At 70.0% G+C, this 57,058-nt stretch carries 49 protein-coding genes and 4 pseudogenes (2 of these 53 running past the window's edge); 22 read left to right on the top strand and 31 right to left on the bottom strand.

Annotated features, from left to right (window positions below):
* A protein-coding gene (locus AB0K80_RS26455) for a polymorphic toxin-type HINT domain-containing protein (RefSeq protein WP_365673745.1) crosses the window boundary here: on the top strand, nt 1-5,185 show its 3' portion. 1,622 nt of this gene lie to the left of the window's left edge; only the last 5,185 of its 6,807 coding nucleotides appear in the window; the start codon falls outside the window, past its left edge; the stop codon is at nt 5,183-5,185.
* Nucleotides 5,186-5,458 carry a hypothetical protein gene (locus tag AB0K80_RS26450; RefSeq protein ID WP_365673742.1) on the top strand — a complete coding sequence of 91 codons (273 nt, stop codon included), beginning with the start codon at nt 5,186-5,188 and terminating at the stop codon, nt 5,456-5,458.
* 102 nt (nt 5,459-5,560) lie between these two features.
* On the opposite strand, the pseudogene AB0K80_RS26445 reads toward AB0K80_RS26450, so the two are convergent.
* The 4 genes and pseudogenes from AB0K80_RS26445 to AB0K80_RS26430 form a co-directional block, all read right to left on the bottom strand.
* Nucleotides 5,561-6,828, bottom strand: a pseudogene (locus AB0K80_RS26445) (tyrosine-type recombinase/integrase).
* Nucleotides 6,825-7,010, bottom strand: coding sequence for a helix-turn-helix domain-containing protein (locus AB0K80_RS26440; protein WP_329317069.1), 186 nt, complete (start codon nt 7,008-7,010; stop codon nt 6,825-6,827). Before AB0K80_RS26440 ends, AB0K80_RS26445 begins: the two are co-directional and overlap by 4 nt.
* Entirely contained in the window at nt 7,003-8,349 is a 1,347-nt protein-coding gene (locus tag AB0K80_RS26435) for a replication initiator (protein WP_365673740.1), read from the bottom strand. The genes AB0K80_RS26440 and AB0K80_RS26435 overlap by 8 nt, the downstream gene beginning before the upstream one ends.
* A 170-nt stretch (nt 8,350-8,519) precedes the next feature.
* Nucleotides 8,520-9,812 carry an FtsK/SpoIIIE domain-containing protein gene (locus AB0K80_RS26430; protein ID WP_365673738.1) on the bottom strand — a complete coding sequence of 431 codons (1,293 nt, stop codon included), beginning with the start codon at nt 9,810-9,812 and terminating at the stop codon, nt 8,520-8,522.
* Between the two features lie 50 nt (nt 9,813-9,862).
* Here AB0K80_RS26430 and AB0K80_RS26425 point away from each other — a divergent pair.
* Nucleotides 9,863-10,468 (top strand): annotated as a pseudogene (locus AB0K80_RS26425) (hypothetical protein); the annotation flags it as partial.
* Nucleotides 10,469-10,521: 53 nt separating this feature from the next.
* Here the strand turns inward: AB0K80_RS26425 and AB0K80_RS26420 are convergent.
* The 3 genes from AB0K80_RS26420 to AB0K80_RS26410 form a co-directional block, all read right to left on the bottom strand.
* Nucleotides 10,522-10,956: a hypothetical protein gene (locus AB0K80_RS26420; protein ID WP_365673736.1), complete on the bottom strand. Its 435-nt coding sequence runs from the start codon at nt 10,954-10,956 to the stop codon at nt 10,522-10,524.
* Complete coding sequence (locus AB0K80_RS26415) at nt 10,950-11,261, bottom strand: hypothetical protein (protein ID WP_365673734.1); 312 nt, start codon at nt 11,259-11,261, stop codon at nt 10,950-10,952. Before AB0K80_RS26415 ends, AB0K80_RS26420 begins: the two co-directional genes overlap by 7 nt.
* A gap of 666 nt (nt 11,262-11,927) precedes the next feature.
* Nucleotides 11,928-12,560, bottom strand: coding sequence for a helix-turn-helix transcriptional regulator (locus tag AB0K80_RS26410; RefSeq protein WP_365673732.1), 633 nt, complete (start codon nt 12,558-12,560; stop codon nt 11,928-11,930).
* Between the two features lie 732 nt (nt 12,561-13,292).
* Here AB0K80_RS26410 and AB0K80_RS26405 point away from each other — a divergent pair.
* The 3 genes from AB0K80_RS26405 (at nt 13,293) to AB0K80_RS26395 (ending at nt 14,874) form a co-directional block, all read left to right on the top strand.
* Complete coding sequence (locus AB0K80_RS26405; protein WP_365673729.1) at nt 13,293-13,598, top strand: hypothetical protein; 306 nt, start codon at nt 13,293-13,295, stop codon at nt 13,596-13,598.
* A gap of 80 nt (nt 13,599-13,678) precedes the next feature.
* Entirely contained in the window at nt 13,679-14,035 is a 357-nt protein-coding gene (locus tag AB0K80_RS26400; protein WP_365673727.1) for a hypothetical protein, read from the top strand.
* 194 nt (nt 14,036-14,229) lie between these two features.
* Nucleotides 14,230-14,874, top strand: a complete 645-nt coding sequence (locus AB0K80_RS26395) for a PhzF family phenazine biosynthesis protein (RefSeq protein ID WP_365673725.1) — start codon at nt 14,230-14,232, stop codon at nt 14,872-14,874.
* Between the two features lie 20 nt (nt 14,875-14,894).
* Here AB0K80_RS26395 and map read toward each other — a convergent pair whose 3' ends face one another.
* Nucleotides 14,895-15,752, bottom strand: a complete 858-nt coding sequence (gene map / locus AB0K80_RS26390) for a type I methionyl aminopeptidase (RefSeq protein ID WP_365673723.1) — start codon at nt 15,750-15,752, stop codon at nt 14,895-14,897.
* A gap of 59 nt (nt 15,753-15,811) precedes the next feature.
* On the opposite strand from map, the gene AB0K80_RS26385 reads away from it, so the two are divergent.
* Together AB0K80_RS26385 and AB0K80_RS26380 are read left to right on the top strand one after the other, a co-directional pair.
* A complete protein-coding gene (locus AB0K80_RS26385) occupies nt 15,812-16,045 on the top strand; it encodes a hypothetical protein (RefSeq protein WP_365673722.1) in 234 nt (77 codons plus the stop codon).
* Between the two features lie 144 nt (nt 16,046-16,189).
* The gene (locus AB0K80_RS26380; protein ID WP_365673720.1) at nt 16,190-16,894 is read left to right on the top strand and encodes a response regulator transcription factor; all 705 of its coding nucleotides are present in this window, start codon (nt 16,190-16,192) and stop codon (nt 16,892-16,894) included.
* Here the strand turns inward: AB0K80_RS26380 and AB0K80_RS26375 are convergent.
* Nucleotides 16,858-18,522, bottom strand: a complete 1,665-nt coding sequence (locus AB0K80_RS26375; protein WP_365673718.1) for an ATP-binding protein — start codon at nt 18,520-18,522, stop codon at nt 16,858-16,860. The two genes, AB0K80_RS26380 and AB0K80_RS26375, sit on opposite strands and share 37 nt — an antisense overlap.
* A 344-nt stretch (nt 18,523-18,866) precedes the next feature.
* Here AB0K80_RS26375 and AB0K80_RS26370 point away from each other — a divergent pair, with 344 nt between their 5' ends.
* Complete coding sequence (locus tag AB0K80_RS26370; RefSeq protein ID WP_365673716.1) at nt 18,867-19,223, top strand: SH3 domain-containing protein; 357 nt, start codon at nt 18,867-18,869, stop codon at nt 19,221-19,223.
* A gap of 83 nt (nt 19,224-19,306) precedes the next feature.
* On the opposite strand, the gene AB0K80_RS26365 is transcribed toward AB0K80_RS26370, so the two are convergent.
* The 6 genes from AB0K80_RS26365 to AB0K80_RS26340 form a co-directional block, all read right to left on the bottom strand.
* Nucleotides 19,307-20,521: an ABC transporter permease gene (locus tag AB0K80_RS26365; protein WP_365673714.1), complete on the bottom strand. Its 1,215-nt coding sequence runs from the start codon at nt 20,519-20,521 to the stop codon at nt 19,307-19,309.
* Nucleotides 20,518-21,246 carry an ABC transporter ATP-binding protein gene (locus AB0K80_RS26360; protein ID WP_365673712.1) on the bottom strand — a complete coding sequence of 243 codons (729 nt, stop codon included), beginning with the start codon at nt 21,244-21,246 and terminating at the stop codon, nt 20,518-20,520. Before AB0K80_RS26360 ends, AB0K80_RS26365 begins: the two co-directional genes overlap by 4 nt.
* Nucleotides 21,243-22,517, bottom strand: coding sequence for a peptidoglycan-binding domain-containing protein (locus tag AB0K80_RS26355; protein ID WP_365673710.1), 1,275 nt, complete (start codon nt 22,515-22,517; stop codon nt 21,243-21,245). The genes AB0K80_RS26360 and AB0K80_RS26355 overlap by 4 nt, the downstream gene beginning before the upstream one ends.
* A 2-nt stretch (nt 22,518-22,519) precedes the next feature.
* Nucleotides 22,520-23,098: a hypothetical protein gene (locus AB0K80_RS26350; RefSeq protein ID WP_365673708.1), complete on the bottom strand. Its 579-nt coding sequence runs from the start codon at nt 23,096-23,098 to the stop codon at nt 22,520-22,522.
* Between the two features lie 150 nt (nt 23,099-23,248).
* Nucleotides 23,249-24,562: an MFS transporter gene (locus AB0K80_RS26345; RefSeq protein WP_365673706.1), complete on the bottom strand. Its 1,314-nt coding sequence runs from the start codon at nt 24,560-24,562 to the stop codon at nt 23,249-23,251.
* A 49-nt stretch (nt 24,563-24,611) separates the two neighbouring features.
* Nucleotides 24,612-25,217 carry a hypothetical protein gene (locus AB0K80_RS26340; protein ID WP_365673704.1) on the bottom strand — a complete coding sequence of 202 codons (606 nt, stop codon included), beginning with the start codon at nt 25,215-25,217 and terminating at the stop codon, nt 24,612-24,614.
* Nucleotides 25,218-25,428: 211 nt separating this feature from the next.
* Here AB0K80_RS26340 and npdG point away from each other — a divergent pair, with 211 nt between their 5' ends.
* On the top strand, nt 25,429-26,148 hold the full coding sequence (npdG, locus tag AB0K80_RS26335) for an NADPH-dependent F420 reductase (RefSeq protein ID WP_365673703.1): 720 nt from the start codon (nt 25,429-25,431) through the stop codon (nt 26,146-26,148).
* Between the two features lie 65 nt (nt 26,149-26,213).
* The gene (locus AB0K80_RS26330) at nt 26,214-26,393 is read left to right on the top strand and encodes a hypothetical protein (RefSeq protein WP_365673700.1); all 180 of its coding nucleotides are present in this window, start codon (nt 26,214-26,216) and stop codon (nt 26,391-26,393) included.
* Here AB0K80_RS26330 and AB0K80_RS26325 read toward each other — a convergent pair.
* Nucleotides 26,383-27,183: a site-2 protease family protein gene (locus AB0K80_RS26325; protein ID WP_365673698.1), complete on the bottom strand. Its 801-nt coding sequence runs from the start codon at nt 27,181-27,183 to the stop codon at nt 26,383-26,385. The genes AB0K80_RS26330 and AB0K80_RS26325 overlap by 11 nt on opposite strands.
* Nucleotides 27,184-27,292: 109 nt before the next feature.
* On the opposite strand from AB0K80_RS26325, the gene AB0K80_RS26320 reads away from it, so the two are divergent.
* On the top strand, nt 27,293-27,826 hold the full coding sequence (locus AB0K80_RS26320) for a DUF6578 domain-containing protein (RefSeq protein WP_365673697.1): 534 nt from the start codon (nt 27,293-27,295) through the stop codon (nt 27,824-27,826).
* A gap of 38 nt (nt 27,827-27,864) precedes the next feature.
* Entirely contained in the window at nt 27,865-31,161 is a 3,297-nt protein-coding gene (locus AB0K80_RS26315; RefSeq protein ID WP_365673695.1) for a BTAD domain-containing putative transcriptional regulator, read from the top strand.
* Nucleotides 31,162-31,185: 24 nt separating this feature from the next.
* Here the strand turns inward: AB0K80_RS26315 and AB0K80_RS26310 are convergent, their stop codons facing one another.
* The 3 genes from AB0K80_RS26310 to panB form a co-directional block, all read right to left on the bottom strand.
* Complete coding sequence (locus tag AB0K80_RS26310; RefSeq protein WP_365673693.1) at nt 31,186-31,998, bottom strand: ABC transporter permease; 813 nt, start codon at nt 31,996-31,998, stop codon at nt 31,186-31,188.
* A complete protein-coding gene (locus AB0K80_RS26305) occupies nt 31,995-33,020 on the bottom strand; it encodes an ATP-binding cassette domain-containing protein (protein ID WP_365673690.1) in 1,026 nt (341 codons plus the stop codon). The genes AB0K80_RS26310 and AB0K80_RS26305 overlap by 4 nt, the downstream gene beginning before the upstream one ends.
* Before the next feature lie 160 nt (nt 33,021-33,180).
* Nucleotides 33,181-34,056: a 3-methyl-2-oxobutanoate hydroxymethyltransferase gene (gene panB, locus AB0K80_RS26300; RefSeq protein WP_365673688.1), complete on the bottom strand. Its 876-nt coding sequence runs from the start codon at nt 34,054-34,056 to the stop codon at nt 33,181-33,183.
* 201 nt (nt 34,057-34,257) lie between these two features.
* Between panB and AB0K80_RS26295 the strand changes: the two genes are divergently transcribed.
* From AB0K80_RS26295 to AB0K80_RS26280, 4 genes are all read left to right on the top strand, one after another.
* Nucleotides 34,258-35,841, top strand: a complete 1,584-nt coding sequence (locus tag AB0K80_RS26295; RefSeq protein WP_365673686.1) for an MFS transporter — start codon at nt 34,258-34,260, stop codon at nt 35,839-35,841.
* Between the two features lie 44 nt (nt 35,842-35,885).
* A complete protein-coding gene (locus AB0K80_RS26290; RefSeq protein ID WP_365673683.1) occupies nt 35,886-36,521 on the top strand; it encodes a TetR/AcrR family transcriptional regulator in 636 nt (211 codons plus the stop codon).
* A gap of 180 nt (nt 36,522-36,701) precedes the next feature.
* Nucleotides 36,702-37,754, top strand: a complete 1,053-nt coding sequence (locus AB0K80_RS26285) for an endonuclease/exonuclease/phosphatase family protein (RefSeq protein ID WP_365673681.1) — start codon at nt 36,702-36,704, stop codon at nt 37,752-37,754.
* 140 nt (nt 37,755-37,894) lie between these two features.
* Nucleotides 37,895-39,112 carry an MFS transporter gene (locus AB0K80_RS26280; RefSeq protein ID WP_365673679.1) on the top strand — a complete coding sequence of 406 codons (1,218 nt, stop codon included), beginning with the start codon at nt 37,895-37,897 and terminating at the stop codon, nt 39,110-39,112.
* Nucleotides 39,113-39,185: 73 nt separating this feature from the next.
* Here the strand turns inward: AB0K80_RS26280 and AB0K80_RS26275 are convergent, their stop codons facing one another.
* From AB0K80_RS26275 to AB0K80_RS26260, 4 genes are all read right to left on the bottom strand, one after another.
* The gene (locus AB0K80_RS26275) at nt 39,186-41,213 is read right to left on the bottom strand and encodes an NAD(+) synthase (RefSeq protein WP_365673879.1); all 2,028 of its coding nucleotides are present in this window, start codon (nt 41,211-41,213) and stop codon (nt 39,186-39,188) included.
* 138 nt (nt 41,214-41,351) lie between these two features.
* Entirely contained in the window at nt 41,352-43,295 is a 1,944-nt protein-coding gene (locus AB0K80_RS26270) for a S53 family peptidase (RefSeq protein ID WP_365673677.1), read from the bottom strand.
* A 169-nt stretch (nt 43,296-43,464) separates the two neighbouring features.
* Complete coding sequence (locus AB0K80_RS26265; RefSeq protein WP_365673675.1) at nt 43,465-44,085, bottom strand: DUF305 domain-containing protein; 621 nt, start codon at nt 44,083-44,085, stop codon at nt 43,465-43,467.
* On the bottom strand, nt 44,082-44,750 hold the full coding sequence (locus tag AB0K80_RS26260; RefSeq protein ID WP_365673673.1) for a DUF3105 domain-containing protein: 669 nt from the start codon (nt 44,748-44,750) through the stop codon (nt 44,082-44,084). Before AB0K80_RS26260 ends, AB0K80_RS26265 begins: the two co-directional genes overlap by 4 nt.
* A 381-nt stretch (nt 44,751-45,131) precedes the next feature.
* On the opposite strand from AB0K80_RS26260, the gene AB0K80_RS26255 reads away from it, so the two are divergent.
* Nucleotides 45,132-46,493, top strand: a complete 1,362-nt coding sequence (locus AB0K80_RS26255) for a glutamine synthetase family protein (RefSeq protein WP_365673670.1) — start codon at nt 45,132-45,134, stop codon at nt 46,491-46,493.
* A gap of 74 nt (nt 46,494-46,567) precedes the next feature.
* Here the strand turns inward: AB0K80_RS26255 and AB0K80_RS26250 are convergent.
* From AB0K80_RS26250 to AB0K80_RS26235, 4 genes and pseudogenes are all read right to left on the bottom strand, one after another.
* A pseudogene (locus AB0K80_RS26250) lies at nt 46,568-47,838 on the bottom strand (site-specific integrase).
* 75 nt (nt 47,839-47,913) lie between these two features.
* The gene (locus AB0K80_RS26245; protein WP_365673669.1) at nt 47,914-48,213 is read right to left on the bottom strand and encodes a hypothetical protein; all 300 of its coding nucleotides are present in this window, start codon (nt 48,211-48,213) and stop codon (nt 47,914-47,916) included.
* Nucleotides 48,210-48,497 carry a DUF6303 family protein gene (locus AB0K80_RS26240; RefSeq protein ID WP_365673877.1) on the bottom strand — a complete coding sequence of 96 codons (288 nt, stop codon included), beginning with the start codon at nt 48,495-48,497 and terminating at the stop codon, nt 48,210-48,212. Before AB0K80_RS26240 ends, AB0K80_RS26245 begins: the two co-directional genes overlap by 4 nt.
* The gene (locus AB0K80_RS26235; RefSeq protein WP_365673667.1) at nt 48,497-48,751 is read right to left on the bottom strand and encodes a DUF6284 family protein; all 255 of its coding nucleotides are present in this window, start codon (nt 48,749-48,751) and stop codon (nt 48,497-48,499) included. Before AB0K80_RS26235 ends, AB0K80_RS26240 begins: the two co-directional genes overlap by 1 nt.
* Nucleotides 48,752-49,064: 313 nt before the next feature.
* On the opposite strand from AB0K80_RS26235, the gene AB0K80_RS26230 reads away from it, so the two are divergent.
* Nucleotides 49,065-49,445, top strand: a complete 381-nt coding sequence (locus AB0K80_RS26230; protein WP_365673875.1) for a UTRA domain-containing protein — start codon at nt 49,065-49,067, stop codon at nt 49,443-49,445.
* A 50-nt stretch (nt 49,446-49,495) separates the two neighbouring features.
* Nucleotides 49,496-50,120: pseudogene (locus AB0K80_RS26225) on the top strand (YdcF family protein).
* Nucleotides 50,121-50,221: 101 nt separating this feature from the next.
* On the opposite strand, the gene AB0K80_RS26220 reads toward AB0K80_RS26225, so the two are convergent.
* Nucleotides 50,222-53,080: a hypothetical protein gene (locus AB0K80_RS26220; RefSeq protein ID WP_365673666.1), complete on the bottom strand. Its 2,859-nt coding sequence runs from the start codon at nt 53,078-53,080 to the stop codon at nt 50,222-50,224.
* 287 nt (nt 53,081-53,367) lie between these two features.
* Between AB0K80_RS26220 and AB0K80_RS26215 the strand changes: the two genes are divergently transcribed.
* Nucleotides 53,368-54,627 (top strand): PIN domain-containing protein, encoded by a 1,260-nt coding sequence (locus tag AB0K80_RS26215; protein WP_365673664.1) that lies wholly within the window; start codon nt 53,368-53,370, stop codon nt 54,625-54,627.
* 254 nt (nt 54,628-54,881) lie between these two features.
* Nucleotides 54,882-54,989, top strand: coding sequence for a glutamine synthetase (locus AB0K80_RS26210; protein WP_365673661.1), 108 nt, complete (start codon nt 54,882-54,884; stop codon nt 54,987-54,989).
* Nucleotides 54,990-55,316: 327 nt separating this feature from the next.
* Here AB0K80_RS26210 and AB0K80_RS26205 read toward each other — a convergent pair whose 3' ends face one another.
* The 3 genes in view from AB0K80_RS26205 to AB0K80_RS26195 are tightly spaced (at most 1 nt apart) and all read right to left on the bottom strand, a layout consistent with a single transcriptional unit that may run on beyond the window.
* Nucleotides 55,317-56,021, bottom strand: a complete 705-nt coding sequence (locus AB0K80_RS26205) for a DUF3618 domain-containing protein (RefSeq protein ID WP_365673659.1) — start codon at nt 56,019-56,021, stop codon at nt 55,317-55,319.
* The gene (locus AB0K80_RS26200; RefSeq protein WP_365673657.1) at nt 55,997-56,419 is read right to left on the bottom strand and encodes a phage holin family protein; all 423 of its coding nucleotides are present in this window, start codon (nt 56,417-56,419) and stop codon (nt 55,997-55,999) included. Before AB0K80_RS26200 ends, AB0K80_RS26205 begins: the two co-directional genes overlap by 25 nt.
* A 1-nt stretch (nt 56,420) precedes the next feature.
* On the bottom strand, nt 56,421-57,058 hold the 3' portion of the coding sequence (locus tag AB0K80_RS26195; RefSeq protein WP_365673655.1) for a hypothetical protein. Its footprint extends 52 nt past the window's final position; only the last 638 of its 690 coding nucleotides appear in the window; the start codon falls outside the window, past its right edge; it ends in the stop codon at nt 56,421-56,423.

Raw genomic sequence — 57,058 nt, 5'->3', positions numbered from 1 at the left:
GTACCACTGGTACGACACGCCGTGGGACATGAACTGCGAGGCGGGCACCGACTGCGACAAGGGCCGGCTCGCCCCTACCTTCTGGACCCGCAAGCGGCTGACCGGCATCACCAGCTACGTCCTCAACGCCGGGTCCTTCAGCAAGGTCGACTCCTGGGCGCTGACGCACCGCTGGGGGCAGGCGGACGTCGACTACCAGCTCCTGCTGGAATCCATCCAGCGCACCGGCCACAGTGGCACCACGCCCGTCACGCTGCCGAAGACGACGCTGTCCTATACCCAGCTCGCCAACCGCCTCGACCAGACCGGTGACGGCTACGCCCCGTTCATCAAGGCACGTCTGTCAACCATCGACGACGAGCACGGCGGGCAGATCGACGTCAATTATTCGGCCCCATCCTGCGACGCGGCCGCGCTGCCGACCCCCGAGACCAACACGACCCGCTGTTTCCCGCAGATGCTGGGTGGCTCGGACACCGAGGCTCCGGAGCGGCACTGGTTCAACAAGTACGTCGTCACGTCGGTGACCGCGACGGACCGCACGGGCGGTGCGCCGGACGCGGTGACCGCGTACGAGTACCTGGGCGGTGCCGCGTGGCACTACGACGACGATGACGGTCTGACCAAGGAAAAGAGCAAGACCTGGTCGCAGTGGCGCGGATACGGTCACGTCCGGGTCAAGACCGGCGGCCAGGGCGGTGCCGCGTACCTGAAGACGCAGACGGACAGCTACTTCCTGCGCGGCATGGACGGCGACCGGCTGAACAAGGACGGCGGCAGCAAGTCCGTCAGCGTCACCCTCGACACCGGTGAGGGCGACCCCATCGTCGACCACGAGTCGGCAGCCGGTTTCGTGTTCAAGACGGCCAAGTACTCGGGCCCCGGCGGCAAGGTGCTCGAAAAGACCGTCGAACGTCCCTGGCACCACGAGACCGCGAAGAAGACCCGCTCGTGGGGCACGGTGACCGCCAACTTCATCGGCACCGACGAGTCGCGGACCTGGACATCGCTGGATGACGGGGCGGGCACCCAGTGGCGCACCACCTACATCGACACGACGTACGACACGCTCGCGGGTCGGGTCACGAAGGTCGACGACCAGGGCGATACGTCCACCAGCACTGACAACGTGTGCACACGCACCACCTACGCCACAAACACCACCGCCAACATCCTCACTCTGCCCTCCCGAGTGGAGACGGTGTCGGTGTCGTGTGCCACCATCCCGGACCGCACCAAGCAAGTCGTCTCTGATGTGCGCAGCGCCTATGACGGTCTCGCTTACGGGGTGGCGCCGACCAAAGGTGACGAAACCGCGACGGCCAAGCTGACCAAGCACGACGGCACCACAGGCACCTACCTTGAGGCCGGCGCCACGTTTGACGTATACGGCCGCCCGCTCACGACCACAGACATCACGGCGAACGTCACGGCCACCGAGGCGACCGCACCAGTGCGCACCGCGCGGAGCGACGGTCTGACCACGACCACCGCATACAGCCCGAGTACGGGCTTCCCGACGACGGTTACGACGACGACGCCGCCGGCCAAGGCGGGAGACTCGACGACCGCGCAGACGACCACCACCACGATGGACGTACTGCGCGGCCTGCCCACCCAGCAGAAGGACACCAACGGCAAGACCACGAACTTCGCCTACGACGCGCTGGGCCGCGCCTACAAGATCTGGCTCGCCGACCGCCTCACTGGTCAGACGCCGTCCTTCGAGTTCGACTACTTCATCGACGAGGGCAAGCCGGTCGCGGTCCGCACGCTCACCCTGAACAACACCGGTGGCCAGGTCGCCTCGTACGCCCTGTACGACGGCCTTCTGCGCGCCCGCCAGACCCAGGACATCGGCCCTGACGGCGGACGCCTGATCACGGACAAGTTCTACGACGAACGGGGCCTGGTCGCGAAGGAGTACGCCCCCTACTACTCGAGCGGCGCGCCGAACCGGGAACTGTTCAAGCCGATCGACGCGCTGAGCGTGGAGACGCAGACCTGGCACACCTACGACGGACTCAACCGCGAGGTCACGACCAAGCAGGTCGCGGGCAACGGCGACGGTGGTGCCGATCTCGGCACCACCGCGACGTCGTACAACGGCGACCGTATGACGGTGATCCCGCCCGTGGGCGGTACCGCGACCACGTCGCTGACCGACGCCCGGGGACGGGTCGTCGAGCTGCGTCAGCACCATGCGCGCAGCGCGACGGCGACGTATGACGCGACCAAGTACAGGTACACGCCGTCGGGCAAGTTGGCTCAGGTCACCGACCCGGCGGGCAACGACTGGTCCTACGAGTACGACCTGCTCGGCAACCCGACCAAGTCCACCGACCCCGACCGGGGCGAGAGCTTCAGCACCTACGACGACCGAGGCCGGGTCATCACCACCAAAGACTCCGAGAACCGGGTCCTGTATCGGGTCTACGACCAGCTCGGTCGACAGACCGAGCTGCGCGACACCAGCGCCACCGGCCCGCTGCGCGCCTCGTGGACCTACGACACGATCGCCGGCGCGAGGGGTCACCTGGTCTCCTCGACCCGGTATGTGGGCACCGCGCAGTACGTCAGCAAGGTCACCATGTACGACTCGCTGTACCGGGCCGTGCGCACGGCGGTGACGATCCCCACCAGCGAGGGTGGTCTGGCCGGCACCTACCAGGCGGGCACCAGCTACAACCCCTCCGGCCTGGTCGCGGGTGTGTCGTACTCGGCGGCGGGCGCCCTGCCCGGCGGTTCATACAGCTACACCTACGATTCCGCCCTGCGCCCGGTGTCGGTCCTCGGTGACGGCTTCCAAGCCGGCACCACCTACTCCAACACCGGCAAGCCGCTCCAGTACGCCTACGGCTCCACCGCAACGGGCGCGAAGAAGGCCTGGGTCACGAACACCTACCAGTGGGGCACCCAGCGCCTGGCCACCTCCCGAGTCGACCGTCAGGACATCGCGGGCGTCGACCGGGCCACCACCTACGGCTACGACCAGGTGGGCAACGTCCTGTCCACCGCAGACGTCTCCCGCGCTGGTACCGACACCCAGTGCTTCACCTACGACTACCTGCGCCGCACGACGGAGGCATGGACCGAGGGCGACGCCGCCTGCTCGGCCACACCCGCCCAGAGCGCGGTGGGTGGCGTGGCGCCGTACTGGCACTCCTACACCTACGACAAGACGGGCAACCGCAAGAGTGAGACGCTGCACCGTGCAGGCGGCGATACCACTCGCTCCTACGTTCACCCACCGGCCGGCGGCCCCCAGCCGCACACGCTCACCGAGGTGAGCGAGGCGGGCCCGTCCGGCACCGCGAAGACCAGCTTCCTGTACGACAAGACCGGCAACACCACCGACCGCGTGATCGGCGGCACCACCCAAAAGCTGGTGTGGGACGCCGAGGGCCACGTCGTCAAGGTCACCCAGCCCGTCGAAGGCAAGCCCGACGAGGTCACCGAGTACGTCTACGACACCGACGGCAACCGGCTGATCGCCCGGGGCCCGAACGAGACCACCCTGTACGTCGGGAACACCGAAATCGTGCTGGCCAGGGGCACCACCACGGCCAAGGCCACCCGCTACATCGGCCTCGGCAGCGGCAACCAGGCCGTCCAGTCCGACGACGGCTCGATCACCATCACCGTCGCCGACCACGTCGGCACCGGCCAGCTCTCGGTCAAGACAGCCGACCTGTCCCTGTCCCAGCGTCGCACGCTGCCCTTCGGCGGCACCCGCGGCACGGTGTCCGGCACCTGGACCGGCACCAAGGGCTTCGTCGGCGGCACCGACGACACCAAGACGACGGGTCTGGTCCATCTTGGGGCGCGCGAGTACGACGCCTCGATCGGGCGGTTCATCTCCATCGACCCCGTCATGGACCCCAATGATCCGCAGCAGATCAACGGGTACGCCTACGCCAACAACAGCCCGGTGACTTTCACTGACCCGGACGGGCTTAAGTGGTACCCCGTCTCCGGTCCGTGCGTCCCCACACCCACCCCGGGCTGCAAGTGGAAGGATGACGGAGACGGCATCGCCTCGAGCAGCAAGGGCTACTACGACAAGCCCAGCAAGAACGGCAACGGAAACAACGGCAACGGCTCTCCTGCCGCCGACTACCGGTGCGGCTACCCGGGCTGCTCTACCTCCGGTATCACCGGCTACGGCACGGGCGCGGACCGGGCCGCGGAGGCGGCGATGCCGCACGACGGGCCCGTCGCCGATCCGATCAGCTTCTGGGACCTCGCTAAGGCGTTCGTTCTGCCGGACATCGACGAATGGAAGGCATGCAAGAAGGACCCAGGGCTCAACTCCCACTGCGGCTGGGCCTCGACGGATCTGCCCATCGCCAAGGTCCTCAAGCTGTTGAAGTTCGTTCCTCACGGGGCGACCAAGAAGGTCGACGACCTCCTGGAGGGGGCCAGCGGCTGCAAGTGCTTCCTCGCTGGCACCGACGTCCTGATGGCCGACGGCACGACCAAGAACATCGAGGACGTCAAGCTCGGTGACAAGGTCCTCGCCACCGACCCGGAGACCGGAAAGACCAGTGCACGCGATGTCACCGCGACCATCGTCACCGAATCGGACAAGCACTTCACCGAGCTGACGATCGCCACGGAATACGGCGAGGAACACCTCACCGCGACCTACGAGCACCCCTTCTGGTCCGTCTCCGAACACGACTGGGTCCCGGCCGGCGATCTGAAGCCGGGCATGACCCTGCGCACCGACGAGGGGCGCACGGCCGAGGTTACGGCCACCCGCCAGTACACGGACCACGTCCGCACGTACAACCTCACGGTCAAGGGTGTCCACACGTACTATGTGCTGGCGGGATCGACGCCGGTCCTGGTTCATAACTCAGGTCCGGGGTGCGGATCCGTGTGGGTCGATTCGAACAGGGTGCCTCATCATTTCAAACATGCTGCCGACTTTGGGATCACTGCGAAGGAGAGCAAGGCGAGCAAGCAGGCATTCGTGAACGCCTTGGAAGGCTTCGTTAAGGATCCAGGGAACGTTCAGATCGCGGGAACGTATCGCGGGACCCCTGCCCGGCACTATGTGGACCTCAATACCGGTCGTCACGTCTCGGTGGACATTGAGTCGGGCGAGATGCTGGGAGCCTGGAAATCGGATGTGACTTCAGACCAGTTCTGGTACCTGACCATGCAAGGGAAGCTGTAAATGGCGACGTTGGAACCCTTCTTGGTGCTTGCGGAGGCTGTATCCGAAGGGCGAATCTCTCCGGCAGAGTTCTCCCTTGTCTGCCTTCCCCTGTACAAGGGGTATGGCGGCCCGTATCCGACAGCCGAGCAGTATGAGGCGGCAACAGATCTCTTCTATGTCGCGCACGACTACGACTCAGCTGGTATCGGTATGCCTGACCTGCTGAACGATGACCAGGTTCGACTGAAGGCGGCTGATATCGCGCGGCGAATGCGGATGCTCCTGCAGTAGCCAGATTCGAACAAGTCGCGTTGGCAGAGGAATGGGTGGGTCCCCCGGCTCGGAGGCCGGGGGACCCCCCGTGGTCGTTTGACGGCAACGCTGACGGCAACGTCAGCGGACGATGCCTGCCGAGGGCGGCGGCTCTTCGGAGTCCTCGCCCTCGGCCAACATGCTGCCCAGAGTGTCGATGGCTTGGCGTTGGAGGCGGAGTCGAACGTGGGCGTAGACGCCGGCGGTGACGCCGATGTGGGCGTGGCCGAGGAGTTCCTTGATCACGACGAGGTCGACCCCCTGTTCCAGGAGTAGGGTCGCAGTCGAGTGCCGAAGGTCGTGGAAGCGGATGCGACGGAGTCCGGCCCGTCCGAGGAGGCTGCGGAAGCGGTGGGTGACGTTGGCCGGATCGAGAGGCCGTCCTGCGGGTGTGGTGAAGACGAGGCCGTTGTCTCTCCAGTCCGGCCCTGCGGTCTCGCGCTCCTTGTCCTGCCGTTCCTGGTGCTTCTTGAGGGAGTGGATGCATTCGGTCGGGAGCGCGATACGGCGCTCGGACGCCCGGGTCTTGGTGGGCAGATGTGTGAGGCCGCCGTTTCGGGTGCGTTGGAGCGAGCGGCGGATGCTGGCTGTTCCGGTGGTGAGGTCGAGGTCTTCCCAGTGGAGGCCGAGGAGTTCGCCTTTGCGGAGTCCGGTGCGCAGGGCGAGTTCGTACAGGGCGTGGAGCCGGTCGGCGCGGGCCGCGTCGAGGAACTGGCGGGCCTCGGTCGCGGTGAGCGGACGGAAGCGCCTGGGCTGGTGCGTGGTGGTCTTGACGTTGCGGGCGACGTTGCGGGGCAGCTCGTCTTCGCGGACGGCGTGTTCCAGTGCCGACTTGAGCACCGAGTGCACGTAGGTCACGGTCGAAGCGGACAGCTGCTTTTGGCAGCACTCGCCGACGGCGCAGCACTGCTTCCGTTCGGTGTCGAGTCCCTGGGTGCAGCACTGGCAGGTGGTGCGGAGGCGGTCGAGGAAAGTGCGGACGTCCTTGACGGTGAGGCGGGCGATCTTCTTGGTGCCGAGACCGGGGGTGAGGTGGAGGCGGACGCAAGCGGCGTAGCGGGTGTGGGTGTTCTCCCGAAGCCGGTGGACGGCGACGCTGCCGAGCCAATGGGTGAGGTAGTCGCCGAGGGTGCTGTCTGCGGTGGCGACAGGGAGGCCGCGGTTGCTGTCGGCGATCTTCTCGGCGAGTTTGTCGGCAGCCTCTCTGCGGGTGGTGCCGTAGACACGGACGCGTTTGCGGGTCCGTCGGCGGCGAGGACGTAGCCGGCGGCTTCCCAGCGGCCGTCTTTTCGCTGGTAGATGGTGCCTTCGCCGTTGGCGCGGGCCTTCTTGCTCTTGGGGGCGGTCATCGGGCGGCCTCTTCCAGATGGCGCTGGACGTAGTCAGCGAGGGCGTGGGCGGGAATGCGGCGGGCGCGGCCGATGGTCAGCGAGGCGAGGCGGCGGGTGCGCAGGAGGTCGTAGAGGGCGGAGCGGCCGATCTTGAGGCGGGCCATGGTCTCGGGGACGGTGAGGAGTTCGTCGTCACGCATCGGCTGTCACCGCCTGTTCGCGCGCCGGGGCGCCGTGGATGAGGGCGGCGAGGCGTTCGAGGTCGGGGGTGAGGCCGGTGCCGTCGTAGGCCCAGTGGGCGATGACGAGGGTTGTCGGTGAGGGCGGAGGAGTGTGGCGGCGGTGCCAGGCGGCTCGGGCGGCGCGGAGCGCGCTGAGGGTGGTGGAGTAGGCGCGGGTCTTGGTGGAGAAGTGGCCGCGGAAGCCGAGCATGTGGGCCCACTTGCGCAGGTTCAGGTGCTTGAGGTCCTCGCGGGCACCGAGGGCCCAGGCAGTGCGGATCATGCGTGCTGCGTGCTCGGGCACGGACTCGAACCAGAGATCGGTGATCCTCTTCAGCCGGTGGTCAAGGGTGCCGGTCGCGGCTTCGGTGCCTTTGGTGGCGTACTTGGCGACGTACCCGGCGACCTTGCCCTCGGTGATCGTGGTCCCGGCCTGAAAGGCGGAGGACCGGATGATCCTGGTGTCGATCTGCTTGCCGAAGGCGAAGTAGCGGGCGTGGCCGTTGATCTCCGGCCCGTCGATGTGGGCGCGGGTGGCTGCGATCCGGATGGCGTCGGCCAGGAGTTCGGGTGTGGCCCAAACGGGTGGTGGGGCGTAGGGGCCTGCGGGGCCGTCGAGGCGGATCACGCCGTGGAAGTGGATCAGCCCGCGCTGCTGGTACTCCGCGACCTTGGCGTACGAGATCCGGACGACCTTGGAGAGCAGGCGCTGGGGGACACCGGCAACGGCGGCGATGGTGCGGCGCAGGTGGAGCATGAAGCGGGCCCACAGGGCCGGGGCGTGGGCGTTCCACAGAACGGCGCCGGTGTAGTCGTACCGCTCGGGGGCGAGCGGGGTGCCGAGGAGCGGGTCGCCCTTGGCGTGGGTGCGTCCGCAGCGGCAGCGGGCGGAGCCGCCCACGCGTCGTCCGTGGACCCGGCCGTACGAGGGTGCGGTGAGGGTGGCGAAGACGCGGGGGTGGGTGGCGACCTGTTCGGGGATGTTCTTGCCGCCGCGCAGGCCGGCGGCGATGAGGTGGTAGGTGTCCTGGCGGTAGAGCTCGGCGCAGGAGGGGCAGCGGGTGGTGCGGCGGTTGCCGCAGCGGACCAGGAGGTGTCCGGCGGGCAGGTTGCTGGACTTCAGTTCGCGCAGGATCTCGCCGGTGAAGGCGTCGATCTCGGTGCGCTGGCCTTCGAGCCGGATCGGCTGGGCGCACCCGCCGAGGGAGGACAGCTGTCGCACCAGCCCGAGCAGGTCGCGGTACCCGGTGAACGTGGGCAGCGCTGCCGTGGCCGGTACGGGGTGGGGGATTGTGGTGGTGGGGTCGTGCGGTGGCATGCTGGCGGGACCTCTCTGCGCTGCGGTACACGCGTGTGCCGTGGATGGATGGGAGGGAGGGCCCCGGCAAGGGCGAGGGTTTGGCGACTACACGCCCTTGCCGGGGATCACTGCATTTCGGACTCGGTCCGGGGCGGGGCTGGCTCGCTTGGGCGGTTGGCCGAAGCGGTTCACGCGGCCTTGCCCAGGTCGACGCTGTCGGGCAGCTCGCGGATCTTGAGCCCTCCGGCGCACATGAGGTCGTTGATCTGCCAGCAGGCTTCGGTGGGCAGGTAGACCGAGCGCAGCCGGACGGGGGTGCGCATGTCGCCGACGGAGGCGATGGAGACGCCTTGGGGCATGGTGCGGTCGGCGGCGGTGATGTCCAGGTCCCGGCCGTCGGGGAAGAGGTGGAGGAAGTCCTCGACGGTGTCGACGCGGTGGCAGATCCGGGCGGACAGGTTGGTGCGTACGGCGGTGGTGAGCACGTCGGCGGAGGGCTTCTGGGTGAGCAGCCACAGCCGGATACCGAACTTGGCGCCCTGGCTGGCGATGGCCAGCAGCTCGGCCTCGAAGCGTTCGCGGGCCTTGCGGTCCGGGTGCCGGGTGTAGTTCGCCACCTCGTCGATCACCACCAACAGAAGCGGCAGCTCGGGGCTGAACTCGGTGATGCGGTCGGTACGGCCGGACCAGAACAGCCTTTCCCGGCGCTGCATCTCCTCGCGCACCCAGCGCAGGATCTCGGTCGGCTCGTCGGGGTGGATGGCGTCGGAGACTTTGTAGGCGGTACGCCACCAGGGCGCGACGGCACCGAGGTTGGGGTCGATCACGATCAGACGCACGTCCCGCATGAGGGAGGCGTAGGCGAGCAGGGTGTTGACGGTGATCGACTTGCCGGAGCGGGTGAGGCCGGCGACCAGGGCATGGGCGGAGTAGGCGAGGTTGAGCATGACAGGGATGCCGTCCTCGTCCCATCCGAGCAGCGCATCATCGGTGGAGACGAACTGCCCCGGTCGGCACCCCGGGGAGCCGTCCGGGCCGAGGAGTGGTGAGCGGATCACCGCCTCCAGCGGCTCGCGTCTGAAGCCTCGCGCGACGATCACTCCGGGCTTGGGCTGGCTGATGCGGATGCGGCGCATTCCCCAGGCGTCGCACAGGCCCTCGCTGGCGTCCTGCCAGGCGCCGAGCCCGACCTGCGGCAGGGCATCGGCGGTGACGGTGACGCCGAAGGCGTCGGCGCGGGTGCGCAGGCGTGGCACCAGCACGCGCGGCTTGGTCGGTTGTTCCTGCGGCCCGTACTGCTGGAGCACGGTCGGGGTGGCGTCCTTGACCGCCAGGCCGAGCATCGGGGCGAGCCGCTTCCAGCCCCACCGCAGCCGCCGCGCCTGCCGCAGGCTGATCCGGGTCTCGGCATCAGCCCGGTACCAGCGGGCGAAACGGTACCCGGCCCAGCCCAGCAGCCCGAGCACGCCGAGACCGACCACGGCCAGGAGCGCGAGTCCGAGGGGGTTGCCGGTCGGGCGACCTCCAGCAGCAGATCTACACCGGCACCCTGGCGCCCGGAGCCAGACTCCCCGCCCGCGAGGTCCTGGCCGAGCACTACGCGGTACCGCTCAACGTGGTCACCAACGCCATCGCCCTGCTGGCCAGCAACTCCCTCCTGCGTTACCCCGGCGAGCTGCCCGGCGACGAGGTCTACGTACGCGACTGGGACGACCACGGCTTCGCCACCCAGCTCATCCACGGCCGCCTCGTTCGGAAGATCCGAGACGGCTCACTGCCCAAGGGCGCCACGGTCACCGTGGACGAAGCGACCGCCATGATCGGCGGCGACGCCGAAGCCGCAGACCAGGCCCTGACCTTCCTCGCCCTAGAAGGCCGGGTCAAGAAGATCCACCAAAGAAACGGCGCGCGCCAGCAGACCGCGTACATCATCGTGGGCGGCGAATTCGGCACCGAGGTGCCCGTTCCGGTGCAACCGGCGAACGAGTCACCCGATGCGCCTCAGAGGGAGTTCCCGGCGGAAGCTGGGCTCGCGGATCTGACTCACCGGCTCGAACGCGCCCTGGAACGGATCGAAGAACTGGAAGAGCGCGTCGAACGGCTGGAACACGACGGTCAGGCGCGCGACAACGGCTGAGATGCGCCCCTGAGGCATTGCAAATCCCCGGAGTGGCCGTAGCCTCCGGGGACTCATGGGGCGTGCTCCGCTCCGGCCGGGACGCGACAGCTGCCCGGCCGGAAGGGAAACGCGTGGCGGCGGACAGGTTGAACGCGCTCGGTCGGTTGCGAGGCGTCCAGTTCGTCGTCCTCGTCGTCGATGGCGTCGAGGTCTTCGTAAGCCGGTGAGGGCAGGCGCTCGCCCCGGCTCACCGCGATCCGGTGCATATTGGCCAGCGCCTCGGTCAACTGGACCGTCAGCAGGTGCAGTTCACCTTGCGTCCACTGACGACCATCTAGAACACGTCTTGCTTCCTGGATGAGTTCACCGGCCAGACCGATCTGGGCGGACTCCATGTTGTCCGCGAGCCGGGACAGGTATCCGGTTCCCTCGCCCGCGAGATAGCACGGCTTGCCCTCCGGACCGGCCCAGGGCAGGAGGCGCAGTTGACCCGCCGGGCTCACCATGCCCGTACCTCCACTCCGCCGCCCAGCCGGGCGTCGATGTCGATGCCGTGCACGGCCAGCCGCACCACGCGTCGCCGTGCCCGTCGGCGTTGCTGTTCTCGGCGCTCGTGCGCGACCAGGTACGGGCCAACCAGCCCGATCTCCTCACCTTGCAGTACCGGGGAAGCCGATGCTCGGGACGGACACGCGGTCGGCGCCTCCACACGGAGGTCGGCGGATGGCTGATCGGGGCTGCGATGGCGGCCCGGCGCGGGCAACAGCAGCCGCAGCAGCGGCTCGAAGATGCGGACGATACAGTGCGGCACGTCGACGCTCCTTGTCAGCGTTGGCCATGCCCCCGGACCGTTCGCCCGGTCGCGGGGGTCCTTGACGAGACGTCAGCCTGCCGACCGGTGATGCACGGCGGTTGCACCAAGAAGTGCAATCGCCCTCGCTCGGGATCTGCTATATCCCGACCCACTCCGCGTATTGCGCCAGGGAATTGCTCCGCGTCCGCTCCTGCCGCCTCAGAGCGAGCACCGTCTCTCGCACGGTCGGGTGGTAGCGGGTCTGCTGCGGGGCGATACGCCGGGCCTGGTGCAGGCAGTCCAGAGCCTGCTCCGGGTGGCCTGACCAGGCATGGGCGCGGCCGAGGTCCATCCAGTGGTGCCCGGCCCGGGACCGGGTCCAGCCGCGCGGAATGCGTACATCCTCGGCGAGTTCGATCGCCCGCCCGAAGTCGTCCATCTCGGCGGCGATGGCCACCGCGTGCACACCGACATTCGTCGGCCCCCAGGTGACGCCGAAGTCTGGCAGTTCACCCGTGACCCGGGCGAGGGCCCGGGCTTCGGCCAGGCGCGCGTCCGCGTGGTCCCGGTCCTTCATCCGGCCCGCGATCACCGCAGCCCGCAACTGCATCACGCCCCGCACCGCCTCAACGCCTGCCGGGCGGCGCGCATCCTGTCCGGCGAGGTCGCGCAGGGCCCGGTCGATCACCCGGATGCCCACGTCATAACGGCCGGACGACATCGTGGTCTGCGCGCGCAGGTAGGCGTGCATCGCGGCCAGACCCGGATCGTCGGCCCGCGGGGCGGTCCACGCCAGACGGTCCACGCCACGGTGAACACACACCGGAACGTCCCCGCCAGACACTCGTAGGCCAGCCGCTGCTCTTCCCCGATACTGGTGTGCACGGCATGCACCGACTCCTCGATCAATGCCGGCAGGTCGCGCACCATGTCGGTGTACTGCGCCTGACGGCGCTGCACCAGGGCGCGCTGCACGTCAGCCCGGATCAAGGCAGCCGGACGGGGAACCGTCTCCCAGTCGAGAGCGATATCCCAGTTCTCCAGACCCTCACGGATCGGCTGGATCAGCGCGTCCATCCGGTCCCGGCGCAATTCCTCGGCGTACGGCTGCCCCAGCAGCTCGGACGTGGAAACACCCAGCGCGCGGGCACAGGCAGCGACAAGAGCCGGGGAGGCGGGCTTCTGCCCGCATTCCACTTTCGACAACAGCGACTTCGACACATGCGCCCGCATCGCCAGCCCCTGCTGCGTCAGACCGCGCTGCTTCCGGATACGAGCGATCCGAGCGCCGGTGTGCTCCTCGATGCTCTGCGACACGGCGAACTCCGTTCTGCGGCAACACTCAGACGGTACCCCCACCACACCGCCCGGGATCAGCCGAACAACGATCACCCGGACGGCCACCTGCGCCGCATCTGCCAGCCCGAGCACCCGACCACACCCCAGCCGACGGCCACGGCGTACCACCAAAGCGGGATGCGTCCAAACTTTCTCTACGTCTTCAAGGCGACCCGCTGACGCGGGTCGCGCGCGGCACGGCCGCCCACCCGGCCCGCTCTCGGCTCCGCCACCGCGGGCCGGCCAGCGGCCAGGCCGCGCAGAGACAGCACAGCGGACGACTGGAAGCGCGGAGGAAGCCGGACGCGCCCGCACGGAGAGCGCCAGGCCGACGGCGAGGCGACGGCGCGGAGTTGGCCGGGGCGAAGGCCCGGAGGTGGGTCGGTCGGCTCCGTGGGCTTTACCCACCTCCCCGGGCCGGGGCCCGCGTCGGGCACGGCCAGGGGGCCACTCGTTCAAATTCCGGGCAGGATCACGACCTGCCCGAGTTGCCGGGCCAGCGTACGGCCCCCTGGCCGTGCCCGACCCCAACCCAGGTAGGACACCGGCCAAAGCCCACTCCACCGACCTCACGCGCGTAGCCGTCTGACGGCAACGCCGACGGCAACACGGGCGCACAACACGGCACTTCCACGCACTCCCGCGGACCAGCCTGAATTCGCTGATCAGCAAAAATGCAGGTGACGCCCGCCTGGCGAGCACACGTACTACGTGCTGGCCGACGCAACGCCGCTTCTGGTCCACAACTCCGGCCCCTGCCCCGAGGCCATTGTGGATCCTGGGAAGTGGGACTACTTCTTCGGCAGGGTGAAGAAAGGCAGTCACAATGCTCCACGATCCGCCCAGAACCTGGCTCAGCTGAAGCGGATCGGAATTCATGACACCCCTGGCGGTCGTAAGATCATGATGGATTTCTTCGATGATCAGGTGTCCCGCACGGACAATGTCATGAAGGAATACACCGACGAGTTCGGAACCTTCCAGATCCGGGACGGGTTGCTCGCCGGGCCGGAGTGATTCCTGCAGGTAGAGTCGACATGGCAGGTCACCGACAGTGGCCTCCGCCTTACCACGATCATTCCTCGCGGAGGTCCGTGATGGCCGGTCAGCAGTTCCTCGTTCCAGACGACGCCGAGGTCTTGGAGGCCTTCGGTGTCGAGTCCGAGGCAACCGATGGAGTGGAATCAACGAGGTCTCTCCGCCTTGCAGCGGGGGTGGATGACGAGGTCTGTCTGACCTACGACATTCCTGCGCGATCGATTCATCTCCAATGGTTCCGGAAAGGTGTCTGCGTGCTCGATGTTTCTCGGGAAGAAGCAGTGCGCCTGTCAGTGAACAGCAGTGAGGGCGTGACCGCCCTCGCGCTCGCCTTTGAGTCGGCTTCCCTGTCGGGAGAATTGCGCATTCAGGTGTGGCCGACAGTATCGATCAGTGATCGGCTTTTGGCGCATTAAGAATCTCGCGCGGTAAGTCAGGCTGTTCCGCAGGGCCCTCGCCAGGGACATTCCGGCGAGGGCCCTGTGTCATGGACCGGGGTACTGATGTCGCCGTACCAGGCTGGCTCCGACGACCCATCTCCGCTGGCCGCCGCCCCTCGCACGGGCGGCCAGGGACGACCTGGCCGCCCGTGCGATGTTTCAATGCCCCCGTGACTGACTACGACGTACTGCGCGTCTTCTGCGGCCCCCGCGGCGGATACGGCAACGAACTCGGCGTCGTGCGCGACGGCTCCGCGCTGCCCGACCCCGCGGAGCGGCAGGCCCTCGCGGCCGGACTCGGTTTCAGCGAGACCGTGTTCGTCGACGACCCCGAGCGCGGGGTCGTCGACATCTACACGCCCACCCTGCGCCTGCCCTTCGCCGGCCACCCCTGCGTGGGCACGGCCTGGCTGCTCGACGTGCCCGAACTCGTCACCCCCGCCGGGGTGGTGGGGGCCCGGCAGGACGGTGAGTTCTGCTGGATCGAGGCCCGCGCGGAGTGGGTGACGCCGCGCACCCTGCGCCAGTACGCCACCGCCGCCGAGGTCGACGACCTGCCCGTGCCGCCGCCGGGGGAGTGGATCTACGCCTGGGCCTGGGAGGACGAGCCCGCCGGCCGTGTCCGGGCCCGGGCCTTCCCCGGCCGGGACGACGGCATCGAGGAGGACGAGGCGACCGGAGCCGCGGCCCTGCTGCTGACCGACCGGCTGGGCCGGGCCCTGAACATCACCCAGGGCGCGGGCTCCCAGATCCTCACGGCACCGCAGCCGGGCGGCTGGACCGAGGTGGGGGGACGGGTGTACCTGGAGCGCTGACCCCGCCTGGCCGGGCCGGCTCACGGCAGGGTCAGGATCTCCGCCCCGGTGTCCGTCACCACCAGCGTGTGCTCGAACTGCGCCGTGCGCTTGCGGTCCTTGGTGACGACCGTCCAGCCGTCGTCCCACATGTCGTACTCGTGCGTGCCCAGCGTCAGCATCGGCTCGATGGTGAACGTCATCCCGGGCTGCATCACCGTCGTCGCGTGCGGGCTGTCGTAGTGCGGGATGATCAGCCCCGAGTGGAACGCGGTGCTGATGCCGTGCCCGGTGAAGTCCCGGACGACCCCGTAGCCGAACCGCTTGGCGTACGACTCGATGACCCGGCCGATGACGTTGATCTGCCGGCCCGGCTTGACCGCCTTGATGGCCCGGTTGAGCGCCTCCCGGGTCCGCTCCACCAGCAGCCGGCTCTCCTCGTCGACGTCGCCCACGAGGTACGTGGCGTTGGTGTCGCCGTGCACCCCGCCGATGTACGCCGTGACGTCCAGGTTGACGATGTCGCCGTCCCGCAGCACCGTCGAGTCCGGGATGCCGTGGCAGATCACCTCGTTGACCGAGGTGCACAGCGACTTGGGGAAGCCCCGGTAGCCGAGCGTGGAGGGGTAGGCGCCGTGGTCGCACAGGAACTCGTGCGCCACCCGGTCCAGCTCGTCGGTCGTCACGCCCGGCGCGATGTGCCGGGCCGCCTCCGCCATGGCCTGCGCCGCGATGCGCCCGGCGACCCGCATCGCCTCCACGGTCTCCCGGGTCTGCACCTCCGGGCCGGTGTACGGCGCCGGTGCGGGCTTGCCGACGTACTCGGGGCGGCGGATGTTTCCGGGCACGGAACGGGTGGGAGACAGCTCCCCTGGTACGAGCAGCGACTGGCCAGACATGCCAGCGAGTCTAAGACAGTGGCCACGGGGGACCATGTCCGTGGCGAAAGGAGCCGGTCATGTCCCTGTTCAAGAAGCGGACGGTCGGGAAGCCGGGCGAGTGGTACTACTGCCTGGAGCACAGGAAGGTCGAGGAGGGCCCGGAGTGCCCGGCGAAGGACCGTTTCGGCCCGTACAGGAGCCGCACGGAGGCCCAGCACGCCATGGAGACGGCCCGCGAACGCAACCTCCAGTGGGAGAACGACCCCCGCTGGCACGACGCCCCGGCGGGCGGCGACCGCGACGAGGCCTGATCCCGGCCCGGGCGTCGGGGCGGGTCACCGGGACAGGCGCCGGAGCCTCGCCGGGCCCGGCGTCCGCCCCGGTGACCGGGCGGAGCGCGAACCGCTGCTGTATTACGGTTCTGGAATGCGCAGGGCCGTTGTGGGGGGAACACGTTGAGCGCTCGGATTCTGGTCGCCGAGGATGACGAAAAACAGTCTCGACTCATCCGTATTTATCTGGAGCGGGAGGGAAACGCGGTCCAGGTCGTCGCCGACGGCCGCGCGGCTCTGGAAAGGGCCCGTTCCGCGAAACCGGATCTCATCGTTCTCGATGTGATGCTGCCTTTGGTCGACGGACTGGACGTCTGCCGCATTCTTCGGACCGAATCGGATGTTCCGATTCTGCTTCTCACCGCGCGCACCACCGAGGAGGACATGCTGCTCGGTCTGGATCTCGGCGCCGACGACTATCTCACCAAGCCGTACAGCCCCCGCGAACTGACCGCACGGGTACGCGCGTTGCTGCGCCGGTCCCGGCGGTCCGGCGGCGCCGCGGAGCCCGCGGTGCTGCGGGTCGGCGACGTGGAGGTGGACACCGCGCGCTTCGAGGTACGGGTGGCGGGACGGCCCGTGGCGCTCACCGCTAAGGAGTTCGCCATCCTGGAGACGCTCGCCCGGGAACCGGGCCGGGTCTTCACCCGGGCGCAGATCATCGAGCGCGTCTTCGGCTTCGACCGCGACGTGCTGGAGCGGACCGTCGACGCGCACGTGATGAACCTCCGCCGCAAGCTGGAGGCGGACCCGAGGCGGCCGCGCCACCTGGAGACCGTGTACGGCCGGGGTTACCGCCTGGCGGACGGCGCCTCGTCCCCCTCCTGAGCCGACCTGGGGGCCCTGAGCCTGGGCAGCGTCACCGTGAACGTGGTGCCCGCCCCCGGCGTGCTGCGCACCTCGATGGTCCCGTCGTGGTCGGTGACGATCTGGCGGGCGATGGACAGCCCCAGTCCGCTGCCGCCCGTCTGACGGCCCCGCGCCGCGTCCGCCCGCCAGAAGCGGTCGAAGAGGTGCGGCAGGTCCTCGGGCGGTATGCCCGTACCGGTGTCGCGGACCTCCAGGACGGCCGGCTCCCGGTCCGCGGCCAGCGCGAGGGTCACCGAGCCGCCGGGCGCCGTGGCGCGCAGCGCGTTCGTCAGCAGGTTGCCGACGACCTGACGCAGCCGGTCCGGGTCGGCGGTCACGTACACGGGCCGCGGTGCCTCCAGCGCGAGCCCGACGCCCGCCGCCTCGGCCTGCGCGAGGTGCGCCTGGCGGCTGGTGGCCAGCAGCTCGCGCAGGTCCACCTCGGTGCGGTGGTAGGTGAGCGCGCCGGCCTCCGCCAGAGCCAGGTCCTGCAGGTCGTCCACGATCCTCTGCTGCAGCAGTGCCTCCTCGTGGAGGGAGTCGAGCAGCTCCGGGGTCGCTTCCACGACCCCGTCCCGGACCGCTTCCAGATACCCGCGCAGATTGGCCAGCGGCGTGCGCAGCTCGTGCGCGATGTCACTGATGAGGCGGCGCTGGCGCTCCTCACCGGCCTGGATCGACTCGGCCATACGGTTGAAGGCGCCGCCGAGCTGCGCGATCTCGTCGCGGCCGGACACGGGGACACGCCGCCCCAGGTCGCCCTCGCCCAGTCCCCGTGCGGCGAGGGTCAGAGCACGGACGGGGCGCAGCACCGCCCGGCTGAGCAGCAGGGCGCCGAGGATGACCGCGAGGGCGACCCCGGCCGCGACGGCCACCGTCGGTGCGGCGGCCAGCGCGGGCGGGGACTCGTTGCGGACGCCGAGGCGGACCTCCAGGCGCGGCGGGGCGGCGGAGCCGGCCCGCTCGTTGAACACCCGTTGCAGACAGGCGGTGAACCGCTCCTCGGACACGCACGGCAGGGCGGCCGTGTGATCCCGCTCGGTCGGCGGACCCGGGGCGCCGCGCAGGCCCGCGCACTGCGGGGGGCGGCGGTCGGACGCGACGCGGGGCACCCCGGTGGCGTCCGGCCGGGCCGTCACCCGGGCGCCCGCGCGGGTGAGGCACGCCGCGTACGCCGCCGCGGCGCGGTAGTCGGCGATCGCCTTGACGGCCTGCTTGACCGACAGCCCGCGCACCTGGCCCGCGGGAATCCGCAGGACGGGGCGCGGGTCGACCAGGACAGCGGGCTGGTTGCCCAGGGCCCGGGGAGCGCGGCCGGCGAGGGCGTCGGAGTCGGCGAGCAGGACACCGGCCTCCGTGCTGACCCGGATGCGCTGCCCGGTGTCGCGCGCGAGCCCGGCCACGGTGGGGGACAGGCCGTCCCACGTGCCGTGCGCGTATCCGTACGCACGGAGCTCGCCGGTGATGCGGGAGACCTCCTGGCGGCTCGCCGTCACCGTCTCCTGGACCTGGCGATTGGCCTGTCGCAGCGTCAGCCAGGCGGTGGCGGCGGTGGCGGCCATCGCCACCAGCATCAGCAGGCCGAGCACCCTGAGCCGGAAACTCATCGCCGTCCACCTGGCCGGGCTGCCGGGACACGTGCGCTCAAGGTGCCTCCTCCTGCGGGTGTACGGGCTTTTCGTGACGGATGACAGCCAAGCATTGCCGGTGACCGCGAGAGGGCCGTATCGGCCACAGCGCACCGGAAGTGGCGCATTGTCACTCGGGAAAGAGTTGGCCACTTGACGACCGGAAGTCGCCAATCGGCTGCGGAATCATTTCTTCAGCGCATTTCGGCGGCGATTGTTCTTACGCCCCCCGTGTCCCGATTGATGCAGGGGGTGCTGCGTTCCCGCCGGCGCCGTCCGGCTCCTGACGCAGCGGGCCGACAAACAATCACAGGGGGATTCGTATGAAGCGAGGAATCGCGGCTCTCATTCCCGCGGTGGCGGCCGTGGCCATGGCCGTTCCGCTGACGCTGTCCACTCCGGCCGCGGCGCACGCGTCCTGCGGCACCACCGCCCCGGACCGGGACAGCAGCTCCTGGAACCGCACGGCCGACGGCGCCAACGAGCGCAGCGGCTCCAGCACCAGCTGCACCATCAAGGGAGTCGCGTACAACACCCACCGGCTGGACTACCACTGTTACACCTGGGGCAACGACGGCCACAGCTGGACGTACCTGCGCAACGACTCCACCGGGGTGACCGGCTGGGTGCGCGACGACCTGCTGAGCGACGGCGGCAGCCTGGTCCACTGCGGTTTCTAGCGCCGCACCGGCGGGATCCGTCCCGCTGACGCACGGCAGCCACAGGGGCGGTTCCGGCCCGGGACCGCCCCTGTCCTCGTTCCTCATGGTCCGGTCAGCGCCTCGGTCGGGGACAGTCTGCTGGCCCGCACCGCCGGATACAGCCCGGCGATCGCCCCGATGGCCAGGGTGGTGCCGATGCCCGCCGCGCCGGCCCACAACGGCACCACCGTCGGCCAGTCGCGGCTGAGGGCGTAGCCCGACGTGATCAGGGTCCCGAGCACGGTTCCGCCCAGACCGCCGATGAGCGACAGCAGCAGCGACTCCATCACGAACTGGCCGCGGATCTGACCCCGGGTGGCCCCGAGCGCCCGGCGCAGACCGATCTCCGGACGCCGTTCCAGCACCGAGATGACCATGGTGTTGCCGACGCCCACGCCTCCGACGAGCAGCGCGACTCCCCCCAGGCCGAGCAGCAGCCCGGTCAGTGCCGACTCGGTGGCCTCACGGGCCGCGAGCGCGTCGGACGGCCGGGAGACCCGCACCTCGCCCGGCTTCTGCGGATACGCCGTGGCGGCCAGCACCTCACGGACCGCCGTGACCTGGCTGTCCTCAGCCCGGACGTACACCGTGGAGGGATGGCCGTCGAAGCGGAGGTACGTCCGCGCCGCCGGCCAGCCGACCAGGGCGGCGCTGTCGAGTTCCGGCGCGAGCGGTACGGGATCGAGCACACCGACCACGGAGAACCAGCGGCCACCGATCCACAGGCGTGTCCCTGGCGCGTACACGTCGAGGCGCTGGGCGGTCGTGGCACCGAGGACGACCGCCGGGTACCGCTCGGTCGCGGCGTCCAGCCAGCGGCCCCTGCGGACCTGGCCGCCGACGGCGGGCAGCAGGTCGGCGCCGGCCGCGAGGACGCTCAGGGAGCCGGTGCGCCCGATGGCGATGTGCTCGTTGCGGTAGACGTTGGCGTCGGTCGCCCCCGTGGCGGCGACCTGCCGGACCGGCGGGATACGGCGGATCATCGCGACGGCCTCGGACGGCAGTTCCGCCTCCTCGCCCGTCAGCGACTCACCGGGGGCGACCCGCAGCAGGTTGGTGCCGAGCGCGTCGAGCCGGCGGTTCACCTCCGCCTGCCCGGAGCCCGAGATGCCGACCACGGCGATCATCGCGGCGACGCCGATGGCGATGCCGAGAGCCGACAGGAAGACGCGCAGCGGCCGGGTCCGCAGCCCGGTGCCGCCAAGCCGGACGACATCGGTGGGTCTCAGCCGCGCGGCGCGCAGTCCTGACGCGCCGGTGACCTTGGCGTTCCTCACCGGGGCGCCCCGATCGTCGCGGTCTGGGCCGTGTCCCCGACCAGGCGCCCGTCCCGCATCTCGATACGGCGCGGGAGCCCGGCCGCGATCTCCCGGTCATGGGTGATGATCACGACCGTGGTGCCGGAAGCGTGCAGGTCCCGCAGCAGGCCCAGCACGGCGGCTCCCGACGCGGAGTCGAGGTTCCCCGTCGGTTCGTCCGCCAGCAGGACGGACGGCTCGCCGATGACCGCGCGGGCGACCGCGACCCGCTGCCGCTCGCCGCCGGAGAGCTGGTGCGGGAGATGCCCCACCCGGTGACCGAGTCCCACCCGGTCCAGTGCGGCCGCGGCCTCGGCGCGGCGGCGCCGCAGCGGCACGCCGGCGTACAGCAGGCCGTCCGCGACGGCGTCCAGTACGGGAACACCGACCGCCAGATGGAACTGCTGGAAGACGAAACCGATCCGGGTGGCCCGCAGCGCCGACACCTCGCGGTCGGACAGCGTCGCCACGTCGTGCCCGTCGATCAGGACACGGCCCGAGGAGGGCCGGTCGAGGCTGCCCATCAGGTTGAGCATGCTGGACTTGCCCGACCCGGACGGGCCGACCACACCGACCAGTTCTCCCCGCCCGATCCGCAGGGTCACATCACGGACCGCTGTCACGCCTCCCGGATACGTCCTGCAGACCGCGTCGAACTCCACGACCGGGGCGGACCCGCCCCGCGCTCCGGAATCCCCGCTCACTCCGGAATCCTCACCTTCAGGCCCTCTCGGACGGCGGCGCCGCTCACTTCCACTCTCCCGTCCGCGAACAGCCCGGTCCTGACCGCCGTGAACGTGCCCCGGGCGGTCTCCAGGCCGTAGCCGCCCTCGGCGAGCGCGACCAGCGCGGCGACGGGCACCGTGAGCACGTCCTCGGCCTTCCGCCCCACGTACTCGACGGTGACGGGCCCGCTCTCCAGGCGTCCCAGCGACTTCTGGTCCTTGATGGTGACGGTCACCGGCACGGTCGCCGCTTGCTGCCCGGAACCGCCCTCGCCCCCCTCGGGTGCCGTCGCCTCCTTCCCCACCGACGCCACCCGCCCGCTGACGGACCTGCCGTCGGGCAGCCGTACCCGCACGGCCGTGCCGCGCACCGCCCAGGAGGCGTCGCCGGCCGAGGCGTCGACGACGACCTTCCTGGCCGATCCGGTGTAGGTGAGCGTGTTCTCCCCGACGGCGGCTCCGGGCCGGACGCCCGAGTGGCCGATGCGGATCCGGCCGGCGGAGTAGATGACGTCACCGACGCCGACCGTGCCGGTCTGGGCCAGGCCCAGTGCCTTCTGCCAGCGCTTGACGGCGTCGGCGGTGCGGGCGGTGAACGTCTCGTCCACGGTGAAGCCGGTGTAGCCGAGCGCGGCCAGGTTGGTCTCGAACTGCAGGACGTCCATGCCCTTCAGCTCCCTCGGGGCGGCGGTCCGGGTGCCGTCCTGCCCGCCGCCGGTGCCTCCCGCCGGTGATCCGGACGCGGTGGAGCCGTCGCCGGTGGCGTCCGGCTTCTGCCCGGCCTGCTCACCGTCCGCCCGGCCGCTCTCCTGGGCCTGCCCCGATGCGGCGGCGGCCGGTCCCAGGTCCCGGTACATGGGCAGCGTCCCGTACAACAGCACCACGGGGCGGTCGTCGACCCGCAGCAACGTGTCCCCGCGCTCGGCCGTCGTGCCCGGCTCCGGCAGCCAGGTCACGGTGCCCGTCGCCTTGACGGGCAGCGGTATCTCCGGACCGTATCCCAGCCGGCCGTCCACCTGGGTGCGTTCGGTCAGCGTGGTACGGGTGACCGGGACGAGCGACCCCGCCCGGGGCGGCGCGGCCGGGCCCTCGTCCGGACCGCCGCCGAGCCCCAGGGCACCGAGCACGGCGACCGCCGCCACGACGGCCACGGCGGAGACGATCAGCGCCGTACGCCGCCCTCCTCTGCCGCGCGGCGGCACCGCAGCCGCCCCGGGCTCGTCATCGGTGTGCGTCACCGTCTCCGTCATGATCAGCCCTTGCCCGGTCCCGGGTTCTCGGGCACGCCGACGATCGGCCCGCAGATGCGGATGGCCCGCTTGGCACTGGCCGAGCTCTGGTCCCATTCCCCCTGGCCGAGACCGTCGGGGCCGGGGTCGGGAAAGTCCGGGGCCCCGTTCTTCTGCATGCAGTCGGCGTACTTGCGCTTCACCTCGATCTGCTTCGGGGTGAGGTTCTGGTTGCCCTTCTCCAGGCTCTCGGGAACGGCCGCCTGGTACTTGGCGCACTTCTCCGTGGCCGCCCTGAACTTCGGGTCCTTCTTCAGAGCGATCCGGGCGTCGCCGCTGCCGAAGTCGATGTTCCCCCGGGCGTCCGGGTCGGGCGCGTCGAACCCGTTCTGGCGCAGGCACTTCACGTAGGCGCGCTGGGCCTCCACGTACGCGGTCACGTCGTCCTTGCCGCCCTGCTCGCCGGACGCGTCGCCTTGCTGCGACGCGGCGCCACCGCTCCCGGCCGTCGGCACCTTCGAACCGCCGTCGTCGCCCCCGCAGCCCGTCAGCGCGAAGGCCCCGACCGTTGCCGCCGCCAGCAGTATGCGATTCGCCCTCATCAGCTCTCCCGCTCCCCGCTCGTCCCCACCCGCCGACGCGGCGGGCAGGCCGACCGTAGGACGGAGCCCATGAAGAACTTTTGAAGAACCTGTCAGCCGATCATGCGCTCCGATCCAGGCCGGCGCCGGTACACGCGGGACCCGGGGTCCCTACGCGGCCCGCGCGGTCGAGGTCGCCCGCTGTTCGCGCAGCCGCAGCGCGTGCTCGTCGGTGCGGACGTCGTACGTCATCAACTTCGGCAGGCACACCGCCAGCAGCCCCACCGCGCCCACGCACAGCAGCCCGCCCGACCACACGGACGTCCGCACGCCCCGCCACGCGGCGACGCCGCCCGACCACACCTGGCCGAGCTGGGGGCCCGTCGAGTAGGAGAGCAGCTCGATGCCGGCCAGCCGGCCGCGCAGCTCGTCCGGGATGGTCTGGTTCCAGATCGCCGACCGGAAGATGCCGCTCACCATGTCGCACCCGCCGCCGACGGTGAGCAGGAGCAGCACCAGCCACACGTTGTCCACCAGCCCGACCCCGGACATGGCAGCGCCCCACAGCGAGGCACCCGCGACCACCAGCCGCCCGTGCCGGTGCACCCCCGAGGTCCAGCCGCTGGTCAAGCTGACCAGCAGCGCTCCGGCCGGGACGGCCGCGTACATCAACCCCAGCGACCAGGGCGCGTCCAGCTCGTCGGCCAGGAAGGGCAGGAGCGCCAGCGGCGTGGCGAACAGCATCGCCGCTATGTCGACGACGTACGTCCCGAGGAGCTCCTTGCGGTGCCACGCGTACCGGGCGCCCTCGACGACGGCCTTCAGCGACGGCCTGGCCGCCTCGTGCCCGGCCGGTGAGGGGGCCAGACCCACGGTCACCGCCACGGACACGGCGAAGGTGACCAGGTCCGCGCCGTACGCCCAGCCCGCTCCCGCGTACGCCACGACCACCCCGGCCAGGGCGGGGCCGGCGACCCCGCCGACCGTCCAGCGCAGCGAGTTCAGCGAGACCGCGGCGGGCAGGTGCTCATGGGCCACGATCCTCGGCAGCAGCGAGTCCAGTGCGGGGCGCTGGACGCAGACCAGGGCGGAGGAGAGCGCGGCGACGGCGTACAGGGGCCAGACCGCCGGCTCCGGGAGCAGCGCGTTGACCAGCAGCACCACGCACAGCAGGCCCTGACCGGCCTCCGACCGGAGAATGAGTTTCCGTTTGTCCCAGGCGTCGGCGAGGGCCCCGCCGTAGAGGCCGAACACCACGAGCGAAACCAGCTCGACCGCTCCGATCGCCCCGACCGCGAGCGCCGAACCCGTGAGCTCCTTCAGCTGCACCGGCAGGGCGACGAAGGTGAGGAAGCTGCCGAAGTTCGACACCAGCCCGGCCAGCCACAGCCGCCGGAAGTCGGCGGACTCATGCCAGGGCGCGAGATCGGGCAGCAGGGCGCGGACCCGGGAGGGCGGGGGAGAGGCCGGGGCGTCGTCGGTCACGAGGGGTCATGGTCGGGGGGACACGACGCCCGGGCAAACGGTTTTCGGGCTACCAGCGGGCCGGTGGCGGTGCCGTCAGTGATTCCGCCAGGCGGGACAGGCGGTCCCAGAGGCGTCGGCGGCCTCTCGGGGAGCCCGGTACCGGGTTCTCCCCGGCCGCCGCGCTGACCAGGTGCTGCACCGTGTCCAGGTCCAGTTCGGAGCCGTCCGGCACGGCCAGCGTCTCGTGGGCCATCGCCGGCAGTTCGCCCTCCCCGGCCCCGAGCGCCAGCACCGTCGCCCCGGCCCGCCGGGCGTCGTACACCCGCTCCAGCAGCCCGGCGCCGGGCCCCCGCGGCGCCACCACCAGCAGCGTCTCTCCCCGCCGCGCCGCCGCCAGCCGCCCGGGTCCGACCGCCAGGTGGGCGGGGTCCGAGGGGCGCGCGTCGTGCCGTACCAGGGTGGGGGCCAGCTCCGGGGTGCCCGACCAGGCGGCCTCGTCCACCAGGTGCGCCGCCAGGTGCCACGGCTCGTACTCCGGGGTGCCCACCAGCAGCAGCCCGCCGCCGTGCGACACCACCGAGCTGCGCAGCACCCCGGCGAACCGCCGCGTGACGCCGAGCCATTCGGTCCCGGCGAGCACTTCCCGCAGCAACGCGACCCGTACCGCATCCATGGGCCGCATCCTGCCCCGACGGGTCACCCGTGACGTGGAGTTCACCGCGCGTTCGCCCGACCCGGGCACGGGCACAGCTCACCCGTACCGCCGTCGAACGCCCGCAGGAACGGCGCCGTCGTCCGCGCCGGCGAGACCAGGACCACCGGGGTGCCCGCGACGGAGCGCACCTGCCCGGCCGGGGCCGCGGGGGCGCACGTAAAGTCGGGCCATGACCTCAACCGACAGTGCTTCCACCGACCAGGCGCAGAAGGCCCCGGCCAAGGACCCCTGGGACCTGCCCGACGTCTCCGGGCTCGTCGTCGGCGTGCTCGGCGGGACCGGGCCGCAGGGCAAGGGTCTGGCCTACCGGCTCGCCAAGGCCGGCCAGAAGGTGATCATCGGCTCGCGGGCGGCCGAGCGCGCCCGGGCCGCCGCCGAGGAGCTCGGCCACGGCATCGAGGGCGCCGACAACGCCGAGTGCGCGCGCCGCAGCGACGTGGTGATCGTCGCCGTGCCGTGGGAGGGGCACGGCGAGACCCTTCAGTCCCTGCGCGAGGAACTCGCGGGCAAGCTCGTCGTCGACTGCGTCAACCCGCTCGGCTTCGACAAGAAGGGCGCCTACGCCCTGAAGCCGGAGGAGGGCAGCGCCGCCGAGCAGGCCGCCGCCCTGCTGCCGGACTCCCGGGTCACCGCCGCCTTCCACCACCTGTCGGCGGTGCTGCTGCAGGACCCCGGGATCGACGAGATCGACACCGACGTGATGGTGCTCGGCGAGGTCCGCGCCGACGTGGAGATCGTGCAGGCCCTGGCCGGCCGCATCCCCGGCATGCGCGGCATCTACGCCGGGCGGCTGCGCAACGCCCACCAGGTGGAGTCGCTGGTCGCCAACCTGATCTCCGTCAACCGCCGCTACAAGGCCCACGCCGGGCTCCGCGTCACCGACGTCTGAGGCGATGGGGGACACTGGTGGACACCAGCAGTTCCGGCAGTGTCCCCCGACAGGAGTCAGCTGAAATGCCCCGACTGGCGCTCTACGCCCTGATCGTCTGCGCCCTCTCCGTGGCCGCGGCCGTCGTGTCCTTCGTACGGGGCAGCTGGCTGGGCGTCGTGTGGGTGCTGCTGGCCGGGCTGTCGTCGAACATGGCCTGGTACTACATCAAGCGCGGCCGGGCCGGGAGGTCCGTCAGCCGCTGACCGAGCAGAACTCGTTCGTGCCCTGCCAGAAGCGGTACAGCTCGTTTCCGCAGTACGTCTCGAAGTCGGAGATGTTCAGGGCCTTGAGCACCGAGTCCACCACGTCGAAGAACGCACTGTTCACCGACGGCACCCACAGCAGCGCGAACACGAACAGCAGGCCGAACGGGGCGAACGGCTCCACCTGGCGCCGGATGCCGTACGACAGCCACGGCTCGATGACGCCGTAGCCGTCCAGACCCGGCACCGGCAGGAAGTTCAGGATCGCCGCCGTCACCTGGAGCAGGGCCAGGAAGGCCAGCGCGAAGCGGAAGTCGGCCGGGACGCCGTCCAGCGCGTCCAGCCAGAACGGGGCCGTGCACACCACCGCGAACAGCACGTTCGTCAGCGGGCCCGCCGCGGAGATCAGGCTGTGCCGCCACCGCCCCTGGATCCGGCCGCGCTCGATGAAGACGGCCCCGCCGGGCAGACCGATCCCGCCCATGATCACGAAGATCACCGGCAGCACGATGCTCAGCAGCGCGTGTGTGTACTTCAGCGGGTTGAGCGTGAGGTAGCCCTTCGCCCCGACGGTGATGTCGCCGCTGTGCAGGGCGGTCCGCGCGTGGGCGTACTCGTGCAGGCACAGGGAGACGATCCAGGCGGCCGTCACGAAGAAGAACACGGCCACCCCGGGCTGGGCGGCGAAGCCGGTCCAGGTGGCCCATCCGGTCACCGCCGTGACGGCCAGGATGCCGACGAAGACGGGACTGATCCGCCGGTCGCTGGGGCGGGTGGTGGCGGTGGTCATCGGACTCCCTGGACTCGGGGCGGGGTGGGACGTGCGGGACTGCCCGACCGTACCGGGCAAAGGGAAAAACGTCTCGCGCGGGGCAGCCGGTTCCGGAGAGGGTGGGGGCATGGGGCTGTGGCACGTGTTCTACGAGGACTGGCAGATGGAGTGCTGCGGCAGATCCTTCTCGGTAGGGGAGGAGGTTCGCTGGCCTGTCCTGCTGGACGACGCGGACGACGTGCTCGGCGGCGGCTGGGACGACGCGCTCACCAGTATCGCGGGCCCGGCCGTGGTCCGGCTCGAGGTGCCGGCGGGGGACGGAAGCCGCCACGCCGGGCTGCTGCGCGTCGAACGGCACGGCGACACCTGGCCCGAGCTGCGCGGACGGGTGCGGGCCGTGCAGGTCGTCATCCAGGCGTACGACCGGACCCCGCCCGGATCCTCCTGCTGGCAGCCGGTGCCCGGGCAGCGCAGGCTGCGGCCGGTGGAGCGGTGCCCGAAATGGTTCTCCGCACCCGCGCCGGAAGCACCGGCCGCCGGCGGGGAACGCCGGTGGTCGCAGGCGGGTGCCATGGCGACGCTGGAGGTGCCGGACCTCCCGTCCACCGCGCTGACGGACCTGCTGCAGAAGCTGAGCACCGCCCCCGCAGCCTCCCGCTGAGCCGCGTCCCCGTCCCCCCGAGCCACCGAACAGAGACAATGGACCCCGTGCGCTACCGCATCCTCGGCACCACCCAGGCGCTCCGCCCCGACGGCACCGCCGTCCCCCTCGGCGGGGCGCGGCTGCGTGCCCTGCTGACCGTGCTCGCGCTGCGGCCCGGGCGGACCGTGCCCGTGGGCCTGCTGGTCGAGGAGGTGTGGGGCGGCGCTCCGCCCGCCGACGCGCCCGGGGCGCTGCAGGCGCTGGTCGGACGGCTGCGCCGGGTGCTCGGCGCGGACGCGGTCGGCTCCGCCGAGGGCGGCTACCGCCTGGCCGCCGCCCCCGACGACATCGACCTGCACCGTTTCGAGCGGCTGGCCGGGGAGGGGCTGCGGGCCCTGTCCGACGGCGATGCCGCCAAGGCGGCCGGCGTCCTCGACGACGCGCTCGCCCTGTGGCGCGGCCCGGCCCTCGCCGACCTGCCCGACCGCACCGCCGAGGCGGCCCGCTGCGAGACCCGGCGCCTGGACGTGCTGCGCGCCCGCCACACCGCCGCCCTCGCCCTCGGGCACGCCGAACAGTCCCTGCCCGAGCTGACCGCCCTGTGCGACGCCCACCCCCTGGACGAACCGCTCCAGGCGCTGCGGCTGCGCGCCCTGCGCGACGCGGGCCGCACCGCGCAGGCGCTGGCCGCCTACGAGGACGTACGGCGGGTGCTGGCGGACCGCCTGGGCGCCGACCCCGGCCCCGAACTGCGTGCCCTGCACGCCGAGTTACTGAACCCGGCGGTATGCCCGGCGGCCCCGCGTGCCGCCCGGGAGGAGGAGGCCGGACACCGCCCGGCATCCCCGGCCCCCGGCAACCTCCGGGCCCGTCTGACCTCCTTCGTCGGCCGGGAAGCCGACATCGAGGCCATCCGCGGCGACCTCGCCACCGCGCGGCTGGTCACCCTGCTCGGTCCTGGCGGGGCCGGCAAGACGCGGCTGTCGCAGGAGGCCGCCGAGACCGTCCGGGACGCCACGCCGGACGGGGTGTGGCTGGCCGAGCTCGCGCCGGTCGACGACCCCGCCGCCGTACCGGAGGCCGTGCTGACCGCGGTGGGCGCCCGGCAGACCGTGCTGTACGGCGCCGGCGCCGAGGGCATGCGGGCTGCCGTCGCCGACCGGCGCGACGACCCCGTGGAACGGCTCGCGGAGCACTGCGGCCGGCGTCGCATGCTGCTCGTCCTCGACAACTGCGAGCACGTCGTCGAGGCGGCCGCCCGGCTCGCCGAGGAGCTGCTGGCCCGCTGCCCGCACCTGACCGTGCTCGCCACCAGCCGGGAACCCCTCGGCGTGCCGGGCGAGGTGCTGCGGCCCGTGGAGCCGCTGCCCGAACCGGTGGCGCTGCGGCTGCTCGCGGACCGGGGGGCCGCCGCCCGGCCCGGTTTCCGGGTCGAGGACGATCCGGAGGCCTGTGCCGAGATCTGCCGCCGCCTGGACGGCCTGCCCCTGGCCATCGAGCTCGCGGCGGCCCGGCTGCGGATGCTGACCCCCCGTCAGATAGCCGACCGGCTCGACGACCGCTTCCGGCTGCTGACCTCCGGCAGCCGCACCGTGCTGCCCCGCCAGCAGACCCTGCGGGCCGTCGTCGACTGGTCCTGGGAGCTGCTCGACCAGGACGAACGCGACGTGCTGCGGCGGCTGTCGGTCTTCGCGGGCGGCTGCGACCTCGCCGCCGCCGAGGCCGTGTGCGGCCCGGCCGCGCTGGAGACGCTGGGCTCCCTCGTCGACAAGTCCCTGGTCGTCGCCGCGCCCTCGGGGGACGGGGAGATGCGCTACCGGCTGCTGGAGACGGTCGCCGAGTACGCCGCCGAACGGCTCGAGGAGTCCGGGCAGCGCCGGCAGGCCGAGCGGGCGCACCTGACGTACTACCGCGAACTGGCCCGCAACGACCCGTTGCTGCGCGGCCCCGGCCAGCGCGCCGCCATCGCCCGGCTGGAGCGGGAGTACGAGAACCTGCGCACCGCGCTGCGCCACGCCGTCGCCGAGCGCGACGAGCAGGAGGCGCTGTGCCTGACGCTGTCACTGTGCTGGTACTGGCAGATGCGCGACCTGCGCATCGAGGCCCGTGTCTGGTGCCGTGAGGTGATGTCGCTCGGCCCCGACCCGTTCACCGAGCCGGTGCGCCGCGCCGCCCCGGTGCCGGAGCGGTGCACGGCCGCGCCGCCGCCGATGACCGGCGAGGTCCTCGCCGAGGCCCGGCGCGGGGTGCACCTGGCCCACCTCGCCTGCATGGACACCGAGCTGGACGCCTGGCAGACCCCCGAGGCCCAGGCCAAGCTGCGGATCATCACCCAGGTCTACGAACCCGGGCTGCCGCAGATCTGCCGGTCCCCGGGCATCCTGTGGTTCTACGCGGTGATGCTCACCGGCGACATGGACCGGCTGCGCACCATCGCCGAGGCGAGCGTCCGCAGCTGCCGGGAGCTGCCCGGATACGAGTGGGAACTGGCCTCCTGCCTGCACCTGCGCGCCAACCTCTTCGCCAACCGCGCCGACTGGGCCGGCGACGCCACCCGCGACGCCGAGGAAGCGCTGGAGATCTACCGGCGCCTGGGCGACCTGTGGGGCGTCGCCGAGGCGCTGTCCGCACGCGGCGAGGCCCACGAACGAAAGGGCGCGTACCGGGCGGCCGCCGCCGACTACGAGGCCGCGGCCGAGCACGCCGACCGCCTCGGTGCCCGCGCCCAGACCTGCGTGCTGCGGGCCCGGCTGGGCAGTGTCCTGCTGGAGGCGGGCGAGGAGGAGCGCGGGGAGCGGCTGCTGCGCGAGGTGATCGCCCAGGAGCGCGGTGGGCACAGCCACGCCCTGCCCGCCGCCCGGCTCATGCTGGCCGGCTGGCTCGGCACCCTCGGGCGGACGGCCGAGGCGCGCGAGGAACTCCGGTTGCTGCGCGAGGAGTTCAGCATCGCCCACTTCATCGTGTTCGACGCGGTCATCCTCGGCGCGGAGGCCTGGCTGGAGGCCGTCGAGGGCCGTCACCGGGAGTCCCTGGACAAGATCCGCAAGGCGCTCGCGTACTCCCACGACCCGCTGTCCGAGACCCTCGCCCCGCACATGCCCTCCGCGTACCTCACCGTCGCCGCGCTCGCCCTGGCCGACGTGGACGGCGGGCGCCGCGCCACGGACGCCGCGCGCTGCCTCGGCGCGGCCGAGGCGCTGCTGCCGCCCGGTCACGTCCTGACCCGGCAGGAGCGCCACACGCGCGAGAGCGCCGAGCGGCGCGTGCGGGCGGTGCTCGGCGACCGGGCGTACGAGGCCGCGTACGGGCAGGGCCGCGGCCTCTCCCGCGAGGAGGCCGCCGCCCTGGTCTGACGGCGCCCGCGCGCCTGGCGCGCGTCAGTGCTTGGTGCGGAACTTGTGGATGGCGACCGGCGCCATCACCGCCGTGATCGCCACCGACCAGCCCAGCGTCATCCACAGGTCGTGCGCGACCGGGCCGCCCACCATCAGGCCGCGCGCGGCGTCGGCGAGCGAGGACAGCGGGTTGTAGTCGGTGAAGTTCTGCAGCCAGCCCGGCATCGAGCGGGTCGGCGCGAAGATCGACGAGCCGAACTGCAGCGGCATCAGCACCAGGAAGCCCATCGCCTGTACGGACTGCGCGTTCTTCATCACCACACCGAGGGTCAGGAACACCCACATCAGCGCCGTGCCGAAGACCGCGGACAGGCCCACGGCGGCCAGCAGACCGAGCCAGTTCGTGATGTCGAAGCCCACCAGGACGCCGACGACCAGCAGGATCGTCGTCGCGATGGTCATCCGGAACAGCTCCACGGCGATCTTCGCGAACAGCACCGAGCCACGGCCGATGGGCAGGGAGCGGAAGCGGTCCATGACCCCGGTGTTGAAGTCCTGGTTGAACCCGGTGCCCACTCCCATGGCCATGTTCATGCCCATCATGGCCATCAGGCCGGGCACGACGTACTGCACGTACGCCTCCTGCCCGCCGCCCAGCGCCTGCCCGATGGACCCGCCGAAGACGTACACGAACAGCAGCGTGAAGACGACGGGGAACAGGATGGCGTCGAACATCGACTCCGGGTCCTGCCGGATCCACAGCAGGTTGCGGCGGATGAGCGCCCCGGTGTGCCGCAGGTGCGCCCGCGGTGAGATACGGGCGTCGGCGGTCGGGGTGACGGTGGCGGCGCTCATACGGCGACCTCCTCGCGGTCGTCGGCGGACACGGTGTCCTGCGGGGCACTGGCGCGGTGGCCGGTGAGGGACAGGAACACCTCGTCCAGGCTGGGCAGTTCGGTGGTGATGGCGGCCAGGGTGAGGCCGCGCGCGGTGACGGCGCCGACCACCGCCGTCAGCTGCTCGTCGCTGAGGATCGGCACCAGGACGGCACCGCGCTCGGCGTCCACGGTGGTGTGGGCCAGGCCGGTGATGCCCAGCTCGTCGAGCGCGGCGGCCAGCGGCCGCAGCTGGGCCGGGTCGGTCGGCCGGACCCGCAGGGTCCGCCCGCCGACCTTGGCCTTGAGTTCCTCGATACCGCCGCCGGCGATGACCCTGCCGCGGTCGACGACGGTCAGCTCCGAGGCGAGTTGCTCGGCCTCCTCCATGTACTGCGTGGTCAGCAGCACGGTCACGCCGTCCCCGACCATCCGCTTGACCTCGTCCCACACCTCGTTGCGGGTGCGCGGGTCCAGTCCCGTGGTGGGCTCGTCGAGGAAGAGGACCTTCGGCCGCCCGATCATCGAGGCGGCCAGATCCAGCCGCCGCCGCATACCGCCGGAGTACGTCGCCGCGGGCCGCTTGGCGGCCTCCGTCAGCGAGAAGCGCTCCAGCAGCTCGTCGGCGCGCGCCCGTGCCTCCTTGCGGGACAGGTCGAGCAGCCGGCCGATCATGTACAGGTTCTCCCAGCCCGGGAGCTTCTCGTCGACGGAGGCGTACTGCCCGGTGAACCCGATCACCCGTCGCAGCTGCCGCGGCTGCCGTACGACGTCGTATCCGGCGACGACCGCCTGCCCGGCGTCGGGGGCGAGCAGCGTGGACAGGATCCGCACGAGGGTGGTCTTCCCGGCACCGTTCGGCCCGAGCACCCCCATCACGGTTCCCTCGCGCACCTCCAGGTCGACCCCGTCCAGCGCCTTGGTCTCGCCGTAGTGCTTGACCAGACCCCGCACGGAGACGGCACGGTCCGCACCGCCGGGGTTGTTGTCGATTCGTGTCATGCCCTGAACGCTGTCACCCGCCACCGACAAACCGCCGACAGAACACCGACAGGGTCCGGCGGCCGCCGACAGATCGCTGACGGGCCGCGTCAGCACGGCAGCCCGCCGACGGGGGAAGATCGGCGGGCTGCCTGTCGTACCGCAGTGGCTCAGGTGGGGCTCAGTGGACGGAGTGCTCCTCCAGCGGGAACGTTCCGCCGACCACGTCATCGGCGAACGCCCGCACCGCGTCCCCCATGACCTGGCGCAGATCCGCGTACTGCTTGACGAACTTCGGCACCCGCCCGGGCGTCAGCCCGAGCATGTCGGTCCACACCAGGACCTGCGCGTCCGTCTGCGCCCCGGCCCCGATGCCGACCGTGGGAATGTGCAGCACCCGCGTCACCTCGGCGGCCAGCTCCGCGGGAACCAGCTCCAGCACCACGGCGAACGCCCCGGCGTCCTGCACGGCCTTGGCGTCCCGCAGCAGCTGCTGGGCCGCCTCCTCACCGCGTCCCTGCACCCGGTAGCCCATCGCGTGCACGGACTGCGGGGTCAGCCCGATGTGCGCCATCACCGGGATCCCGGACTCCACCAGCAGCCGGATCTGCTCGTGCGAGCGCTCGCCGCCCTCCAGCTTGACGGCACCGACCCCCGCCTCCTTCACCAGCCGGGTCGCCGAGCGCAGCGCCTGCACCGGGCCCTCCTGGTAGGAGCCGAACGGCAGGTCGCCCACGATCAGGGAGCGCTTGGTGCCGCGTACCACCGCGGCGGACAGCATGGTCATCTCGTCGAGGGTGACGGGCACGGTGGTGTCGTACCCGAGGTGGCAGTTGCCCGCGGAGTCGCCGACGAGGAGGACCGGGATGCCGGCCTCGTCGAAGACGGACGCGGTCAGCGCGTCGTACGCGGTGAGCATGGGCCACTTCTCCCCGCGCTCCTTGGCGAGGGCGATGTCCCGCACGGTGATGCGGCGGGTGCTCTTGCCTCCGTACAGCGCCTTGCTGCCGTCGGAGGACTTCTGCTGCGCGGACTGGGCAGCCGAGAGCTGCGTCATTGCGTCGGCTCCTAACACGTCATCTCGAGGCGCCCTGACGGCGTCCCCGGACCACGTCCATGGTGGCACCTCGTGTCACCGACGGCTAGGGGGACCCTCCTCACCCGGGTCGCCGGCCGCGGGAACCGGCCTTCGTAAGGACTGGGTAAAGGATTCCGATACGGAACGGTCTCGTATCGTAAGTGTCCTAGGCTCGGCCGTATGACCACTCCTGCCACCACGCCCCGGGTGCCCGAAGCGGTGCACCGGCGCCGCTGGGCGATCCTCGGCGTGCTGATGCTGAGCCTGCTGATCGTCGTCCTGGACAACTCGATCCTGAACGTCGCCATCAAGACCATCTCGACGCCCGCCCCGACCGGTCTCGGCGCCACCCAGAGCGAGCTGGAGTGGGCGATCAACGCCTACACCCTCGTCTTCGCGGGTCTGCTCTTCACCGCCGGACTGCTCGGCGACCGGCTCGGACGCAAGAAGGTGCTGCTCGGCGGCCTCACCGTGTTCGGCGTCGGCTCCGCGCTCGCCGCGTTCTCCGGCTCGCCCGGCGAGCTGATCGCCTTCCGGGCGGTCATGGGCCTGGGCGCCGCGTTCGTCATGCCCGCCACCCTCGCCGTGCTGATGAACGTCTTCGAACGGGAGGAACAGCCCAAGGCCATCGGCATCTGGGCCGGCGGTGTCGGCCTCGCCATCGCCATCGGCCCCATCACCGGCGGTGCCCTGCTCGACCACTTCTGGTGGGGCTCGGTCTTCCTGGTCAATGTCCCGATCGTGGCTCTCGCGCTCGCCCTGATGCTGTGGCTGGTGCCCGACTCCCGCGACCCGAACCCCGGCCGGCTCGACCCCGTCGGCGTCGTGCTGTCCGTGATCGGCCTGGTCCTGCTCGTCTACGGCATCATCAAGGGCGGCGAACTCGCCGACTTCACCGACGCGACCGTGCTGTCCACGATCGCCGCCGGCCTCGCCGTCCTGGCCGTCTTCGTCGTGTACGAGAAGCGCAGCGACCACCCGTCCCTGGACGTCACCTACTTCCGCAACAAGGTCTTCTCCGCGGCGATCGCCGCCATCGCCCTGGTCTTCTTCGCGCTGATGGGCGTGACCTTCTTCTCGGTCTTCTACACCCAGAGCGTGCGCGGCTACTCGCCCTTCCAGACCGGCCTGCTGATGCTGCCGCTGGCCGCCGCCCAGATGATCTTCGCGCCGCGGGCCCGGCTGCTCGTCGACCGGTTCGGCAACAGGGCCACCACCACCGCCGGCATGCTGGTCATCGCCGCGATGCTGGCCGCCTTCGCCACCCTGGACGCCGACACGCCGATCTGGATCCTGGAGGTCATCTTCTTCCTGATGGGCACCGGCATGGCGCACATCATGACGCCGGTCAGCGTCGTCATCATGCAGGCCCTGCCCCGCGAGAAGGCCGGCTCGGCCTCCGCGCTCAGCAACACCTTCCGGCAGGTCGGCGGCGCCCTCGGCATCGCCGTGCTCGGCTCCGTGCTGTCCACCGCGTACCGCACGGACATCGAGGACAAGCTGGGCGCCCTGCCGCCCGGCCTGCGCCACACCGCCGGCGAGTCCATCGAGGCCACCCTCGGTGTCGCCGACCGGCTCGGCCCGCAGGGCAAGGCCCTCGTCGGCCCCGCCTACGACGCCTTCCTGCACGCCATGCACGTCACGGCCCTGTGGGGCGCGGGCGTCGCCGTCGTCGGCACGATCGTGGTGGCCCTGTTCCTGCCGGGGAGGCAGCCGGTGTCCGGCCGGGGCGCGCAGGAGGCAGAGTTGGTGACGGCGGAGTAACCCGCCGGCCGAGCACCATCCCCACCGCGAAAGGACCCAGTGACGTGAGCCTCGCCGACAGCCACCCCCGGCAGGACAGCCCCGCGAGGGGCCGCCCCCGCAGCGAGGCCGTGGAACGCGCCATCCTCGAAGGCGTCATGCGGCTGCTGGAGGAGGGCGTGCCGCTCGCGGAGCTGTCCATCGAGCGCATCGCCCGCACCGCCGGGGTCGGCAAGGCCACCATCTACCGTCGCTGGAGCGGCAAGGAGGAACTCTTCGTCGACGTCCTGCGCGCCGCCGAGCCCCCGGACCCCGTCCTGCCCGGCACCTGCGCGCGCGACGACCTGGTCGTCCTGCTGGAGGCCCTGCGCCGCCGCGGCCTGGCCAACCGCTCGTCGGCGATCCTGCACAACGTGCACGCCCAGATGAAGAGCAGCCCGAGGATCTGGACTGCGTACCACAAGACCGTCGTCGCCCCGCGCCGCCGGATCGGCCTCGAGGTGCTGCGCCGCGGGCAGGAGAACGGCGAACTGCGCACGGACATCGACGCGGAGCTGCTGTACGACCTCTTCCTCGGCCCCCTCCTGGTGCGTGCCGTCCTGCACCCGGACGCCGACCTCCCCGAAGGCCTCGCCGAACAGGTCGTCGACACCCTCCTCGACGGCCTACGCCCCGTCAGTTCCCCGCGCCGGCAGCCCTAGTGTGCGCGTTTCGTCACAGAGGGCGCTTTCCGCGCCGGTGACAGGAACTCCCGCGCGGGGCTCGTACGTCATCGCCCCCGTACGGCCGTCAGCGACGGCGGGGAACGGAGCCGATCATCCCCTAGGGTCTAAAGACACGGGGGAAGACGGTGTGCACAGCAGGCAGGGTGAGGCGACGGTATGGCGCAGCAGGCGTACGCGACGGAGACGGCAGGCGGCGGCTCGGGGCCCGAGCGCCGGGGAACCCGGCTTCGGAGCCTGTTCGGCCGCCTGACCGCCGGCTGGCGCGGCGACCCGCGGATCTGGCGGCGCGGCCTGCTCACCGCCGGGTGCGCGGTCCTGCTGGCGGTGGTCATGCTGGCCCACTCCCGCATCCCGAACAAGGTCGGCAACCTGGGCAGCCTGGTGGAGACCTTCCTGCCCTGGCTGGGCCTGCTGGTCCCGGTCCTGCTGCTGGTCGCGCTGCTGCGCCGGTCGGCGACCGCGCTGATCGCGGTGGTGCTGCCGGCGGTGGTGTGGCTGAACCTGTTCGGCGGCCTGCTCACCGACAAGTCGGCGACGGGCGGCGACCTCACCGTCGCCACCCACAACGTCAACGCGGACAACGCCGACCCGTCCGGCACGGCCCGGGACGTGGCCGCGTCCGGCGCGGACGTACTGGCGCTGGAGGAGCTGCGGGCGAGCGCGGTCGCGACGTACGAGAGGGCGCTGGCGGGCACGTACCGCTACCACTCGGTGCAGGGCACGGTCGGCCTGTGGAGCAAGTACCCGCTCAGTGATGTCCGGGCCGTCGACATCAAGCTCGGCTGGACGCGCGCGATGCGCGCCACCGTCACCACCCCCGAGGGCCCGGTCGCGGTGTACGTCGCCCATCTGCCGTCCGTGCGCGTGAAGATGGAGGCCGGGTTCACCGCCCGGCAGCGCGACAAGAGCGCCGACGCCCTCGGCGAGGCCATCGCCGACGAGCGGCTCCCGAGGGTCGTGCTGCTCGGCGACCTGAACGGCACCATGAACGACCGCGCGCTCAACGCCGTCACCTCCCAGATGCGTTCCACGCAGGGCGCGGCGGGCAACGGCTTCGGGTTCAGCTGGCCGGCGTCGTTCCCGATGGCGCGGATCGACCAGATCCTGGTGCGGGGCATGGAACCGGAGAGTTCCTGGACGTTGCCGCAGACCGGCAGCGACCACCTGCCGCTCGCGGCCCGTGTGAAGGTCACCACATCCGGCTCCTGAAAACCCCAGGTCAGCGCCTTCTGGACACCTGCTGCTCACTGAGCGGCCGCGTTCTGGAATACCGCGCCTGAGAGACTTTGTTCCGTACTTGAACATAAGACGTACGGATCTCTGCACACGAAAGTCTCGAAAGGTTCTTCATGCCACTGGCCCTGCTCGCGCTCGCTGTCGGAGCCTTCGGCATCGGTACGACCGAGTTCGTGATGATGGGCCTGCTGCCCGAAGTCGCGGACGACCTGGGCATCTCCCTTCCCGCCGCCGGCCACCTGGTGTCGGCGTACGCCCTGGGCGTCGTCGTCGGCGCCCCCCTGCTCTCCGCCGCGACGGCGCGGATGTCCCGCCGCACCGTCCTCATCGCCCTGATGGGCCTGTTCGTCGCGGGCAACGCGCTGTCCGCGTGCGCCCCCGACGAGCACTGGCTGCTGGCGGCCCGCTTCCTCAGCGGCCTGCCGCACGGCGCCTTCTTCGGCGTGGGCGCGGTGGTCGCCACGGCCATGGTGACCCCCGAACGCAAGGCCCGCTCGGTCTCCTTGATGTTCCTCGGCCTGACGGTCGCGAACATCGTGGGCGTGCCGGTGGCGACCCTGATGGGCCAGCACCTCGGCTGGCGGGCCACGTTCCTCGGCGTCAGCGCGATCGGCGTGGCCGCCATTGCGGCGCTGGCCCTGCTGGTCCCGCGGGACCGCGGCCAGGCCCCCGCGACGGGCCTGCGCGGCGAACTCGCCGCCCTGCGCTCCCTGCCGGTCTGGCTGGCCCTGGGCACGACGGTCGCCGGCTTCGGCGCCCTCTTCGCCGCCTACAGCTACATCACGCCCATGCTCACCGACGCCGCCGGCTACGCCGACGCCAGCGTGACGCTGCTGCTGGCCCTGTTCGGCGTGGGCGCCACGGCCGGCAACCTGCTGGGCGGCCGGCTGGCCGACCACTCCCTGCGCGGCACGCTGTTCGGCGGACTGACCGCGCTCGCGGCGGTCCTCGCCCTCTTCCCGCTGCTGATGCGCACGGAGCTCACCGCCGCCCTGGCGGTCGTCCTGCTCGGCACGGCGGCCTTCGTCACCGGCTCCCCGCTCCAGCTGATGGTCATGGAGAAGGCGTCGGCGGCCCCGTCCCTCGCCTCCTCCGCCAACCAGGCCGCCTTCAACCTGGCCAACGCCGGCGGCGCCTGGATCGGCGGCCTCGCCCTGGCAGCGGGCTTCGGGGTCACGTCCCCCGCCCTGACGGGCGCGGCGCTCGCCGTGCTCGGCGTGGCCGTGGCGTCGCTGGCGTACGCGGTGGACCGGCGGTGCGCGCCGGTGGCCGGGCGCGAGCGGGTGGTGGCCTCGCATCTGCCGCAGGAGTCGCAGGCGCTGCACCGCTGACCTCCCCTGCCCCAGACGAAGGCGTGCCCGGCGGACACCGGGCACGCCTTCGTCGTGGTGCGGCAGCGCAGGCCTAGTCGAAACGGGCGAGGTCGCGCAGCCAGGCCTGTGCCGTGCTGTCGGACGGGGCGCGCCAGTCGCCACGAGGCGAAAGGGAACCGCCGGCCGAGACCTTCGGCCCGTTCGGCATGGCCGACCGTTTGAACTGCGCGAACGCGAAGAAGCGCCGGCAGAAGACCTCCAGCCAGCGCCGGATCTCCGGCAGGTCGTACGCCACCCGCTTGGCCTCCGGGAAGTTCGGCGGCCAGGCACCGGCCTCGGCATCGTGCCAGGCGTGCCAGGCCAGGAAGGCGATCTTCGACGGCCGGAAGCCGTACCGCAGCACGTGGAAGAGCGTGAAGTCGTGCAGCGCGTACGGGCCGATCTTGGACTCGGTGGACTGCATCTCCTCGCCCGGTACGAGCTCCGGGCTGATCTCGGTGTCGAGGATCGCGGCGAGGGTCCTGCCGGTCTCGTCGTCGAACTGCCCACTGCTGATCACCCAGCGGATCAGGTGCTGGATCAGCGTCTTCGGTACGCCGGAGTTGACGTTGTAGTGGCTCATCTGGTCGCCCACGCCGTACGTGGACCAGCCGAGCGCCAGCTCCGACAGATCACCGGTGCCGAGCACGATGCCGCCGCGCTGGTTGGCGAGCCGGAACAGGTAGTCGGTGCGCAGACCGGCCTGCACGTTCTCGAAGGTGACGTCGTACACCGGCTCGCCGGAGGCGAACGGGTGGCCCATCTCCCGCAGCATCAGCCGTGCGGTCGGCGTGATGTCCAGCTCGGCCGCGGTGACGCCGAGCGAGTTCATCAGCTTGTGGGCGTTGGCCCTGGTGTGGTCGCTGGTGGCGAAGCCGGGCAGCGTGAAGGCCAGGATGTCGCTGCGCGGGCGGCCGGCCCGGTCCATCGCGCGGGCGGCGACGATCAGCGCGTGCGTGGAGTCGAGGCCGCCGGACACCCCGATGACCACCTTCGGGCCGCCGATCGCCGCCAGCCGCTGCTGCAGGCCCTCGACCTGGATGTTGTACGCCTCGTAGCAGTCCAGGGCGAGGCGGTCCGGATCGGCCGGCACGAACGGGAAGCGCTCCAGGCGACGGCGCAGCCCCAGGTCGGTGAGCGGCGGATCGACCGTGAACGTGACCGTCCGGAAGCCGGCGGTCCGCGCCTGGTGGGTGCGGCGGTTGTCGTCGAACGTGCCCATCCGCTGCCGCTCCTGCCGCAGCAGGTCGAGGTCCACGTCGGCCACCGCGTAACTGTCGCCGAGCGGGAAGCGCTCGGTCTCCGCGAGCAGCACCCCGTTCTCGTAGATCATGGTCTGCCCGTCCCAGGACAGGTCGGTGGTCGACTCGCCCAGCCCGGCGGCCGCGTAGACGTAGGCGGCGAGGCAGCGCGAGGACGCCGAACGGCACAGCAGCCTGCGGTCCTCGGCCCGCCCGACCGTGATGGGGCTGCCCGACAGATTGACCAGCACGGTCGCACCGGCCAGCGCGGCCTCCGCGCTCGGCGGCACCGGCACCCACATGTCCTCGCAGACCTCGGCGTGCAGCACGAGCCCGGGGACGTCCACCGCCTCGAAGAGCAGGTCCACCCCGAACGGCACGTCCTCGCCGCCGACCCGGATGGTCCCGCCGCGCTCGTCGTCACCCCCGGCGATCTGCCGGCGCTCGTAGAACTCCCGGTAGTTCGGCGGATACGACTTGGGCACCACCCCGAGGATCCGCCCGCGATGGACGAAGACGGCACAGTTGTAGATCCGGTTGCGGTGCCGCAGCGGAGCACCGACGACCAGCACCGGCAGCAGGGCGGCCGACCCGGCCACCACGCTCGCGAGGGCCGTCTCGACCTCGTCGAGCAGCGCGTCCTGCAGCAGCAGGTCCTCGATCGAGTAGCCGCACAGCCCCATCTCCGGGAAGACGGCGACGGCGACCCCCTCCTCGGCGCACCGGCGCGCGTGGCGCAGCACCGCTTCGGCGTTGGCCGGCGGGTCGGCGATGACGGTGTGGCCGGTGCACGCGGCGACGCGTGCGAAGCCATGCTGATAGATCGACCAGAAGTTCAGGGAGGCAGGCACGGGATCAGTCTAATCGTCAGAGCGACGCGATCGGCTGGCGCGGGGTGCGCACCGCCCCCGGCACGGCGAGAGGGCGCCGGGTGAACACACCCGGCGCCCCGTCGAGGTGCCGTCGCCGGCGGTGCCTCAGCGCCGCCTGTACGACTCGACGTAGCCGTTCGCCGGCGTGCCCACGCCGGTGACGTCGTCGTAGCCCTTCACGGCCTTCAGCGAGCTGTCCTTGCCCAGGCTGCGGACCGAGGTGGTCGTACCGCCCGTGGCGTCGTAGCCGTTCACGAAGTCGACGCGCGCGACCGCCAGGCCGGAGCCCGTGGGGTTGTCGGTGACGTCGTGGTAGGCCTTCGAGCCGTACCTGGCGTAGATCACCGGGTTGGCGAAGCCGATCGGCCGGCCGCCGCGGGCCTCCTGCGCGAGGGCCTGTACGGCCGCGATGACCGGCGCGGCGAGCGAGGTGCCGCCGATGCGGTACTCGCTGTACGCCTGCGCCTTCCCGTCCGGCAGGGTCTGCGTCTGGCCGACGAGGAAGCCGGTGTTCGGGTCGGCGATCGCGGCGATGTCCGGGACGACCCGGTTGCCGGCCGCGTGGTACGCCTTCGCCAGGGAGTCGGGGACCACGCCCTTCTGGTACGAGGGCTCCGCCACCGTCCTGCTGGTGCCGCCGCCCGCGCCGGAGGTGAACGCGCCGGGGAAGGCGGTCCAGCTGCCGCCGTCGGACGACAGCACCGCCTTCTCGGTGCCCCAGCCGGTCTCCCACAGGTAGGTGTTGTCCTTGCCGACCGCCAGCGAGGTACCGCCGACCGCGGTCACCCACGCCGAGTTCGCCGGGGTGTCGACCTGCTTGGTGCCGGTGTTGGCGACCTCGTCGCCGTTGTCGCCGGAGGAGAAGTAGAAGCCGATGCCCTCCACCGCGCCCAGCTGGAAGACCTGGTCGTAGGCGGCCGCGAGGTCCGGCGTCTGGTTGGCCTCGATGTCGCCCCAGGAGTTGGAGACGATGTCGGCCAGGTGGTGGTCGACGATCTTGCCGAGGGAGTCCAGGAGGTCGTCGTCGTAGCAGGACGCCGCGCCCACGTACGTCACGTCCGCGGCGGGCGCGACCGCGTGCACGGCCTCGACGTCGAGGGTCTCCTCGCCGTACCAGCCGGCCGCGCCGCACTCCTTGGTCTTCGTGTAGTTCTTGGGCAGCACCTGGTGGAGCTGGTCGCTGCGCCAGGCGGCGTCGCCGTGCTTCTTGGCGTAGGTGGCCGCGTCGAAGGCGATGGTGGGCGAGGCGTAGGCGTCGGTGATGGCCACGCGCACGCCCTTGCCGGTCCGGGTGCCCGCGCCGTACGCGGCCCGCAGCTGCTTGCCGGTGTAGCCCTTGACCGCGTACGGGATCTTGTGGCCGTAGGCGTCCGGCAGCGTGCTCGCGATGTTGGAGCCGTAGTACGAGGAGAACGGACCGGCGTTGCGGAACACCGTTTCCGGCGGCGGCAGCTGGTCGTCGTGGCTCGCCTTGTGCGGCGCGTTGTCCAGGCCGGTGACGGTCAGGACGGCGTCGGCCAGGGCCGCCGGGACGGAGGCGGCGTGCGCCGGGGCGCGGTAGGTCTTCGTGCCCTTGGCGAAGTTGTGCAGCTGGGTGCCGAACGCCTTCTCGGCGGCGGCCACGTCACCGGTGACGGCGACGTAGTGCCGCGTGACCTGGGTGACCTTCAGACCGGCCGCGGTCAGCCAGGACTTCACGGCCGCCACCTGCGCGGCCGTGGCGCCGAAACGGGCCTGCGCCTGCCGGGCGCTCAGGTACTTGCCGTACGCCTTGGAGTGCGGGTCGGACACCGCCTTGGCGTACGCGGCGAGCCCTGCCGCGTCCCGGCCGGCGAGGTAGACGCGGGCGGTGACCTGGGCGCTGTCGGAGGCGGCGCCCCGGTCCGCCGTGGGCGTGGCCCACGCGGGCTTGGTCCCGGCCAGCGTGTCCCGGGCCGGAGAGTCCGCGGCGTGCGCCGCGGGTATGCCGAGCGCCAGCGCGCCGGCGATCATGGGCAGTGTCGCTGCCATGCTCACCCCGGCGCGCACCGTGGCGCGGTTGGATCTCATGGAACCCCCTGTGCGGTTCGTCGCGAGTGGATCACTCGACGCCCGCCCACTCTCGCGATGAACCGTTCATGCCAGGGGAATGCGCACCCCAAGAAGCGCCCTACTGAGGCCAAGAGAAAGCCAAGTGACCGTCGTGACGGGCGATTTGAGGCTTAAGACCGAGGAGGGGCTACGAACGCGGCCGGGCGCCCCGCTCCTTGAGCATGTCGGCCATCAGCGCGATCTCCGACTCCTGCGCGTCGACCATGCCCTGCGCGAGCCGCTTCTCCACCCCGACGCTGCACTTGTCGACGCAGCCCTCGGCCATGTGGATGCCGCCCTTGTGATGGTCCGTCATGAGCTGGAGGTAGAAGACCTCCGCCTGCCTGCCACTGAGCGTCTGAAGCTTCTTCAGCTCGCTGTTGGTGGCCATGCCCGGCATCAGCGCGCCGTCCTTGCCGGAGGCCATGTCGCCCATGCCCATCCAGCTCATCGGCGGCTCGGACGACACCTTCGGCAGCCCCCACAGGTCGAGCCAGCCCAGCAGCATGCCGCGCTGGTTGGCCTGCGTCTGCGCGATGTCGTACGCGAGGCGGCGCACCTCCTCGTCCTTGGTGCGGTCGCGCACGATGTACGACATCTCCACCGCCTGCTGGTGGTGCACCGCCATGTCGCGCGCGAACCCGGCGTCCGCCGAGCCGGCGGCGGGGGCGGCGCTGGAACCGCCGTCCTCGGCGACCGCGTAGGTGATCGCTCCGGCCGCGACGAGCGCGGCCGCCGCGGCCCCCGCGATCAGCGCCGCGTGCCTCACTTCGACAGCCCGTTGGTGCAGGCGGCACCCGGCTCGGGCGTCTGCTGACCCTGGACGAACTTCTCGAAGAACGCGTCGACGCCCGGGTCGCCGGCGCCGGTGACCGTGCGCTGGTGGCCCCACGCGGTGAGCATGATCGGGTCCGTCTGGTCGTCGACCGGGCTCATCAGCGTGTACGGCGTCTTCTTCACCTTCGCCGCGAGCGCCTCGACGTCGCTCTTCTTCGCCTTGGCGTTGTACGTCACCCACACCGCGCCGTGCTCCAGGGAGTGGACGGCGTTGGTGTTGTTGATCTCCTCGGTGTAGACGTCACCGTTGCAGTTCATCCACACCGGGTTGTGGTCACCGCCGACCGGGGGTTCGACCGGGTACTTCACGGCCTTGGTGACGTGGTTGCGCGACAGGGTGCCCTTCCAGGTCTTCACCCCGTCCTTGCCGGTGGTGAAACTGCCGGAGGTCTTCGCGTCGCTCGCCACGCTGTCGCTGCCACCGTCGTCCGACTGCGACCGCACCAGGAACACACTGCCCACGACGAGCCCGGCGACGATCACCACGCCGGCCGCGACCGTGAGGATCCGGTTGCGGCGCTCCCGGGCCTGCTCGGCGCGCCGCATCTCCTCTATGCGCGCCTTGCGGCCAGCGCTGCTCCTGTTGGCGGTACCCATGGAGTGTGTCCTTCGGGGTGGGGTGGGACGGTCGGGTCCGCTGATCGTAATGGGGAGGAGGGGGCGAGCCGTAGACAGGCGGCGGGAATGGGCTGAATCGATACGGCACCGACAGCGTCCTGACAGTTACCGGAGGTGGTCCCGGTCCGGCCCGAGGCCGACCGGCCATGACGGATGCCGGTACGAGCAGGCAAGATGGGCAGCAGAGCAGTTCACCCGCCCGGTGCCAGGCGTTCAGGCCGGGGCCGGCCCGCCGATCAAGGTCCGCAACGCGTACGAAATGGTGGTGTGGTGGGATGCTCGGGTGCCCGACCGCCTGTCCAGATGCCGGGGACGTACCGGAGACAGTCGGCCTGACCAGCAAGGATGGGGTAGCGGAAGATGGACAAGCAGCAGGAGTTCGTGCTCCGGACGTTGGAGGAGCGCGACATCCGGTTCGTACGCCTGTGGTTCACGGACGTGCTGGGCTTCCTCAAGTCCGTGGCCGTGGCCCCGGCCGAACTGGAACAGGCCTTCGACGAGGGCATCGGCTTCGACGGTTCCGCCATCGAGGGCTTCGCCCGTGTCTACGAGTCCGACATGATCGCCAAGCCGGACCCGTCGACGTTCCAGATCCTGCCGTGGCGCGCCGAGGCCCCGGGCACGGCCCGCATGTTCTGCGACATCCTCATGCCGGACGGCTCCCCGTCCTTCGCCGACCCGCGCTACGTCCTCAAGCGCGCCCTGGCCCGCGCGAGCGACCTCGGCTTCACCTTCTACACCCACCCCGAGATCGAGTTCTTCCTGCTGAAGGACAAGCCGACCGACGGCTCGGTGCCGACCCCCGCCGACAACTCCGGCTACTTCGACCACACCCCGCAGAACATCGGCATGGACTTCCGCCGCCAGGCGATCACCATGCTGGAGTCGATGGGCATCTCGGTGGAGTTCTCCCACCACGAGGGCGCGCCGGGGCAGCAGGAGATCGACCTGCGGTACGCGGACGCGCTCTCCACGGCGGACAACATCATGACCTTCCGGCTGGTCATGAAGCAGGTGGCCCTGGAGCAGGGCGTCCAGGCGACCTTCATGCCCAAGCCGTTCTCCGAGCACCCCGGCTCGGGCATGCACACCCACCTGTCCCTCTTCGAGGGCGACCGCAACGCCTTCTACGAGTCGGGCGCCGAGTACCAGCTCTCCAAGGTCGGCCGGTCCTTCATCGCGGGCCTGCTGCGGCACGCGGCGGAGATCTCCGCGGTGACCAACCAGTGGGTCAACTCCTACAAGCGCATCTGGGGCGGCACGGAGCGCACCGCCGGCGCCGGCGGCGAGGCCCCCTCCTACATCTGCTGGGGCCACAACAACCGCTCGGCCCTGGTCCGCGTGCCCATGTACAAGCCGGGCAAGACGGGCTCGGCGCGGGTGGAGGTCCGCTCCCTGGACTCCGGGGCCAACCCGTACCTGGCCTACGCGGTGCTGCTGGCCGCCGGCCTCAAGGGCATCGAGGAGGGCTACGAGCTGCCGCCCGGCGCCGAGGACGACGTCTGGGCGCTGTCCGACGCGGAGCGCCGCGCCCTGGGCATCGAGCCGCTGCCGCAGAACCTCGGCGAGGCCCTGACCCTCATGGAGCGCAGCGACCTGGTCGCCGAGACGCTCGGCGAGCACGTCTTCGACTTCTTCCTGCGCAACAAGAAGCAGGAGTGGGAGGAGTACCGCTCCGAGGTCACCGCGTTCGAGCTGCGGAAGAACCTGCCGGTGCTGTAGGCGCAGGTCAGGGCACGTTCCCGCTGATTCGGCGGATGGGGCCGACGGTCATGGACCATCGGCCCCATGGCGTCTCACTCGCTCTGGGCCGTCTCTGGGCCGTCAGACGCCGGATCGGTGCCCTCGTACAGGCTGTCCACGGCCTTCCGGGCCCGTGCGTCGCTGCTCGGCATGAGATGTGTGTAGACCCGGAGCGTGAATCCGGGGTCGTTGTGGCCGAGGTAGGCACTCAACGCCTTCACGTTCTCGCCGGCGTCCAGCAGGACGGACGCGTAGAAGTGCCTGAGGGCGTGCATGCCGTGTTCGCGGGCGGCCTGGTGACGCTCTCCGGGCTGCGGCGCGGGGATGACCCCAGCAGCCACGAGAGCAGGCTTCCATGCGCGGTCGTTGAAGTCGGTACGCCGAACGGCTCCCGCGCCGTCGAGGCGTGTGAACAGCAGCCGTTTCGTGACGGGTGGACCGTCCGCCCGGAGCCACGGCAGGGTGATCTCCACTGCAGGGAACGCCTCCATGTGCTGCTTTAGGACGTGCGCCACGCGGTCCGGCAAGGGGACGTCGCGGATCTTGGACCGCTTCGGCGGGGCGAAGACGAGACCGTCTTTCGTCACCTTCACCTGATTCGCGATGTGCAGCCATCCGGAGTCGAAGCCGATGGCGTCGACCTGCAACCCGAAAATTTCGCCTTGCCGGAGTCCGCAGCCGCCTCCGAGGTCGACCATCGCGTGGTACTGCTCCGGAAGTGCCGCACGCACGGCGAAGACGCGCTCTGCACTCCACGGCACGACACGGCCACCTCCCGCGGTCGGCGGACGCACGGATTGCGCGTGGCACGGGTTCTTCGACAGGTGACCGTCGTCCACAGCCGCCTTGAGGACCGTTGACACGTTGTTGTAGATCACGCGCCGGTACGACGACGCAGGGAGGGCCCGTTCCAGTTCGCTGAGCCAATCCCGGATATGTTCCGGCTTGAACGAGCCGAGCGGCCGCGGGTCCCAGGTAGGGGATGGCATGGCCACGAATCGGCTGACTCCACCGACTCTCGCGTGGTCATGTCGGTGGTCTACGTGCTCAGCCACTTCTCGGCGTACTGCCGGAACGTCACGCGGCTCGCGGCCGGGTCCACGTACTGCCCTCGGGACATGTCCGCCTCGATGTGGGCGAGCCACTGATCGGCCAGTCGCTTCTGCCCGTCCCGGAACGACTTGCTCTTCTCGGTGCCGTCCGGGCCGATGTACCGGGCGCGGTAGCGCATCCCGGTGCCGTAGCGAGCCGTGCGTACGCGGCGGGGCTTGCCAGCGGCGTCGGGTTCGGTCTTGTACCACCGGTCTTGGATGTGGCCTGTCATCAGGCAGTGGTCCTCTCGACATGCGGCAGGGAGAGCCGCACGGGCGGCTCTCCCTGCTGTGTGATGGATGTTCGGTTAGGCGGCGGTGGCGTCGGCGTGCTTGCGCTGGTCGACGTAGGCCCGTACGTCGGCGGGGTCGTAGCGGAGGTGTTTGCCGATACGGAAGCCCGGGGCCGCGTCGAGGCGGACCACGATGACCACAGCCGCGTCGACCACGAGCGGCAGGATCGGCGCCGTCCAGTCCCACTCATCCGGCGTGTGTTCCGCCGCGAGCGGGGTGACGGTGAGGATCGAGTACAGCATCGCGCCCGCCACGATCAGCCACGTACCGGCCGACAGCACGCGCTCGGCTGAACGGATCTGAACGCCGTTCACGCGCCCACCTCCGCTCGTGAACGCACTCGGATGGCGGCGATCAGCAGCACCTGCGAGGACGGGTCGAAGGGGGTTTCGCTGTCCTCGGTCCACTGCCACTCAGCGTCCGGCACCGGCTCGAAGCCGAGCACGCTGAGCGCGTTCACGCGGTCCGTGAGCGTCGGCACCGGCCCGCCACGGTGGAAGGTGCACTCCGGCCACCGCGCGGTTCTGTTCATCAGCACCACATACAGGTGCCATCGGCCCCGACGTGTCGCCATCTGCGCCGTGAACTCGCCGACCATCACGCCACCACCTCCGGCATCGTGGTGCCGCGGTTGGTCAACTCACGCCGCGCGGTCAGCACCTTGCGGCGGGCCCGCCGGAGCCGGCGCGTGTCCCACACCATCACGGGGCGGTCCAGCAAGCTGATCTGCACGTCGACCTCCGCCACGATCAGCGGCGTCTCGCTGGCGATGGCGTCCAGCTCGGCAGCGGTCGGCTCGCGGTCGAACGCGTCGGCGGTAACAACCGCCTGAACGGTACCGATGTGCTTCATGGGTCGTGGTTCCTCTCAGGGTGATACGGCACGAAAAGCGGCCCCGGTGTTCCAGCACCGGGGCCGCGCGCCGTTGAAGTCGGACGTTCCGGCTCCCCGCGCTCCCGCCCGTCGACCAGCCGCGCGAGGGCTGTCGACGGGCGGGAGAGGAAGCCGGCCGCAGCACTAAGCGCTGCGATGCCAGGAGAGAGCGGACCGGGAATTTCGTACGGGCGACGCCGGCCAGTCCAGCACGGCGGCGCCCCACGGATGTCGTCGGTACACCGGGACTCCTCTCAGTCGAGATCAATACGGGTGAAGCACTGCAAGGGGGATCGCGTCCCCACTCTCCGGCCGTTGCTCGCGGTCACCTGGCCACCTCGCCAGTACGGGCCGAAGCCCTGTTCACCTGGCCTTTAGCGGAATTGCAGCGTCCCCGCCCCGTGCATGTGCGCAGCTCAAAGAAGGCTCCACACAGCGCTGCAGTCCTGGGACTGCGAGGCGCTTGATCGCGACTTTTCCGCCAGGGGGTGACGAAGTCCAGCTCTTGCAGCTCGCCCCGGGTGAGTGGGTGGTAGAGCTGCACCGAACGACGTTCACGGCCGACGGCACGGTGGTCGAATTCGCGCTGGGCGTGCACGCGGCCACGCACTTCTCATGGACGTACGACTTCAAGGTGCCCGACTCGGCAGTGGAAGGCGGAGGCAAGAAGTGATCTCGCAGCAGTCATGGGCGGATGCGTGACGACTCTGGGACTTCCAGCAGATGGGCCACGAGGTACGCCCGTGCTCGGTCGCCATCGGCCTGGGGAGCCATGACCTCGGGGTCGCCGACACCACGGCGGCCCTGTATCGGGAAGGTATGGCTCCCTTGATCGTCTTCACGGGAGCGACCAGCCGAACCACCCGGGACCGGATGCCGCGCGGCGAGGCAGAGCTCTACCGGGAGCGAGGCCTGGAACTCAGGGTGCCGGCGGACGCCATCCTTGTCGAACCGAACGCCCGCAACACCGGAGAGAACATCACGTTCTCGCGTGCGCTGTTCGCTGATCAGGGCATTGAAGTGTCGTGGTGTCCTCCTAGTCTGCAAGCCGTACGAAGAGCGGCGAGCGTACGCAACGGCCCGGAAGCTGTGGCCCGATGTGGAGTGGGTTTGCGCTTCGGCCCCGATGACCTTTACGGAGTACGTCGGCTCAATCGGTGACGATCGTCTAGTTATTGACATGCTGCTCGGAGCGCAGCAGCGGCTCATGGTCTACCCGGAGGAAGGCTTCATGATCCGTCAAAATATCCCGGCGGACGTAGCGGCGGCGTATCGTCGTCTCGTCGCTGACGGCTTCACGAGCCGTCTCGTACCGACGGCGACAGTACGGGGCCGTGAATCACTTTGATGGAACCCCAATACTGTGACCAGGAGAGCCGATCTTTGGGCAGCCAGATACTCTGCGCTCTCTACATGCTAGAACACCACCCACATTTCGGCGCCTACGTACTATCTCAAGGCCCTTTGAATATCCCGTCGGTAGTCATTGCGCAGCACATCAATTATCGACTCATGGTCGGCTCTTCCTTTCAATTCCTTCGCTAGTACCAAGCGCACACCGGGATCGTTGTCAGTGCATAGCCTCTCTCCAAGGCCGGGCCATCTATGAGGATCACGCGCCCAAGCCATAGCGGCAACACACCGAAGCCAAGGACTTTGATGAGTGGCCAGCATGTCGACATCTACAGTCAACTCGCCCTCGGGTAGATCGCGAAGCATTCTCGCAAGCCAACTACATGTCGAGCTACTGGTTGCGGACAGGAGAGGCACGGCGACCCTCTGCACTTCAGCGTATTGCTCCCTGCTGTGTGCAAGTTTTCCAGCTGCATGAATCGCCAGTGCGCCTAGAGAAAAGTCGCCAACTGAAAACTTGAAGCGACTGAATGGGTCGTCGCCATAAGCCATGGAGGCTGTGCTTTCCGTGGGCCCTTGGGCGAAATTGATCAACAGGTCGAAGGCGGTGTTCCTCCCCTCCGCGTGCAGAGAGGGGCCGACAATCGCAATGGCGCCTATAGCGCTAGCGCGATTGGCCTCGAGGTCCTGTATTTCCAGCACTCGAGCAATCATCGAGTCGACGAACGCTTGCCGGTCCGACTCATCGAGAACTGTGACTAGCAATGCAGCATCTTCTTCACCGACTCTCATCTCTGAAACGCCAGGAGTGATGTTGAGAGGTTGAACGTATTGTTCGAGTTTCTTGCGCGCTATCCCTATAGCTGGAGCGACATCACACCCGGAGATGACCAACGCGAGAGCGGCGTACAGGTTTTCGTCACGCGCCGATTCGCCCAACCGCTGTTCCACGACTTGTGGGTTTTCGCTCAGGATCGCTTGACCCTCATAGACGGCACGGTCGGACGCGTCGTTGCGAAGCAAGATTGCACTACACAGCATCTCGATGACTCGATCGCGCAATGTTTCATGACTCGCATAGATCTTGACGAGTGCGTTAACGAGGTCTTTGTCCGTGCGGCTGTGCGTACCCGGCTCCCGATGCAGCCAATCAGCCGTGAGATCAAGGAAGTTGCCAGCTGACTCCAAGGAGGCTGCGTCGGCAGTAGCTGAAAATGCGCTGAAAGCTGGAATCCAAGGGCTCGTTTGCGGGTGCCCCGAAGGTTTTGTGGAGATTTCCATGAACGTGAATTCTGACCATGCGCGCGCAATATCTTCAGGAAGAGCTCTGCTGGCAGAGGCGATAAACTTGCAGGCAGCGATTCTCTCCCAATGAGGAATCTGGCCGCTAGGTGGTTCGAGGAGAAGGGCTCGATCCGGCCATGCCTGGGCAAGCTTTTTCAACTTCTTCGATGCATCACTGCGGATATAGTGGATGGGTGCCTCCTGCCACTTTTCCGTAGCTACGAGAAGATCTCCGAATCGTTCGTGAACTGTGCGCTCCGCACTCCAACTTGCGGTGACAACAGAGTGTCTAAGATGTTGGTGTAGGCAGTGGAGAGCGTCAGGCCACTTCTGGTCGAGAAGGTGGGACAATGAACGTGCTGCAAGGGGGTATGGCTCCGGAAGTACCGACCCATTTCCAGATGCTCTCAAAGCTTGTGCAAGCCTGTGGAGGTCGTCAATGTTGCCATCCATGTTCCAGTACTGGACTCGGGTCGCACGAAGCCCATACAGCCAATCGGCCGCAGAATCATTAAGCTGGGCAGAAACCGCACCATCTATAGCGTCCTGCCATCGTCCCATTGCCTGTTCAGGATGACCGGTTAGGGAAAGGTGCCTGGCGTGCCGAGCTGCAATCCATGAAGTAATGGACGGGGGATACGTGTAGCGGGCCTTCCTAATCAACTCATCCCAGCTATCGGTGGCATCTGCCAGGCACATAAGAATGCGCGCCCTTATAGTTAGACCCGACTCGTCGGCGGTCGAATTTCCTGCCATTTCCGATAGAGTTGAGGCGCGAGAGCGGATGAGGTCGAGTCTACGCCATGCAATTGCTTCTTCGGCGAATGCCATAGCAGCATTGAGCGCGCCTTGATCGGCGCCCTCCATCTTATCGAATGAGTCAGCCAGGTCCTCCAGGGAAACAGCCCGCTCGTACCCATAAGCTGCGGAGTAAGCCAATCCGTTAACCGCCCTCAGAGTCTCCTCGGGCAGGTTATCTTGATATTTTTCGATTCTCCTTATTTGCTGACTGGCAGCAAAGACGTAGCCGCTGAAGTAATCACGCCACCCGAGATCAATCCGTATCTTTGCGGCTTCTCTGAAGCTCTCGCCGCTCTCCAATGCGGCGCATTGTCGACTCCGGATGATGGCAGCATGGTGCACGAAGGGAGTTTCCTCGAGTTTAGTAGCCACTTGATCGAAGAGGACCGCTGATTCCAACGGTTGTTCATCAAAACGATCGCTAGCCTGTTGTAGTCTTTCCGCCTGCCCCAATGCGTTGACTGGCCCTCTCAAGATGGCGTCCGAGGTAATCGGCGCCTTTTGATTCAGGAGGCGTTCAATAGCTGCAAGTTCGGCCCCTGCGACGAGACGCTCACCCTGTCGAGATTGCCTCTCTTTCCATTCAAGCAACTCCTCGACGGGATATAAAGATTCATGCCGGTCTACCGGAGGGTGATGCTCTCCACACAGAAGTAGCAAGTTCTCAAATTCATTTATGCTATCGCTCGGGTAATCGGCGTCATAGCGCGGGCCATTCTCCTTTTCGGAGCGAATATGGGCGATCTGGGCCGTGGCGGTATACAGCTCACGATCCTTGAAAATCAAGCGACTGTTGCATCCCGGATAAGCGCAGTGAGTGGCTGTCCCGAACAGCAGCTTGATCGTTTTCTCGGTGTAGGTTCGCCCCATGGACATAGCCTAGCCGAACATTCTGTTACGGGGGAGCTGTGAACGGGATGTACAGTGCCATATTCATCTCTCGCAGCAGTGGTGCTCTTCTCCGGCCGAGCCCCTCCGGCCAGAGGTCCCTGAGGGCGACCCTCAGTGAGGTTTTGGACGTGAGTCGCGCTCATCGCTCTAGGAGGCGCCCCTCGGATCCCAAACATGAGGTCCTGCCGTCAGTGAATCCGGTGCGCAGGCGGTCGGCTCCTGTCACTCTTGAACCCGATGAGCTTCAAGGGGCGGGAGTACAGACAGTGATTGTGCTGGATATGTGCGTCCTTCGCAGTTGCGGACTTGAGAGCAGCAGCGCCGAGGTGTTGCGGGCCATCCGTACGGCGGGCGTGGAGGGCGTCTCTGTGCCATGGATGGTCATGGAGGAACTGTCCGCGCAGTACGCGGTCAAGTACCGCAAGCAGCACGAGGCCGCCGCTCAGGCACTCCAGTCCCTCGCCAACGTAACTCCGTGGGGCCTGCCCATTCGGCTGCCGGACATGGACCTAGAGCGTGTACGGGAGCACTGGCGCAGCCAGTGGGCGGCTGTGGTCGACGTCATCCCCACGAGCGGTGAGGCGCTGCGTGAGGCGGCATTTCGAGAGGCTAACGCCCTTTCCCCGTGCCGGGATGAGGGGAAGAAGACCGGGGCTAGGGACGCGGCGATTTGGTTGTCGGCGATCGAGTATGCGCGGGCGCACGAGGGCGAGACCGTCTACTTCGTCAGCGAGAACACCCGGGATTTGGGTGACGGCACCAGCTACACGGGTGCCATGGCTGATGATGTTGCCAGCCTTGGGGACAGGTTCGTGCACTTGACTGGGGTGGGCGAGGTCATCGACCGGTTCACCGAGCCGGCTGACACGGATCTGGAGGTCGTCAAGCAAGCACTCAGCTCACCGGAGGCCGTCAAGACAATCAAGCAGGCAGCGGGCCGACTCGGTGGCTGTAGTGGCATGGACATGGACCTAGTCGAGGCCCTGAAGCTGCCCGGCTTCCAATGCACGACGGGCAGCTTCCACACGGGCGTGGAGCAAGCGTTGGCGCTGCGGTGGGCCGTTTCGGAGGTGTCTGCTCAGGTTGGGGAGCTTCACGCGGCGGAGTCCTACCGCGTCGGTGAGCAGGTGTGGTGTATCGCGACCGTGCGGTGGCTCATCGGCGGCCTGGCGCTCATGGAGGCCAGGGTCGCCAAAGCTGCGTGCGCGCTGGAGACCCGGCTCCTGTTCGCCCCGCACAGCGAGGACCCGCGCGTAACAGTGCTTCGCAACTCACCCCTCCAGCCACTGTCCGAAACTGAGTTTGGCGAGATCAGCGACAACTTCCTGTGGGGGTACGTGGATCCGGGCGCCCCGGCCACTGCCGACATCAATAGGCGTCGAGCGGAAGGCCTCGCGGAGACCATGACCAACCCGGACGCAAAGCTGTGGATGAAACTCGTGGCGGCGGCGATCGTGGCCACCAACTGGAAGAACCTCCCCACTCTCGCCTCCGACGTACAGATGGGCGAGGCACAGGCTGGCTGAACAACGGGCCGTCACTCCGGAGCGGCCCGGGCGCCGGCTGCTCAACCTATGCGGCGGATCCGACTATGCCGGGGATCCGACCTGCCCATGGTGTGGCATCGGGACGTTCCGGAGGACGCACCAGCGTCGGGCCTGGGCGTGCTTAAGAGCCGGGCCGTCTGTGGGCCGTCGAAGGGCGGCCCACGGCGACCAACAACGACCACGAACAGCCTCTCGGCGGACAGCCAGCGGTGCACCGACGCCGCTCGCCCGAGGTGGCTTCCGTCCCTCACCACTTCCTGCGCAACAAGAAGCAGGAGTGGGAGGAGTACCGCTCCGAGGTCACCGCGTTCGAGCTGCGGAAGAACCTGCCGGTGCTGTAGGGGCGGGTTTCCGACCGGTGCGACGACAGACGACACACACCCGGGTCCGACGGCTGACCCGCCACCGGCCCCGGGTGTGTGGTGTTCTTCCGTGCTCGCAGACGGCTGATGCCCCGGCCGCACCCGCCCCCCAGCCGCGCGCAGTGGTTTCCGCCCGGTGCGACGACACACCCGGGGCCGACGGCTGACCCGCCGCCGGCCCCGGGTGTGTGGTGTTCTTACGTGCTCGCAGACGGCTGATGCCCCGGCCGCACCCGGCCCCCCAGCCGCACGCAGCGCACACCCAGCCGCCCCCCAGTGCCCCAGCCGAGCTGGGTGGCAGGGCGTTCAGCCCTGGCCGGTGCGTTGTCTGGCTTCGTCTGTGAGCTGCTGGCCGGCGTCGCGGGCCTGCTGGGTGACCTGGCCGCCCTGGTCGCGGGCCTCCTCCTGGGTGGTGCGGGCGGCCTGCGCGGCGGTGTCCTTGACCTCCTCGGCCGCGCTCTGCGTGACCTCCTTGGCACCTTCCTTCAGGTGCTGCGCGGACTCGGCGGCAGCCTGCTTCACCGGCTCCAGCGCCTCGCTCTGCATCAGCTCCGAGGCCTTGTCCTGCTCGGCCTGCGAGGTCGGCAGGAGCGAGGACGCCAGCACACCGACGCCGAAGGCGACCAGGCCGGCGGCCAGCGGGTTGCCCTCGGTCCGGCGGCGGGCCATCTCGGGGGCCTGCTGCACGGCCTGCCCCGCCTGGCCCATCGCGTCGCGGGCCGTACCGGCGGCCTGGCCGACCACGTCACGGGTCGCCTCGGCCGCCCGCCCGGTGCCTTCCTGGACCGAGCCGGCCGCCGACTGCGCGGTCCCGGTCATCCGGTGCGCGGTGTGCGACGCGGTTCCCATGACCCGCTCGCGGACGCCCGACACCGCACCCCGCATGCGGGCCGCCCGGCGGCGGGCCACACGACGAGGGCTGGTCCGGTCGGCGAGCCGGTCCACGTCCGCGGACAGCCGGCCGCGGGTGGCCTCTATCTCGGCCCTCATCTGGTCGGGTGACGTGCCCATTCCGCGTTCTCCTTCATGGTCTCTACGGTTCGCTCGGGCTTGGGGGAGACGGTGCGCATCCGGGCCCGGCCCCGCTGGTACAGCACGGCCGCGACGACGGCCCACACCGCGGCGACGATCAGCGCGGCCCAGCCGAGGTCCATGACGTTGGCCAGGCCGAACACGGCGGCCAGCGACAGGAACACCAGCACCATGTAGCCGCCGAAGCCGGCCCCGCCGTACATCCCGGCGGCCTTGCCGGCCCGGCTCGCCTCCTCCTTCACCTCGGCCTTGGCCAGCTCGACCTCCTGACGGAAGAGGGCCTGCACATCCGAGGTCACGTCGGAGAGCAGCTCGCCCACCGACCGGTCCTGGCCGCGCGGCTCGGCCGCGCCGGGCGTGGAGGGGATCGACGCCATCTCACACCTCCGGGTACGGACGGCCCGGCGGCGTACCGGTGGCCGGCGGAACCGGCGGAGGGGCGGGCACCTGCGCGCCCGGGGACGGCGCCGGCGGCGCGCCGGACGGTACGTATCCCTGCGGGACGCCGGACGGCAGCGCCTCGACGGTCGTGGCCCTCACCTCGCCCTGACCGTCGGCCTGTCCCTGCCCGGCCCCGTCGGACCGGGCGGCGCTCCCCGCGACCCTCGCCAGGCGCCCGGCGGCCAGTCCGGCCAGCAGCGCGCCGCCCAGGAAGACCCCGGGACGCCGGCGGGCGAAGTCCTGGAGGTCGGAGACCAGGCCCTCGACGCCCTGCCTCTCCAGGTAGTCGGCTGCCCGGTTGCCCCGGTCGGCGGCCTGCGTCACCAGGCTGCGGGCCGGCGAGTCGTCGGCCTTGTCGGCCAGGCCGGAGAGGTCCTGGGCCCACTGCCGCAGCGCGCCGGCGGCCCGCTTGGTCTGCCCGTCGGCCTCCTGTACGGCACGGCCGCGCAGTTCGTGGACGACCGTGCCCGCTTGCTGCCGGGCCTCGCCCATCACGGCCCGGGTCTGTTCCGCGGCGGTCCCCGCGACCTGGGCCGCGGCCTGCTTGGCCTGGCCGGCCGTCGCGGACGTCTGTT

This window comes from Streptomyces sp. NPDC052682 (assembly GCF_040678435.1).
In the GTDB taxonomy this organism is placed as follows: Bacteria; Actinomycetota; Actinomycetes; order Streptomycetales; family Streptomycetaceae; genus Streptomyces.
Note: the sequence above shows the minus strand (reverse complement) of the source record. Positions and strands in the feature narration are given on the sequence as shown.

Excerpts from the sequence above, each read along its gene's own strand:
- AB0K80_RS26315 (WP_365673695.1), top strand. The coding sequence starts at position 27,865 with ATGGACCCCGTGCGCTACCGCATCCTCGGCACCACCCAGGCGCTCCGC.
- AB0K80_RS26370 (WP_365673716.1), top strand. The coding sequence starts at position 18,867 with ATGAAGCGAGGAATCGCGGCTCTCATTCCCGCGGTGGCGGCCGTGGCC.
- AB0K80_RS26205 (WP_365673659.1), bottom strand. The coding sequence starts at position 56,021 with ATGGGCACGTCACCCGACCAGATGAGGGCCGAGATAGAGGCCACCCGC.
- AB0K80_RS26200 (WP_365673657.1), bottom strand. The coding sequence starts at position 56,419 with ATGGCGTCGATCCCCTCCACGCCCGGCGCGGCCGAGCCGCGCGGCCAG.
- AB0K80_RS26285 (WP_365673681.1), top strand. The coding sequence starts at position 36,702 with ATGGCGCAGCAGGCGTACGCGACGGAGACGGCAGGCGGCGGCTCGGGG.
- AB0K80_RS26255 (WP_365673670.1), top strand. The coding sequence starts at position 45,132 with ATGGACAAGCAGCAGGAGTTCGTGCTCCGGACGTTGGAGGAGCGCGAC.
- AB0K80_RS26295 (WP_365673686.1), top strand. The coding sequence starts at position 34,258 with ATGACCACTCCTGCCACCACGCCCCGGGTGCCCGAAGCGGTGCACCGG.
- AB0K80_RS26375 (WP_365673718.1), bottom strand. The coding sequence starts at position 18,522 with ATGAGTTTCCGGCTCAGGGTGCTCGGCCTGCTGATGCTGGTGGCGATG.
- AB0K80_RS26435 (WP_365673740.1), bottom strand. The coding sequence starts at position 8,349 with ATGCCACCGCACGACCCCACCACCACAATCCCCCACCCCGTACCGGCC.
- AB0K80_RS26385 (WP_365673722.1), top strand. The coding sequence starts at position 15,812 with ATGTCCCTGTTCAAGAAGCGGACGGTCGGGAAGCCGGGCGAGTGGTAC.
- AB0K80_RS26450 (WP_365673742.1), top strand. The coding sequence starts at position 5,186 with ATGGCGACGTTGGAACCCTTCTTGGTGCTTGCGGAGGCTGTATCCGAA.
- AB0K80_RS26400 (WP_365673727.1), top strand. The coding sequence starts at position 13,679 with ATGGCCGGTCAGCAGTTCCTCGTTCCAGACGACGCCGAGGTCTTGGAG.
- AB0K80_RS26355 (WP_365673710.1), bottom strand. The coding sequence starts at position 22,517 with ATGACGGAGACGGTGACGCACACCGATGACGAGCCCGGGGCGGCTGCG.
- npdG (WP_365673703.1), top strand. The coding sequence starts at position 25,429 with ATGACCTCAACCGACAGTGCTTCCACCGACCAGGCGCAGAAGGCCCCG.
- panB (WP_365673688.1), bottom strand. The coding sequence starts at position 34,056 with ATGACGCAGCTCTCGGCTGCCCAGTCCGCGCAGCAGAAGTCCTCCGAC.
- AB0K80_RS26220 (WP_365673666.1), bottom strand. The coding sequence starts at position 53,080 with ATGGGGCGAACCTACACCGAGAAAACGATCAAGCTGCTGTTCGGGACA.
- AB0K80_RS26440 (WP_329317069.1), bottom strand. The coding sequence starts at position 7,010 with ATGCGTGACGACGAACTCCTCACCGTCCCCGAGACCATGGCCCGCCTC.
- AB0K80_RS26280 (WP_365673679.1), top strand. The coding sequence starts at position 37,895 with ATGCCACTGGCCCTGCTCGCGCTCGCTGTCGGAGCCTTCGGCATCGGT.
- AB0K80_RS26325 (WP_365673698.1), bottom strand. The coding sequence starts at position 27,183 with ATGACCACCGCCACCACCCGCCCCAGCGACCGGCGGATCAGTCCCGTC.
- AB0K80_RS26350 (WP_365673708.1), bottom strand. The coding sequence starts at position 23,098 with ATGAGGGCGAATCGCATACTGCTGGCGGCGGCAACGGTCGGGGCCTTC.
- AB0K80_RS26320 (WP_365673697.1), top strand. The coding sequence starts at position 27,293 with ATGGGGCTGTGGCACGTGTTCTACGAGGACTGGCAGATGGAGTGCTGC.
- AB0K80_RS26330 (WP_365673700.1), top strand. The coding sequence starts at position 26,214 with ATGCCCCGACTGGCGCTCTACGCCCTGATCGTCTGCGCCCTCTCCGTG.
- map (WP_365673723.1), bottom strand. The coding sequence starts at position 15,752 with ATGTCTGGCCAGTCGCTGCTCGTACCAGGGGAGCTGTCTCCCACCCGT.
- AB0K80_RS26260 (WP_365673673.1), bottom strand. The coding sequence starts at position 44,750 with ATGGGTACCGCCAACAGGAGCAGCGCTGGCCGCAAGGCGCGCATAGAG.
- AB0K80_RS26305 (WP_365673690.1), bottom strand. The coding sequence starts at position 33,020 with ATGACACGAATCGACAACAACCCCGGCGGTGCGGACCGTGCCGTCTCC.
- AB0K80_RS26235 (WP_365673667.1), bottom strand. The coding sequence starts at position 48,751 with ATGAAGCACATCGGTACCGTTCAGGCGGTTGTTACCGCCGACGCGTTC.
- AB0K80_RS26270 (WP_365673677.1), bottom strand. The coding sequence starts at position 43,295 with ATGAGATCCAACCGCGCCACGGTGCGCGCCGGGGTGAGCATGGCAGCG.
- AB0K80_RS26240 (WP_365673877.1), bottom strand. The coding sequence starts at position 48,497 with ATGGTCGGCGAGTTCACGGCGCAGATGGCGACACGTCGGGGCCGATGG.
- AB0K80_RS26310 (WP_365673693.1), bottom strand. The coding sequence starts at position 31,998 with ATGAGCGCCGCCACCGTCACCCCGACCGCCGACGCCCGTATCTCACCG.
- AB0K80_RS26420 (WP_365673736.1), bottom strand. The coding sequence starts at position 10,956 with ATGGTGAGCCCGGCGGGTCAACTGCGCCTCCTGCCCTGGGCCGGTCCG.
- AB0K80_RS26340 (WP_365673704.1), bottom strand. The coding sequence starts at position 25,217 with ATGGATGCGGTACGGGTCGCGTTGCTGCGGGAAGTGCTCGCCGGGACC.